Source organism: Lacticaseibacillus baoqingensis (genome assembly GCF_003946165.1).
In the GTDB taxonomy this organism is placed as follows: Bacteria; Bacillota; Bacilli; order Lactobacillales; family Lactobacillaceae; genus Lacticaseibacillus; species Lacticaseibacillus baoqingensis.
This window is the reverse complement of record NZ_RHOI01000008.1, coordinates 1-56658: the sequence shown is the minus strand read 5'-3', so window position 1 is coordinate 56658 and position 56658 is coordinate 1. Positions and strand designations below refer to the sequence as shown.

Here is a 56658-nt window from a genome sequence, read left to right as displayed (position 1 = left end):
AGGTGTTGGGCTTGGCGGGCAATGGGGTCGGCAGTCCTAAAGAATACGGGATCAATGTCGATTATGTTGACCTGTTGCCAAATGGCGAAGCCGATTTACCTGCGATCAAAGCACGTTTGCGCCCAGCGACAAAAGTCGTCGCGATCCAACGCTCGCGCGGATATGCGACTCGTGAATCGTTTACCGTCGCCAAGATCCAAGCCATGATCCAAGCGGTACGTGCAGTGATGCCTGATGTGTGGATCTTCGTGGATAATGCTTATGGCGAATTTTCCGAAACCAAGGAGCCGTTGGATGTCGGGGCAGATTTGATGGCAGGGTCCTTGTTTAAAAATGCCGGTGGCGGTTATGCGAAGACTGGCGGTTATTTAGTTGGTCGGCAAGATTTGATCCAACGCGTGAGTTACCGCTTCACCGTCCCGGGTATCGGGGGCGAAGAAGGGGCGACAGGAACGGCTTTGCGAGATATGTACCAAGGGTTTTTTGTTTCGCCGCAAACCACTGGTAATGCGATCAAAGGGGCGATCTTTGAGTCAGCATTGTTAGACGCTTTGGGGCTGACCGTCAGTCCTAAGTGGGATGCACCGCGGACTGATCTCATTCAAACGGTCAATTTTGGTAACCCAGAGGACATGATCAAGTTTGCTGAGGCGGTCCAGCGCCACTCACCAGTCGATTCATTTGTTACCCCGATCCCAGAACAAATGGCCGGCTACGAAGACCAAGTGATCATGGCTGGCGGGTCGTTTATTGCCGGCTCAACCGTTGAATTTTCCGGTGACGGTCCTTTGCGGCCGCCATATACGTTATATATGCAAGGCGGGTTGACCTTTGCGCATGTCAAATTGGCCATTATTGGGGCCGCGCAAGAAACGTTTTTTGGAAAACAAGATTAATCTTTGCTGTGAGCATTGACACCTTACTGTGAGAATGGTTTAATAATTACAACATTCAACGGGAGGATATCGATATGCGCATGAGCTTTTGGCAATTTGAATATTATTACTATGCACAAGCACACTAATTCGCTCGTTATCACGGGCGTTCATCGTCCGTGTCCGACTGCGCATAGTCTATTCACTTGCCAGCTAGACACGCTGTCTAGCGCATATTGTTTATCGCCAACTAGGCAGAGTCCTAGTTGGCTTTTTTTGTACCCAGTATGAAAGGATGGTCCCAAATGACCCAATTACAACATCGATGGCAACATGAACTGGCACAGTTACCGCAAGATCAAGCCCTAGCAGTCGTCCGCAAAGAGGTGACTGCGATCGATCATCAGTTGATCAGGCTGTTACAGCAGCGTTTTGAAGCGGTCAAAGCAATTGGTGCGATCAAAGCCCAACAAGCCCAGCCGGTGCGTGATTTCCAACGCGAAGATGCGGTATTAGCTGATGTGGTGGGCCAGTTGAGCGACCCGGCTTTGGCAGCACATTTCCAAGCAATTTTTACCACAATCATGCAAGAGTCGCGGCGTGTCCAGACCAGCCAACGCGAAGAAGGAGTGAAATAAGATGGAATTTATGACAGCAGGTGAATCACATGGGCCACAGTTGACCGGGGTGATCACCGGGATCCCTGCCGGTTTGGCCATCGATGTGACAAGCATCAATGACGCCTTAGCTAAACGCCAAGGCGGATATGGACGCGGGGCACGCCAAAAGATCGAACATGATCAAGTCCAGATCGTTGGGGGTGTGCGCCATGGGGTGACATTAGGCGGCCCGATCGCATTGGTAATCGTTAATCGTGACCACGATCATTGGCAAGCTATCATGGACCCTGTTGCCAAAGCCAACCCGGAGAATACGCTGCGGCAAGTGCAGCGGCCGCGCGCTGGTCATGCTGATTTGGTCGGCGGCCAAAAATATGGCCATCGCGACCTGCGAAATGTACTGGAACGTTCATCAGCTCGAGAGACTGCGATGAAAGTCGCCATCGGTGCAGTGTGTGAGCAATTATTAGCCGCGTTGGGGATCCATTTGGTGGGGTATGTGCAAAGTGTTGGCGCACACGATGGCGGTCGCATTGAAACTGATGACGTGACGGCGATCAAAGCAGCAGTGAACGCTAATGATCTGCGCGTTCTTGATGCGAATCGAGTTTCGGCGATCCATGCGGCAATCGATGACGCGCGCCATGCAGGCGATACCCTCGGGGGCACTGTGCGCGTCGTCGCCAACGGCTTGCCTGCAGGAATTGGCAGCTATACGACTGCTCCTGCTAAGCTGGACGGGCAAATTGCTGCGGCTGTCATGAGCGTCAATGCGATCAAAGGCGTTGCTTTTGGGGATGGCTTTGCGGTTGCTGATCGGCCGGGCAGTACGGTGATGGATGCCATCACTTGGGACGCAGATCATGGTTATCAGCGTGCCAGCAACCACCTGGGCGGTTTGGAAGGCGGAATGACGAATGGGATGCCGCTGGTTGTGACTGCCGCGATGAAACCGATCCCGACTTTATATCATCCTTTGCCGAGTGTGAACATTGAGACTAAAGCAGTATCATTAGCCAATGTCGAGCGTTCCGATACGACGGCGATCGTGCCGGCTTCAATCGTGGTTGAAATGGCAGTAGCGATTGCCTTGACACAAGCATTGTGTGCGCAATTTGACGATAGTAATTTTGCACGAATGAAAGCACAAGTCGCTGCTTATCGTGAGGAATTGCGGCGCTTTTAGGAGGAGCCTATGACGGTTTTAACAGCAGCACCTGCAACCGGTTTACATGGTCATGTCCGTGTCCCAGGTGATAAAAGTATTTCACACCGGGCTTTGATGCTTGGGGCATTGGCAAAAGGAACGACCACGATCACAAATTTCTTGTCCTCAGCGGATTGCCTGAGCACCTTGGAGGCGTTGCGCGCCTTGGGGGTACCGATCACATACACTGAGCAACAAGTGACAGTTCACGGCGGTGGACGCTTAAAACCAGCACATGTGGCCTTGAATATGAATAATGCTGGGACAGCCACGCGCTTGCTGATGGGATTATTGGCCGCGCAACCTTTTACCAGTTGCCTGGTGGGGGATGCTTCTTTGAGTAAAAGACCCATGCGGCGGGTCAGCCAGCCGCTGGCGGCGATGGGTGCGGCGATCGACTTAGATGCTGGTCATTTGCCAGCGGTGATCACTGGCCGCCCATTAAAAGCGATCGATTATACCTTACCGGTAGCCAGTGCACAGGTGAAAAGTGCGATTTTGTTGGCTGGACTGCAGGCTGCCGGCACAACCATCGTGCGAGAGGCCTTACCCACGCGCGATCACACGGAACGCATGCTGAAAGCGTTTGGGGTGCGGTTAACCGTCAGTGCCGATCGGCAAACGATTGCCTTACCTGGAGGGCAACCGTTGATCGCGACGCCGGTTGCGGTTCCTGGTGACATGTCCAGCGCTGCATTTTTCATTGCCGCGGCAACCATTGTGCCTAATTCCCACATTCGGCTGCCACAAGTGGGCATCAATCCTACCAGGACTGGCTTTTTGCAGATCGTTAGACGAATGGGTGGCAATATTAAGGTAACGCCGCTTGAATCTGCCGGGGAGCCTCTAGCCGATCTAGAGGTGACTGATACGAAACTGCAGCCGATTGATTTAGCGGCTGCAGATATTCCTGCCGTCATTGATGAGCTGCCGCTGGTCGCGTTGTTAGCCGCGCATGCTAACGGCGTCAGTCATATCCATGGGGCTGAAGAATTGCGTGTAAAAGAAACAGATCGGATCCAAACAATCGTTAGCGAATTACGCAAATTAGGCGTGGCAATCGAAGCGTATGCAGATGGCTTTGTGATTGATGGCCGCAAAACTTCGCCGATCACCGATGCGCATGTTGACAGTCATGGTGATCATCGCATCGCCATGATGCTGGCAGTCGCAGCGTTAGTTGCCGACGCACCGTTGGAATTGCATGATGCAGCAGCGATGACGGTGTCTTATCCTGATTTTTTGACTGATCTTGAAAGACTATGCAAAGGAGATTTAAGATGAGTCGAATTTTAATCTGTGGCTTAGGGATGATGGCGGGTGCATGGGTCCGGTGTCTAAACCGGGCGGAACATACTTTGATCGGGTATGATGTCGATCCTGTCGTGCGTCAAGCCGCATTAGCCGAAAAATGGGTCGATTCGGTGATTGCGACCTTTCCTGAAGAAAAAGTAACCGTCGATGTCATCGTTTTAGCGATGCCAGTCGATGGGATTATCACCACCTTGCACACTTTGCAACATCTGCATGTACCAGCAACGACGCTGGTGACGGATATCGGCAGCGTGAAGCAACCCGTCATGGCAGCAGCTGAACCATTGATCGCCCAAGGCGTGCCATTTGTTGGGGGCCATCCAATGGTCGGCAGTGAGCACAACGGCTGGCAAGCATCAAGCTTAGTCGAATTGAGCAATCAGCCGTATTTTACGGTGGCTTCAGCGGAGACGGCACCAGCAGTCGCGCGCTTGCAAGCATTGTTACAAGCTAAGCCAAAGTTTGTGGCGATCTCAGCAGCTGCTCATGATGCATTGATGGCACAACTGAGTCATGCCCCCCATGTGGTGGCAAGTGCACTGGTCAATGCCACACGCTTGCCCCCCCAACAACTACAATTGGCGGCTGGCGGTTTTCGTGATACGACTCGCATTGCGATGGCTGACCCACTGGTATGGGCAGCAATTTGTACGACCAACAAAACTGCAATAGCCGCACAAGTGCAAATGGTGCAAACTGAGCTTGCCCAGTTTCAAGCACTGTTAGCGCTGGATGAGCCGCAACAGCTGGCTGCATGGTTCAAGCAAGCACAAACGCGGCGACAAGAACTGGAGGAGTGCTGATGAATGTCGTTTTGATCGGTTTTATGGGAACAGGCAAATCAACGATCGGGCGCGGCTTAGCCAAACGCTTGGCACTTACCCACGTTGATTTGGATGAATTGATCGTCCAACAATCAGGGTGCAGTATTCCTGAGATCTTTGCGCGCAGCGGAGAGCTTGGATTTCGACAACGAGAAACCGCGTGCTTGAAAGCGGCAATGGCGCGATCAGGCGTATTATCGACTGGCGGTGGTACCGCAGTACAAGCGGCCAACCGTGCCGTGTTGATGGCGGCAAAAACGCCAGTCGTCTGGTTGACTGCCACACCTGAAACCGTCTTGAAGCGGATCGGTGATGATCCGAATCGCCCACTGGGGCGGCCAGATCAATTGGCGACGCTGCTGGCAGAACGGACGCAGGCATACCAAGCGGTGGCGGATTTGATCATCCATACAGATGATGAGACGCCAGTGACGCTCATCGACCAGATCGCCTTTTGGCTGACGGCTCAGCAACAAACGCAAGCGTAGGCTCGAAGGTCTTGATTGACGCTCAAGCAGGAGCATGATTGCCTGCTTGAGCGTTTTTAGCTTCTCAAAGAATTGGTGACATGCGGGTCAATTCAGCCTTGCTCAGGTGGTCTAGATGAATGAAAACGCTTAATTAACATTTTTTTAGATAGATGTTATGTTAAGTGACATTGACCGTTGACGCATTTAATTCCGGTTGTTAGTATGAACACTGTTATGAAAGGGGCCTTGTTTATGCCAGATATCGGCGATTTAAGAACTAGGTGTGTTTTGCCAATTGGTACAGTGATCCAATTGACAGACCTCACCGCGCGTCAGATCCGGTATTATGAGGCTCAAGATCTGGTCCATCCTGAACGGACGGCAGGCAATCACCGGATGTATTCGTTGAATCATATCGACACGCTTTTGGAGATCAAAAGCCAATTGGCTGACGGCTTCAGCCTCGCTGATATTAAACAGCTGATGCATCCGCGTCACCGTGAGCCTAATAGTGACGAAGAAGTGCGGCAGATGCTCAGAGATGAACTGATGAACCAGAGTCGCTTGAACCAAGGAAGCAAGCTACGACAGGGATTCGGTTTCCGGCCGTAACACTATTTGAAAAGGAGCCCGATTAGTATGGCAAAGAAGACGATCACCGCCGAAGAGATCCGGCAAAGTGTCAAAGAAGAAAACGTTAAGTTCCTCCGGTTAATGTTCACTGATGTTAATGGGATCATCAAAAATGTTGAAGTTCCAGTTTCGCAACTTGAAAAGGTCTTGACTAATAAGATTGCCTTTGACGGTTCATCGATCGATGGATTCGTGCGTATCGAAGAAAGCGATATGCGCTTGTATCCAGATTTCGACACCTGGTTGTTGTTCCCATGGGGCAATGAGCATGGGAAAGTGGCGCGCTTAATTTGTTCAGTACATAAGTCAGACGGGACGCCATTTGCTGGCGACCCGCGGAACAATTTGATCCGTGTTGTCGATAAGATGAAGAAAGCCGGTTTTTCAGCCTTCAATATTGGTCCTGAACCAGAATTTTTCTTGTTCAAGTTGGATGAGAATGGTCAACCGACGACCAAACTGAACGATAAGGGTTCTTATTTTGATTTTGCCCCACTGGATCTTGGCGAAAATTGCCGGCGTGATATTGTGTTGGAACTTGAAAAAATGGGCTTTGAAGTGGAAGCTTCTCACCATGAAGTGGCTCCTGGCCAACATGAAATCGACTTTAAATATGCGGATGCTTTGGCGGCAGCGGACAATATCCAGACCTTCAAATTAGTGGTCAAGTCCATCGCCCGTAAATATGGGTTGTATGCGACCTTTATGCCAAAGCCGTTGCAAGGGATCAACGGCAGCGGGATGCATATCAATATGTCCTTATTTACCGACGAAAAGAACAATGCGTTCTTCTCTGAAACTGGCGACGACCAATTGAGCGAAACTGCGATGCACTTTTTAGCCGGGTTGTTGGAACATGCACGGGGATTGACTGCGATCAACAACCCGACTGTTAATTCCTACAAGCGGTTGGTTCCTGGGTTTGAAGCGCCAGTTTACATCGCATGGTCCGGCACCAACCGCAGCCCGTTGATCCGGGTCCCGCAATCTCGCGGCTTGTCTACTCGGCTGGAATTGCGCAGTGTCGATCCCACCGCTAATCCGTATTTGGCGATCGCAGCGATCCTTGAAGCCGGCTTGGATGGCGTTAGCAACGGCTTGACACCTGAAGATGCCATCGATCGCAACATCTATCGGATGCAAGATACCGAACGTAAAGCCAACCACATTCAAGATCTGCCTTCTACGCTGCATAACGCGTTAAAAGACTTAAGCAAAGATCCTGTGATCAAAGGCGCCTTGGGCGAGCACTTGTACCAGAGCTTCAAGGATTCCAAGAACTTGGAATGGGCGGCATATCGTCAAAGTGTTTCCGAATGGGAGCGCGATCAGTACTTGGAACTTTACTAATTCCTTTTCAAAAAAAAGCTCGCCATATCGTGGCGAGCTTTTTTGATGCTGATAACGGATGACTATACGTGTAATGGCAAGATCAGTTGACTGTTTGCCAAGTCGAGATGATAATTGACGACTGCCACAGGGCGAAGTGTTTGTGCCATATCCGCGCCATGGATAACCAATGCCAGCTGGCGATCAGCTGGTAAGCAGTAATGGGTCGGCTGCAAATCAAAATCCACTACGAATGGTTGGCCTGGCGTGATGGGTCTTGTGGTGTACGCATTGGTCGGGTTTTGTAAGTTGAGATGTCCATAGCTGATCAGCTTGCTGGCGGTAGGATGTGTATCCAGTCCAAATTCAACGATGTCTTGGGTCTTGAAGTCATAACCCAGCTGATCACCATTGCGCAAAACGAGCGAAGCGTTAGGGGTGAAACGGTTTGCAGTGCCTAAATCGATCAGCCGGGCACTTAAGATCGCAGCAGGGGCGTCGATCCACAACTTTAAGGTGACGTGTGGGGTACCTTCCAGCGTGAGCGGTTGGGTTTGGTGAGGCAAGGTCAGCCATAACCGACTATCCGCATAAGCGCTATTTGGCACAATGATCGCCTTTTCAAAGCTTGCCGAGTCGTCTTGTTCTTGTGCAAATGTGGCGGTGGCATTATCCGCAAAGCTGGCACGGGAATATGCAAACTCAGCGGCTAAGTTCAGCTTTTGTTGTGGTTGGTTCGCAGCGTCAAAGTCATCTTCAGTGTGCCAAGTTTCAGGCACCAAATTATCCTGGACTGTGACGTTAGGCAATTGTTCCGGGGCATGATTGGCCACACCAAGCAGCTCAAAACTGAGCCACAAATTCATCATATCCGTAAAGTCTAGGGAACGGACATTATCGAGGTAAACATGCTGCCCTTGATGTAAAAACAGCTTCTTGTGGATCGGCAAAGGCCGCATGGCTTGCCAGAGCTTGATCACGTTAGCCGGTTTGACGTTGGTGTCATTTAAGCCATGGACGCACACCACGTCGCAGCGGATATTTTTGACTTGGTTGCGATAATTGCGTTCATCCCACCACGTATTATAATCACCTGTGACGCGGTCTTGACCGGCTTGGATCGCCGCTAAACTTTTCTGCCAGGCGGTATTTAGGTGAATCATTTCGCCTGCAGATTTAAGCCGCGAGAAAGTATCGACCGCTAACACGTCTGCATCTTCGCCTTGAAAGCCGCCTGGAGCAACTACCAGGCCATTTTCGCGATAATAATCGTACCAACTGGAGATCGCAGATTCGCTGATCACGGTTTTTAACCCGTCAACGCCGCTGGTAGCCGCAGCAATCGCCAATGTGCCCAGATACGACTTGCCTGTCATGGCGATCTTACCGTTGCACCACCAGGCTTTAATGGCAGTCGTGCCTTGGCGATCTGTAAATGCGCGGCGCTTGCCGGCCAACCACTCGATCACCGCGACAGCGCTGGCTGTTTCACTGCGGCCGCCGATACTGCGCAGCCCATCGGAACCTAATGTGCCAACGCCACCAGAATAAACCGTCGCAAAACCGCGAGCGAGAAAATAGTCGTTTAACGCATAGATCCCATTTTCGCTGCCATAAACAGCTGCGTGGGTGGTTTCAGCAGTTTGCGGCCGTTTTGGCAGCGAAGGCAGCGGCGTTTCATGGTAAGTCACGTCTGCTAGCTGATGGCTGGCCGTTTTCACGGCCAATTGTGAATCTGGCACATGGGTTGCCTCTGCAACCGGGTTGGTCCCGTGAAAATAGGGATCAGCCGTAAACAATACAGGCATTTTCAAGCCGCTGTCGGTGGCTTGAGGGCGGAAGATCGTGGCTTCTAATAAGTCGCGCTGCCCGTCTTGATCGGTATCCATATCAGATTCGATCCAGACCACTTCGCGATGGACGTGGTGCACGTCAAAAACCGGTTGGCTTTTCCCATTAAAAAAGAGATAATGCGGCTGTGCTTCTGATTGTGGTGCTTGAAAAAATCCGCGATTAGCCAAATCGTCTAAGTAAGTGACCAGCTTCGGTGTGCGGGTATTTAATAATAGGTATAAAGCCGTCAAAAAGTCGGCAGTCGTTTGGATATCTGCGGCGATCGTGGGTAATTTAGCCGCGTGCATGGTTTGCAAACTTTGCGTCAATTCCTTGACACTAGGTGCAAATCCTAATAATTGTAAGGCGACGGCATAGAAGGTCTCGCGTGGCCAAACCACAGGCTTTGCAGCTAACCATTGGTCCAGTGTCTGATCCGGCGTGATGGCAATGCGCGCTAAGGCATCAGCGCGGGCTTGAGCAGTGAGCGCTTCAGGAAAAAGCAGCGGTAAGTTGCGCTGTGCCGACTCCACTAAGGTATGATTCACATCGGTATCAAAGCCGATCGCGGCTAGCTCGGCGAACTGAGCGCTAGCGGCAGGAGTGAGCCGGGCAAATTGATTTAATTTCAAATGATGACCTCGTTTCTTGGTTGCGTTTTATTTAGTGTAGCCGCGATCGTCAAGGGGCGCAAGGGCAGTCGTTGACACCGTGCACCCCGTTCTTTATAATTAATTGGTTCCCAATGTACCAGTAGCTCAGTTGGATAGAGCAATGGTCTTCTAAACCATCGGTCGCGAGTTCGAATCTCGCCTGGTACATTTTGAGTCCGTTTTTTGGTTTCATTCAAGCGCTGGAAAGCCTGGTATTAGGGCATTCTGGCGCTTTTTATTATGGCCTCAAAGGCCTCAATCTTGATCTTTCAGGAGACGCTGCGCATGATGTGCGAGCAAGCGTTTATTGGCATTTCGCAAGTTTGGCAAAAAAGTGCATGTTCACGGGCTTTGTAGTGCCTGATTGTAACAGCTTAGCAACTTGTGCCAATAATGAAAACGGTTATTTAGTGATAATCTTCGTTTACATGGAACAAATGACTAGTACAGTCAAACAGAAGTGATTATTTAATTGAAGAGATACCGGTTACCGAAATAGGCTGACTTATTTTGACAAAACCGTCAAATTAGCGTTTGACAAACTTACAAAATGATAGTATAGTAGACTCATCGCTACCAGAAGACCATTCAGATGTTATCGAATGGAGGTAATTTTATGAAATATCGGATTCAATTAGACACAGTCACCCAGCAGTTCATCGCGATCGATGTCCACGACCAGCAACATCAGGGTATGGGCCGCACGATCGAGCAAGCGGTGGCACAACTCGAACGATAAGTTTAACGCTAGGCGCTTGCCTAGCGTTTTTGTTTTGGTTTATACTAAAAGTCCTTGGCAGGGGCGGGCCCGAGAACTCTTCGGGCCGTTTTTTTTGCAAAAAAAAGCCAGCCGCAGCTGACTAATGCGTATGTCTTAAGTAGTAGCGCAGACCGAAAAGCCCAACAATAACTAAAATGACCCAAAGTAAGTATAAAATCATAAACGCACTGTGCCAGGTAAAAAACTTACCGGCAATGAGGACCAAAATCAGTCCAACGATGGCCACAGCGACAATGTTCAGCGGTCGGGGGATGCGCGCAATGATCGTGATCAATAAGCCGCCAGTGATCAGGAAGATCAAAAGATCAATGAGTACGATTAACATGGTGAGCCTCCTCATGGCCAAAAGTATACCTGACAATATATTCAGCGACAAGCGTGAAATCGCGATAATCAGAGTCGATGGTTGCACCGAGGCGGCTTTTTTGATACAATCAATCCGTTGTATTTGTCACCCCTCATCTGCAACCGCACAACGTTAGGTTTCCAAGCATAGCGCCTAACTTGGCGAGTACTCAGGGGAATTAGCCTACGGGCAACAGGAGGTGCACAAGATGTACGCAATTATCAAGACTGGCGGTAAGCAATACAAAGCTGAAGTCGGCGAAGCACTTTACGTCGAGAAGCTCGATGCAGAACAAGGTGCGACCGTTACCTTTGATCAGGTGATCCTGGTCGCAGGTGAAGGCGACGCTAAGATCGGCACACCAACGATCGACGGCGCAACCGTTACTGGTAAGGTTGAGAAGCAAGGCCGTGAAAAGAAGGTTGTTACCTACAAGTACAAGCCTAAGAAGCATTCTCACCAAAAGAAGGGTCACCGCCAACCTTATACCAAGGTTGTCATCGACGCGATCAACGCTTAATCGGCAAAATACATGATCAAAGCACGTTTTACCCGCGATGTGCGGGGTAACTTAGTCCGTTTTGCCATGACCGGCCATGCTGATTCTGGTGCATACGGCCAAGACATCGTTTGTGCGGCAGTTTCTGCCGTTTCCATTGGTGCCGTTAATGGGATCGAAGCCCTTGCTGGTTTTGCGCCTGATGTCGATGCTGATGAGGTCAATGGTGGTCATTTAGTGGTCACAGTTGATCAAGCCCAAACTGGTGAAAGCCAGCACATCGCGCAGATCCTGTTGGAAAACCTTTTGTTATCCATGCAGAGTATCGCAGAATCGTATGGCGATTATGTTCAGATCGAAACTTCTAATCAATCCTAATTCTACATTCGGAGGTGTATCCACATGTTAAAGATGAATTTGCAGTTCTTCTCTCACCATAAGGGGGGCGGCTCGACTTCCAACGGCCGTAACTCCGCGGGTCGTCGTTTAGGTGCTAAGCGTGCCGATGGCCAAACCGTATTGGCAGGGAACATCTTGTATCGCCAACGCGGCACAAAGATCCATCCGGGTCTGAACGTCGGTATCGGCGGCGATGATACTCTTTTTGCTAAGGCTGATGGCGTCGTTAAGTTCGAACGTCTCGGTCGCGACAAGAAGCAAGTATCTGTTTATCCAGCTGCTAAGGCTGAATAATCTTGGAACGCTCCGGCGACGGAGCGTTTTTTTGTCTATGTTTGACAACGTGGCGCGCCTAGTATTGCTAGGCACTGGAGGTGTCCGTATCGAAAATTCAGTTTTGATCACGGCAGACGACCCGATCGTCTTGACGTCGCAAGCCCCGCCGACGAATTTTGGCGTGCGGGTTTAACTTGCGTGGGTCACACCTGCTTGATATAGTTAATCTTGTACGAGACAATAATGGAGGAAACACATGATTTCTGTTAACGATTTTAAAAATGGTTTGACTATCGAAGTCGATCATGACTTATGGCGCATTGTCGAATTTCAACATGTGAAGCCAGGCAAGGGTTCTGCCTTCGTACGTTCCACTTTGAAGAATCTGCGCACTGGTGCGGTGCAGGAAAAGACATTCCGTTCAACCGAAAAAGTTGAAAAAGCGCAGATCGACACCAAGACCATGCAATACCTATATGCTGATGGCGATTCTTACGTCTTCATGGATACGGAAACCTATGAGCAATTAACGTTGCCAGGCGATTCGATCCGTGAGCAACTGAAGTATATGAAGGAAAACATGGAAGTCAAGATCATCATGCACGGTGCAGAGACATTAGGCGTTGAAGTACCGAACACGGTGAACCTGGCTGTCAAAGCAACCGAACCTGGGATCCGCGGCAATACGTCTTCTGGCGGCTCTAAGCCGGCAACGATGGAGACGGGCTTGGTGGTTCAAGTACCATTTTTCGTTAATGAAGGTGATGTGTTGACGATCAACACGCAAGACGGGACATATATTTCCCGGGCCTAGAGACGTTGAGGTTACTGTAGACACGAACACGAACAGTTTTCAAGGAGGCTGCCACATGGCTGAAGAAACAAATATCATACTTGCTAACCGTACAGATGCCCAAGGGACGATTGAGATTGTCCCAGAAGTTTTAGAAGTGATTTTGGGAATCGCTGCGGTACAAGTCGATGGGGTCTACCAGATGCGCGGCAGCCTGGCCAGCACCATCAATGCGTGGTTTGGTCGAGCCAACCACGGTAAAGGGGTCGAACTGACCGTTGATGGCGATCAGCTTAAAGCAGATGTATATGTCTACTTGAACTATGGCGTGGCCGTACCTAAAGTAGCTTTAGCGATGCAAGAACAATTGCGTGAACAGTTGCTGTACATGACTGACTTGACGTTAGATACGGTCAATGTCCATGTTGTAGGTGTCGTTCCAGAAAAAGCGCCTAAAATTGATCCCAATGATTTGTTCAAAGATGATAACGAAACCGAGGATGACGACTAAATGTTAGGCAGACACGAGATCCGTGAGGCGGCATTCAAAGCATTGTTTGCACTGAATGCTAACCCCGAAGCTGACCGCGAGGCGGTTTATGCCGATGCATTGCCTCAAGACATTGAAACGCCAGCTTACATGATTGAGTTGGTAGATGGTGTGTTGGCGCATCAAGCAGAATTGGATGCGGCCATCAGCGGCAAGCTAAAGGCGGGTTGGCGCTTGGAGCGGCTAACCAAACCAGACTTGATCATGCTTCGGTTAGGCTTGTATGAGATCCAATATGAGGCATTGCCTGACAAAGTTGCGATCAACGAAGCAATTGAATTGGCAAAAAAATATTCCGACGAGCAAGCAGCAAAATTCATCAATGGGATTTTAGCTCATTTCGTCAAACCGGATCAAAATTGATCCCTTAAGCCGGGGCGCCTTGCGCAACCGGCTTTTCGTATTTATAGGATGATACTAGATTATTGTTACTGTATAATTGCATAATTGATAACAGGGCTTTCCCCGAGGAGGAGATTTGATTTGACCACTGTACTTGACGGCAAGAAAACGGCAGATGCCTTGATGACAGATTTAAAAAACACGGTAACCACTTTGAAAGCGCAAGGTGTAACACCCGCTTTAGCGGTAATTTTGGTTGGGGATGACCCTGCTAGTGCGATCTATGTCCGTAACAAGCACCGTCGAGCAGAAAGTCTAGGGATTCGCTCCCTGCAGATCCAATTGCCAAAAACGACTACCCAAGCGGAACTATTGGGCCGCATCGCAGATTTGAATGCAGATTCGGCAATTGACGGGATCCTGGTACAATTACCGTTGCCAGCTGGGATCGACGAGCAAGCGGTGATCCAGTCGATCTCACCGGAAAAAGATGTGGATGGCTTCCATCCGATCAATGTAGGGCGCTTATGGACGAATTTACCTGGGGTTGTGGCATCCACGCCTTATGGTATCATGGCATTATTAGCGTATTATCAAATTGATGTTAGCGGGATGAATGCGGTGATCGTCGGACGTTCTAATATCGTGGGCCGGCCAATGGCGGCGTTGCTGTTGAATCATGATGCGACTGTGACCATGACGCACAGCCGCACCAAAGCCTTAGCTGAAAAAACCCGTGCTGCAGATCTATTGGTGGTAGCAACTGGCCGCCCGGAAATGATCACGGCCGACATGGTCAAACCTGGCGCCATCGTGATTGACGTGGGGATGGACCGCAATGCCGCTGGCAAGTTGGTCGGCGACGTTGACTATGCAGGAGTAGCCCCTGTTGCTGGCGCGATCACGCCAGTCCCTGGGGGTGTAGGGCCGATGACGATCGCCAGTTTGATGATCCAAACCGTTGCAATAGCGAAGAGGCGAGTGCATGAGCAACAATGAGTACCTCAGTGTGACCGCATTGACGGCTTATTTAAAGCGTAAGTTTGATCAAGATCCTTATTTAGGCCGGGTCTATTTGACCGGCGAGCTGTCGAATTTCCGCTTGCGGCCAGGGCACCAATATTTTTCGCTGAAAGATGACCATGCGAAAATCAGTGCCGTGATGTTTAAAGCGGCGTTTTCAAAGTTGAAGTTTAAGCCGGAAGAAGGCATGAAGGTTTTAGTCGTTGGGCGAGTGACGATGTATTCGGCTTCTGGGCAATACCAGATCGTCATCGAACGGATGGAGCCAGATGGAGTCGGCGCTTTTTATCAAGCCTATGAGCAACTCAAGGCGAAATTGGAACAAGAAGGCTTATTTAAAAAGCATCAGCGGCCCCTGCGCCAGTTTCCCAAACGAGTTGCTGTGATCACCAGCCCCAGCGGTGCGGTGATCCATGATATTATGACGACTGTTGCGCGGCGTTATCCCAGCTTGCAATTGACCCTGTTTCCTGCCCAGGTGCAAGGCGAAGCCGCGGCAGATTCTTTAGTGGCGCAAATGCAGCAAGTCACCAAAATGGGCCCATTTGATGCGCTGATCATTGGTCGCGGTGGGGGTTCGATCGAAGACTTGTGGCCGTTCAATGAAGAAAAAGTGGCTCGTGCATTGGCGGAAATGCCGATGCCAGTGGTGAGTTCGGTGGGACACGAAACAGATACGACCATCGTTGATTTTATTGCGGATCATCGCGCCGCGACGCCGACTGCTGCGGCTGAATTGGTGACGCCGATCACTTTAGTGGATGCTTTGAATGGAATCGGCCAATACCGCTCTCGGCTGCATGTGGCGATGCAAACGCGACTGGCAGGTTTACAAGAACGTGTGGCACACGTCAGCGGCAGTGTCGTTTTGACTCAACCTGAGCGGCTTTACGAACAGCAAAGTCAAACCGTCGATCGCTTGAAAACTCGATTGCAACAGGCCATGCAAATGCAAGTGCAAACACTTGCACACCGTTTATCCCTATGTGCGACTGGACTGACCCCGAACCGCTTACAGCTGCGCTTGGCCGCCAGCCAGCAAGCAGTTGTGAATGCGCATCAACGTTTGCTGCATGCAACGACGGCAACCATTGCGCAAAAGCGGCAGGCACTGGCTGCAGCAGCAGAAGGGTTGGACCATTTGAGCCCATTAAAGATCCTTGGCCGCGGCTATGCGTTTGTCACCGATGACGCCGGGGAAATGCTGAAGCGGCAAGCAGATTATCACCCTGGTGATGAGGTACAGGTGCACTTGGCAGACGGGCAAGTGCCCGTGCGCGTATTGGAAAGGAAGCATGAAGATGGCTGAACCAACTTTTGAAGAAAATCTCGCACAACTTGAAAAAATCGTTACCCGGTTAGAACAAGGTGATGTGCCTTTGGAAGAAGCATTAAAGCAGTTCAAAACTGGCGTCCAGTTGAGTCAAAAGCTTGAAAAGACGCTCAAAGATGCCGAACAAGCGGTGACGACTATGGTCACAGAGGATGGTCAAACGCAATTATTTGACCAAGATCATGATGCTTGATCCCCGGACACAGGCCTATCTGCCACAAATCAAAGCCACCTTGGAGGCGTACCTGCAAGATTTGTTGGTGCCAGCTTTGGCCAAGGCGATGCGGTATTCGCTGATGGCAGGCGGCAAGCGCTTGCGGCCGCTGTTGCTGTTAGCGGTGGTCGATACTTTTGGCGGTGAGGTGGCGCAAGCGTTGCCGGCTGCAGCAGGGATCGAGTGCTTGCATACATATTCCTTGATCCATGATGACCTGCCGGCGATGGATAATGATGATCTGCGCCGCGGGCATCCCACCAGCCATAAGCAATTTGGCGAAGCACTCGCGATCTTGGCTGGTGATGGGTTGCAAAGTGCCGCTTTTGAGCTGCTGGGGCAAACGCAAACTTCGCCGGCGCAATTGCAAGCGTGTTTGCAGGTATTTGCTCAAGCAGTCGGCGCCAATGGCATGGTTGGCGGGCAAGTATTGGATATGCAAGGTGAAGGCCAACACCTTACCCTGGCCCAACTGAAACAGTTACATGCCTTGAAAACCGGCGCTTTGATCGAAGCAGCGGTGCATTTAGGCGCCATCTTGGCTGCCATTTCAGCGGCTGATCTTGATGCTTTGCAGCGCTTTGCGGCGGCTTTTGGGATCGCGTTTCAGATTCAAGATGATATTAATGATGTGACCAAAACCAGCGCCGAGTTAGGCAAGACGGCGAATAAAGACGTGAGTGAACACAAAAACACTTATCCTGGATTACTCGGCTTGCCTCAAGCACAAGCAGCAATGGCGGAACAATTACAGTTGGCGCAAACCGCACTAATGCAGTTATCACGGCCAGCACCGCAATTAGCGGCATTTTTAACGTATTTCGATAAGGAGAAGGCATGAGTAAAGAACGGATCGACGTCTTGTTAGTCGAACAAGGGTTGTTTTTATCCCGGGAACAAGCTAAGCGCGCAGTCATGGCAGGGGAAGTGTATGATCAAAACAACGAGCGGTTGGACAAGCCTGGTGTGAAGATCGCCGCTGACAGTATCTTGCATGTGAAAGGCAAGACCATGCCTTATGTGAGCCGCGGCGGTTTGAAATTAGCTAAAGCACTGAAGGTGTTCGATCTTGATTTAACTGGCAAAACGGTTTTAGATATCGGCGCGTCAACTGGCGGCTTTACTGATGTGGCATTGCAAAATGGCGCCCAGAAAAGTTATGCCTTGGATGTTGGCTATAATCAGCTGGCATGGAAATTACGGGAAGACCCGCGCGTGATCGTGATGGAACGAGTAAATTTCCGGTACAGCAAGCCTGAAGATTTTACCCAAGGCCCGGTTGAATTTGCCATGACAGACGTGTCGTTTATTTCCTTAAAGTTGATCTTGCCGCCTTTAAAAGCGATCTTACAGCCAAACGGGCATGCTGTGGCCTTGATCAAACCCCAGTTTGAGGCTGGTCCAGCAAATGTTGGGAAAAAAGGGATCGTGCGTGATCCAGCGGTGCACCGGGCCGTATTGAAAATGATCGTTGATTTTAGTTTAGCAGCCGGCTATAACGTGTTAGGTTTGGATTTCAGCCCGATCAAAGGCGGTGAAGGAAATATTGAATTTTTGATTCACCTCCAAAATGGTGCCGAACAGGGGAAACTTTCGCCAACGGTCAGCATTGACGAGACCTTGACCAAGGCGTACGCAGAATTGAAGCCCAAACGTTAATGTATATCTATGCAGAAACTAGCCAAATTATGCAGAATGCGTTAAGCTGGTAGTATCTTAAGATAAGGCGGGTGACATGATGCAAAAGAGTGAACGTCAGGCGTATATCCGCCAGTTGATCCAAGATGAAGTCATCGAACGGCAAAGCGACTTTGTGACGGCTTTAGAGGCGCTTGATGTGCCGGTCACGCAGGCGACGATCTCACGGGATATCAAAGACATGCAGCTCGTGAAAGTGCCGATGCCTAATGGCCATTATCGCTACAGCATGCCGCCGGAAAAGCAATTGGCGCCTTTGGATAAGCTGCGGCGCACGATCGCAGCTTCTTTTCGTCATGGGGATAAGATGGACCAGTTTGTCCACCTGGTGATGAATCCTGGCACGGCACCGGCTGTCGGCAATTTGATCGATCAATTGGAAGATCAGCGGATCTTTGCGACGATCGCCGGCGATGCCGCGATCTTGATCGTTTGCCGGTCAGCTGAGGCGGCAGCATCCGTGTTAGACATGTTTAACGCGATGGTGGGGTGATGACGTGCTTCAAGAATTAGCGATCCATGATTTTGCGATTATCGAATCTCTTGAGCTGGGTTTTGACCAAGGGATGACATCCTTGACTGGGGAAACAGGCGCGGGCAAATCGATCATTATCGATGCGGTCAGCCTGTTAGCTGGTGGGCGCGGCAGTGCAGATTTTGTGCGTACGGGTGCGACTAAAGCAGCGCTTGAAGGGTTGTTTGATGCTACAAGCAATCCCAAAACGGTCCAGGTATTGACGAAATATGGGCTGGTGAGTGATGATCACAGCGTGTTGCTGCAGCGGGATATCTATGCTAGCGGCCGCAATATTTGTCGCGTTAATGGACATTTGGTCAACACAACGACTTTGCGTGAAATCGGTGAGACGCTCGTTGACATCCATGGCCAAAATGAACATCAACAGCTGATCCATCCAGAATCGCATTTAGGCTTGCTTGATCAATTTGCCGGCAACACCGTGGCGGCTTTGCTCAGCAAGTATCATGAGCACTTCGCGCAGTATCAAAAAACGCAAGCGGCATTGCATAAGAAACAAGCCAACGAACAAGAATGGGCGCAGCGTTTGGACATGTTACAATTTCAGGTGCAAGAGATCCAAAATGCGCAGCTCAACGCGGGTGAAGAAGATGCTTTGCTGGCTGAACGAGACCGCTTGAGTAATTACCAAAAAATCGCCGCTGCGCTTAACGGCAGCTATGCGATCTTGGCAGATGAAACAGTGAATCCGCTTGACCAAGTGGCCGAAGCCATGCGGACGATGCAAGGGATCGCTGAGCTTGATGGGGCGTATCACGATATTGCCGGGGAGCTGGAATCTGCGTATTATAGTCTGCAAGATGTGCAAGCAGAGCTGTCTCGCCAAGTGGATGATCTGTCCTGGGATGAAGGCCGCTTAGATGAAGTCGAAAAACGACTGGAGCTGTTTGTGCAGTTGAAGCGCAAGTATGGCGACAGTATTGATGCGGTCATCGCTTACGGGAAAAAAGCTGCTGCAGAGCTAGCCGTGATGCAATCGACAGAAGCGGATGAAGAAGGACTGGATCAACAAGTCGCGCATCAGCGCGATGAATTACTGGCGTTGGCAAAACAGTTGCGCCAGGCGCGGCAAAAAGCGGCTCGCGAATTGGTTAAAGCGATCCATCAACAATTGGCGGCCTTATACATGGCAAAAACGGTGTTTTCCGTGAATTTCTCGCCGCTTAACGGCGCACGCTTGGGTCCTGAAGGCAGCGATGAGGTTGAATTTTACATTCAAACCAATCCTGGAGAAGCTGCCAAGCCTTTAGCAAAAATTGCCAGTGGCGGTGAATTGTCACGGATCATGTTGGCTTTGAAGACGATTTTTGCCAAATCTGACGGTGTCACCAGTATCATCTTTGATGAAGTCGACACTGGAGTCTCAGGACGAGTGGCACAAGCGATCGCCAACAAGATCTCCACGATCGCAAAACATTCACAGGTTTTATGTATCACGCATTTACCGCAAGTTGCAGCCATGAGTGATCACGAGTTTTTGATCCAAAAGGCCGTCCAAAAAGGCCGCACAAAGACGCAAGTGGTGCGGCTGGATCGAAAGCAGCGTGTGGCTGAGATCGCACGGATGATTGCAGGAGATACGGTGACTGAACTGGCAACGCAGCATGCCGAAGAATTACTCTCTTTGGCTGATCAAACCAAAGCCCAACTGCGCGCACAAGCATAAGCAAGTCATGCAAAAAAGCTATCAAGACGGGACTTTTGTCCTTGTCTTGATAGCTTTTGTTTAAAATTGGCTGGCGGATGCGCGCACGATTGTCAGGGGCGATTATACGCGTTGGATGAAGCTGATCTGTGCATAATCAACGACGCGGTACACATTGCTTTGGTATGCTTTGAGTAAGAAGCGCTGCGGGTCTAATTGGCGGATGAATGTCCCGACGGTCGGAGCTGGTTCATTCTGGAAAAAAAGCGCGACGCGGTAATGCCGGGTCAAGCTCTGTTGGGTAAAAAGTTTGATCTGAGTTGCCGGCATGGTCAAAGCCGGGGTTTCTAAGCCGAAGAATTGCTGGTAAGAAGCAATTAGGTTGTCTTTGACGGATTGAAGTTTTGGGGCTTTGTATTCCATGAGAATCCCTCCGAACGCTTGTTTGTAGCTTCATTATACGAACACGCGTTCTAAAACGCAACCCTTTTTAAAAAAATTTGGGTGATCGGAAGTGAAAGTCAATGGTATTAGCGATCGTTTTTGGTGGCGGCGGCGCGCGCGGGGCCTTTCAAGCCGGAGTTTGGTCAGCTTTGGCACCGCTGATCCAGCCGCAATTTGTGATCGGCAGTTCGATTGGTGCCGTTAACGCTTGGGCGACGACGCGCTTGGCGCCCAGTGCTTTGTGCCAATGGTGGCTCACAGCAGCCCCTAACCGGCTCTTGCCTTATGCAAAAGGTACGTTTGCCCCTGTGCTGGCGCGGTTGGCGCAGCTGCCGCGGCGAGCAAACTGGCCGGCTTTAGCGGTGTGCACACCGCTGGGTCGACCAGGCAGTCATGTCGTCACGTTGTCAGCTGCACATGCCGCAAACTGGTTGGCTGCCAGTTGTGCCTTACCCGGCTGGTTTGCCCCAGTGAAGGTCGCAGGTCACTGGTATATCGATGGCGGGGTCCGTAATGATCTGCCAGTGACGATCGCCCAAGCGTTGGGGGCGACAGCGATCATTGCCATCGGTGCTGGTGGGTTAGGACCCACGCCGCAAGCCGAAACCGTGCCTAATATCCTGCCGCCGGCTGGGTTAGGCAAAATGTTTGATTGGTCAAAAAAGGCGCGGCAAAAAGCCCTCATGGCTGGCCGCCAAGCTGGGGCTGAATGGATCGCGTCGACAGAATTTCGGCGACTGGTTGAAATTTCGTCAAAAAGAGTGCAAAATGGAAAATAACACTATAAGGATGAAAGAGGTTAAAGCATGCAAGAACGGGGAATGCTAATCGTTTTATCCGGTCCAAGCGGGGTCGGTAAAGGAACGGTTCGGCAAGCCATGCTCGCAGATGATTTTCGAGACTTTCAGTATTCGATCTCGATGACCACTCGCAAGATGCGGCCTGGCGAGGTTGACGGCGTTGATTATTATTTCCGCACCAAGGCGGAATTCGAGGCTGAAATCGCCAATGGCGGAATGCTGGAGTATGCGCAATATGTCGGGAATTATTATGGCACACCGTTAAAGTATGTGAACCAGACGCTGGATGCTGGCCGTGACGTGCTTTTGGAAATCGAAGTCAAAGGTGCGATGCAAGTGCGCGAAAAGTGTCCAGACGGTGTTTTCATCTTTTTGACGCCGCCAGATCTAAGCGAACTAAAGCATCGCTTGACTGGTCGGGGAACTGATTCTGAAGCCGTGATCGAAAAGCGCATCACACAAGCGGCAGATGAGATCGCGATGATGGCCAACTATGATTATGCTGTCGTCAATGATAAAGTAGAGCTAGCCGTTAAGCGGATCGAACGCATCATCGAAAGTGAACACTTGCGCGTACCGCGCGTGATCGACCGGTACAAGACCATGTTGAAACACGCTGATGGCGTCTCATCGAGCAAATAAAGGAGCGTTATTCATGATTATTTATCCATCTATCGATAAGTTATTAGACAAAGTGCCTTCCCGTTACTCATTGGCTGTGCTTGCCGCTAAGCGGGCACATGAGCTTGAAGGCAATGGGATCAAAACACTGTCCAGTTATAAGTCATACAAGACAGTTGGTCAAGCGCTTGAAGAAGTGGCAGCCGGTGATGTGATCATCGATCCAGCTTCCAAGCTGAAGGAACGCGATGCTGAAAAGCTCGATCACGAATAAGCTTGAGTAAGCGACCATGCGCGAGGAGAATCCTCGCGCATGGTCTTTTTTGATGGCGAGTTTGCTCTGAAGTCAAGATGCTTCTTTGGTATAATGAGGAATCAAAGGGAGTGTGGACAATGACGTCACAAAACATCGGGATCTTTGTTACCGGCGGGATCGCTGCTTATAAAGTGCCGCTATTAGTGCGGGCGCTGGTGCGCGCTGGTCATGCGGTGCGTGTGGCCATGACTCCGGCTGCGCAAGCATTCGTGACTGAAGGGACATTAGCGACTGTGAGCAAACATGCAGTGTTGACTGAGCACAACGAGTTTGCCCAGCCGGAACATGTTGCGCATGTCGCATTGGCTCACTGGATGGATATGGCAGTCGTCGTACCGGCGACCGCCAATACGATCGCTAAACTTGCTGCTGGGATCGCAGACAATGCCGTGACCACGACATTATTAGCGTTCAATGGGCCAAAACTATTGGTGCCGGCGATGAATGATCAGATGTGGCTGAATGCTCAAACGCAAGCCAATGTGGCCCATTTGACCGCACAAGGCGTCGCCGTATTGCCGCCAGCAGTTGGGTTTTTGGCTGAAGGCTATCAAGCGGTTGGGCGGATGCCTGAAGTCGATGTGATCGAAGTGTTTATCGATAGTTATCAGCCGAAACCGTTTTTGCAAGGCAAGCATTTAGTGATCACAGCTGGTGGGACGCGAGAACGACTAGATCCAGTGCGTTACATTTCAAATGATTCCTCAGGCAAAATGGGCACGGCTTTAGCGAATATTGCCGCTGCTGCTGGTGCCGCCGTGACTTTGGTGACTACCGCCAAGCGTCCGGTACTGCCGAATATTCAAGTCCAACAGGTGCAAAGCGCGGTCGAAATGCAAGCGGCGGTCGACCACCAGTTTGCTGATTGCGATGCGGTGATCATGGCTGCAGCGGTCAGCGATTATCGGCCTAAAACCGTCAGTGATCATAAGCTGAAAAAGCCCAATGCCACTGCCGGGTTGACCTTGGAATTAGAGCAAAATCCAGATATCTTAGCTGGGTTGGGGAGGCAAAAGACGACGCAATTAGTCGTGGGTTTTGCCGCTGAAACTGATGATGTCTTGGTCAATGCGGCTAAAAAACTGCAAACCAAACATGCAGATCTGTTGATCGCCAATCGCGTTGGCCAAGGGATTGGCTTTGATCAAGAAACCAACGCGGTTTGGTTAATGCGGCCAAATCAAGCGCCTGAAGCGATTGCGGAAGCGCCTAAGACGGTGATCGCGGCGAAAATCTTACAAATGTTAGCGACAATGATGGGGTGATGCGGTGCCAAAAATTGCAAAAGTGATCGTGGATGTGCCGACGATGCAAACGGATCGACCATTTGATTATTTGATCCCAGCGGTGTTAAGTGACACGATTCAACCGGGGATGCGGGTGTGGGTGCAATTTGGCAAAGGCGCACGCAAAGTTAGCGGGATGGTGGTGGCTATTTCGCAGCATGCTGATTATGCTGGGACGCTTAAGCCTATCTTGACAACCTTGGATTATGCGCCCGTGTTAAACCCGGAACTGTTGGCATTGTCACAATGGTTGGCGCAAACGACTTATGCTTTTTGGATCACGTGTATTCAAACGATGTTGCCGGCGCGTTTGAAAGTTGATACGGACAAGTGGGTGCATGCTAGTGCAACGGCTTCCCCGCAGACGCTGAAACTGTTAGGCGCACAAGCCGAATTAGCGCTGGCAGAATTGACCCCTCAGGCTTTAGCACCCGTGATGAAGGCGGTCCAACAAGGTGAATTGACGGTTGAATACCGCGCCCATGATCGTGCCCGGGTGAAAACTGAAGACCATGTCGTGCCGCTTTTAGACATTGCAGATTACGATCAGTTACTGACTGAATTGCGCAAAAATGCGAAGCAAAAGGCCCATTTGCTCAATGCGTTGATGACTTGGGTGACGCGTGCAGAAACGCCAGCGGTCAAACAAGTGACACAAACCATCCCGCGTACGCAGCTGACGCAAGCGGCTAAAGCTGGTTGGTTGCGTTTAGAAGCCCGCGAAGTCTATCGCGATCCATATCCACAATTGGCCAACCAAGCGTTGACGACAGCCTTGCCTTTGACGCCAGAACAAGCGCCGGTGGTGGCAACAGTAGGCGCAGCGGTGGCAGCTGAACAAGCTAAGACCTTTTTGTTAGAAGGGGTGACAGGTTCTGGAAAAACTGAAGTGTATTTGCAGATCATTGCCCAAGCATTGGCAAAAGGGCGCACGGCGTTGATGCTTGTGCCAGAAATCGCCTTGACACCCCAAATGGTACAACGCGTACGTGGCCGCTTTGGGGCGGCAGTTGCGGTGATGCATTCAGGCTTATCAGAAGGAGAAAAATTTGATGAATGGCGGCGGATCCAGCGCGGTGAAGCCCAAGTGGTGGTCGGGGCGCGCTCTGCCGCTTTTGCCCCTTTGCGCAATATCGGGATTTGCATTATTGATGAAGAACATGAAAGCAGTTATAAACAAGCCGATGCGCCGCGTTATCATGCCCGTGATGTGGTGTTGCATCGTGCGCAAAGTGCCCATGCCCCTGTCGTGTTAGGGTCAGCGACGCCATCTTTAGAGTCGCGGGCACGCGCGGAAAAAGGAGTATACACGCTATTACGGCTGCCGCATCGCATCAATCAACAGCCGCTGCCTCAGGTACACTTGATCGATATGCGCCAAGCCTATCAACAAGGGGGGCGAGACGACTTTTCTGCGCCTTTGCTGGCGGCGTTAGCAAAGCGCGTCAGCCGGCATGAACAAAGTGTCTTGTTATTGAATCGGCGTGGATACTCTGCATTTGTCATGTGTCGTGAGTGCGGGTATAAGGTGATGTGTCCCAATTGTGATATTTCCTTGACCTTGCACATGGACACCCATTCGCTGCGCTGCCATTACTGTGGTCACGAAGAAGCGATCCCGCAAACTTGTCCCAGCTGCGGCTCTAAAAAGATCCGCTATTATGGTACCGGCACGCAAAAAGTGGAAGCGTCGTTGAACCAGTTGCTGCCACAAGCCCGGGTGTTACGCATGGATGTTGACACCACGCGGCGCAAAGGCGGTCACGCCAAGCTGCTGAAAGCCTTTGGGGCACATCAAGCGGATATTTTACTAGGGACTCAGATGATCGCTAAAGGTTTGGATTTTCCTGATGTGACTTTAGTGGGCGTGATCAATGCCGACACCGGCTTAGGGTTGCCCGATTTTCGCGCCAGCGAGCGGACTTTTCAGCTGCTGACACAAGTCGCGGGTCGCGCCGGTCGCGCCGATAAGCCTGGGGAGGTCTTAATTCAGACTTTTAACCCGGAGCATTATGCGATCCGCTTCGCGCAAGCGCATGATTATGAAGGCTTTTTCTATGCCGAAATGGCCATTCGCCATCGCGGTGATTATCCACCGTATTATTACACCTTGAAGCTGACCGTCAGCCACCAAACAGAAACCAAAGCGGCCAAAGCGATTTATTCACTGGCCCAACAGGTGACTGCGGCTTTATCACCGGATGCGCGGGTGTTGGGACCAACACCTGGGGCGATTGCCCGATTGAAAAATCGATATTTTTACCAAATGGTGATCAAGTACAAGCATGAACCCAACTTAGGTGCCGTCCTCACCCAGATCCTTGATGAAACCCAATCCAGTGTCAAAAACGGATTCCAAGTGGCGATCGACCCTGAACCGCAAGACTTTATTTAACGGAGGCAATTATGACAAGTGTGATTTTTCTAGGGACCCCGGAATTTGCGGTCCCGATCTTAAGCGCGTTAAACGACCGCTATGATGTCCAGTTGGTGATCACTCAACCGGATCGACTGGTGGGTCGCAAACAACTGCTGCAGCAAAGCCCAGTCAAACAAGCCGCAGTCCAACTAGGCTTGCCGGTGTTGCAACCAGAAAAGTTATCTGGGAGCCCGGAGCTTGAAGAAGCGATCGCCTTAGCGCCAGATCTGCTGATCACAGCGGCATACGGGCAATTTTTGCCGACTAAGTTCTTGAACGCGGCCAAAATTGCGGCGTTGAATGTGCATGGGTCATTATTGCCAAAATATCGCGGCGGCGCGCCGATCCAATACAGTGTGATCAATGGCGATCAAGAAACCGGTGTGACGATCATGGAAATGGTCAAAGCAATGGATGCTGGGGATATGTATGCGCAAAAAGCCATTCCGCTGACTCGTGAAGACGACACTGGGACCGTGTTTGCCAAACTCAGTTTAGTCGGGCGCGATTTGCTTTTAGCCACCTTACCGGCGATCATTGCTAAAACGGCGAAAAAGATCCCTCAAGACCCGGATCAAGTGACTTTTTCGCCGACTTTGACCAAAGCGCAAGAGCATTTGGATATCAAGTTGCCGGCAAAGCAGCTTGATCAGTGGGTGCGCGGCTTGCGCCCAGCGATTGGCGGGTATGTCTGGTTGAATGGTATTCGGACCAAATTGTGGGCGATCACGCCGCAAACGCTGACGACGACGGCGGCGCCAGGAACGGTGGTCGCACGGCATAAAAAGCAGCTGTTAGTTGCTGCTGGGGCCCAAACGGTGTTTGCCATCGATGAATTACAGCCGGCTGGCAAGGCAAAACAAACCATTGCTGCCTATTTGAACGGGGCAGGACAGGCAATTCAAGAAGGAGATTTGATCATTGGCGAAAAGTAACCCACGCGCTTTAGCAGTCACGATTTTAGAAAAAGTGGCCCGGCAAGGCAGCTATTCCAATCTCACTTTGGATGCGACGCTGCGCAAAGCGGACCTGTCTGTACGCGATGCGCATCTTTTGACGACGATCGTTTATGGCGTCATTCAGCGCCGTTTGACGCTGGATTACGACTTGGCACCATTTGTCGGCAAACGCCAGCTTGATCCTTGGGTACGGATATTGTTGCAAACGGCGGTTTACCAAATGGTTTATTTGGACAAAGTGCCGACGCGTGCGATTTTTTACGAAACAACGGAAATCGCTAAACAAAAAGGCCATGCTGGCATCGCCAAGTTCGTCACGGCGATCTTGCGGCAGATCCAGCGCGTTGGGTTACCCAGCGTTGAGACGCTGGCCGATCCTTTAGAGCGCTTGAGTATTGCCAGCAGTACGCCTGTGTGGCTGGTCGAAAAATTAGTGACGCAATTAGGCGAAGCCAAAGCAGCCAGTATTCTAGCGGTGATCAACCAGCCTGCCAGTGCCTCGCTGCGGGTGAATACGACCAAAATAACCGCTGCGGCACTGCTGACTCAGCTGCAAGCGCAGTTTGCGGAAATGACACCAAGTGCGATCGCCGCAGACGGGTTAGTCGCGCCTGGCGGTCATTTGGCGGGTACAGCCCAATTTGCTGCCGGGTTATATACGCTGCAAGATGAAAGCTCAATGCTAGTGGCCCCAAGTATGGAATTGACCCCAGAGATGCAAGTGCTTGATGCGTGTGCCGCTCCTGGCGGGAAAACGACGCATATCGCCCAGATGCTTGATCCTCAAGTGGGTGGCAAAGTGACGGCATTGGATCTGCATCCGCATAAGGTGAAGTTGATCGCGGAAAATGCTGCCCGTTTAGATTTGGCTGATCGAGTCGATGCTTATGCGATGGATGCTCGCGACGCAGCGGACCAATTTGCACCGCAAAGTTTTGACCGGGTCTTAGTGGATGCGCCTTGTTCTGGGTTAGGGTTGATGCGGCGCAAACCAGAGATCAAATACGAAAAACAGCCAGCAGATCTCACCAACTTGCCACAGATCCAATTGGCGATTTTGAATTCAGTGGCTGGTTTAGTGAAAATCAACGGGCGATTGACATACAGCACGTGTACGATCGTACGTGAGGAAAATCAAGCGGTCATTGACGCATTTTTAGCCGCACATCCAGAATTCATTCAAATCAAGACCCCGACTGCCCAACCTTTGGCAAAAGCACATGGGGAATTGGCATTGCAGCTTTATCCAGATGATTATGGGACGGATGGGTTTTTCATTGCGGCACTACAACGCCGCGCCTAACGTGGTCGGGTAGTTTAAAAGGAGTCAGTATGGAATACGCTTATCGAACCGATATCGGCCGCAAACGGCCAAATAATCAAGACTATGTTGGGGTGTTTGCCAATCAAGCTGCCGCAACTTTGGCCATCGTCGCAGATGGGATGGGGGGCCATCAAGGCGGCGATGTGGCCAGTGAAATGGCCGTTTCGCATATTGGCTATGCGTTTGAAAAAACAGCCTCAGTGGATATCGAAGCAATCGTGCGCTGGTTAGTTTTTGAGCTCCAAAAAGAAAACAGCTTGATCTTAGAAAAGGCGCAAAAGTATACGGACCTCACCGGTATGGGGACAACCTTAGTCGCGGTGATCATTTCTGGGACGCGGTTTGTCGTCGCGAATATTGGCGACTCAAGAGGCTATTTATATCGTAATGGCCACTTGGTGCAGATCACCGAAGACCATAGCTTGGTCAATGAACTGGTCAAGACTGGCGAATTGACGCCGGAAGAGGCGAAACGCTTTCCTCAGCGCAATGTGATCACGCGCAGTCTTGGGGTGTCAGATGATGTCGATGCTGATGTGACGATCTACGATATGGAATATGATGATTATCTGTTGTTATGTTCTGATGGACTCACCAACCAAGTTTCAGATGCCCAGATCGCAGCGATCTTAGCCGACCATACGCCAATCGGCACGAAAGCCGAGACCTTGATCGCCGAAGCCAACGCGGCTGGTGGGCCGGATAATATTACTGCGTTGATCATTCACCAAGATTGGAGGGAAGCAGATTGATCGAGCCAGGTTTTACCCTTAATGAGCGCTATCAATTAAAGCAGACCCTTGGTGAAGGGGGAATGGCCAACGTTTATTTGGCGCACGATTTGATTTTGGATCGCGATGTGGCGGTAAAAGTCCTGCGCTTAGATCTGCAAAACGATCCAGATGCCGCCAGACGCTTTCAACGCGAAGCCATGGCGACCAGTGAATTAGTGCATCCAAACATCGTTTCAATTTACGATGTCGGCGAAAGTCATGGGCAACAATACTTAGTGATGGAATATGTGCCCGGCAGCGATCTGAAAAAATATATCGTGGAGCACTTTCCCATTCCTTACCAGCGGGTGATTGAGATCATGGGGCAGATCTTGAGTGCCGTCCAAGTCGCGCATGATCATCACATCATCCACCGCGATCTCAAACCGCAAAATATTTTGATCGATCGCGACGGCAATGCGAAAATCTCAGATTTCGGCATTGCCGTGGCATTATCTGATAATTCGATGACCCAAACCAATTCGCTGTTAGGCTCAGTGCATTACTTGTCGCCTGAACAAGCCCGCGGCGGCATGCCCACGAGGCAAAGTGATATTTATGCTTTAGGGATCATTTTATTTGAGATGTTGACCGGGACAGTACCATTTGAAGGGGATTCTGCGGTATCCATCGCATTGAAACATTTCCAAGAAGCAATGCCGTCGGTGCGCGATTTTGATCCGCGGATCCCGCAAGCGTTAGAAAATGTGGTCTTAAAGGCTACCACGAAGGATCCGGCAGAACGGTATACGTCTGCAGATGCCATGAACAGTGATCTTAAAACCGCCTTGTCGGCTAAGCGGGCACATGAGCCAAAGTTCGAGCCGACTGGCGATGATCTGGATGAAACCAAGATCTTACCGAATCTGTCAGCGGATGCAGCAAAAGTAGCACCGGCTCAAGCTCAAGCTGTCAGTTCAGACCAAACTAAAAAGCCGCAACGCTTGGCTGGCTTGAAGAAACGCTGGCCGTTTATTGCGGCGGCTATTGCTGCCGGCTTGATCGTCATTGCGTTGGTGTTGGCATTTTCTGGGGGGAAAGCCGATGTGCAGATCCCTGATTTGCGGGGGATGAGCACCGCCCAAGCCACCACAGCATTAAAAAACGCCGATCTCAAACTTGGTAAAGTCTCGCAAGCCTATTCAGATTCAGTGGCCAAAAGCCGCATCATTGCCAGCGATCCCAGGCGCGATACCAGCGTGAAGTCTGGCAGCCAAGTGGCGGTGACGTTGAGCCGCGGGCCCAAACGCTTTACCATGGCAGATTACACCGGAGAGCCTTATGCCGACGTGGCCAAAGACCTGCGTAAGAAAGGGTTCACGGTGCGTTCGGTGAAAACCTCCAGTGAAACGGTTGCTAAAGGGAAGATTTTGAAGCAAGATGTGGCTAAAGGCAAAAAAGTGGTCCCGATGGATACGACGATCATCTTCACCGTTTCCAGCGGCACCAGCACTTTTTCGCTACAGAATTTAGTCGGGACCAGTTTGGTGTGGGCGCAAACTTATGCCAATGAAGTGGGCTTGACGATCACCGTCACGGATGCATATTCCAATAGCGTTGCTAGCGGTGAGATCATCAGCCAAAGCCCGCAAGCCGGCACTCAAGTGAGTCGCGGCGACACGGTGGCCGTGGTGTTGTCTAAAGGTGATCAACCGCAAAGCAGCAGCAGCCAACCGGATGCCGATTCTGATTCCGGGGCTGACCATGAAAGCGCCGGGTTGACGGTTCCGGATGTGGTCGGACAAGCGCAATCTGCGGCTGAAGGGGCTTTGAATGCTGCCGGACTGTCACCACAAGTGGTCACTCAAGGCTCACAATCAGTGCCTGCAGGTACCGTGATCAGTCAAACCCCAAGCGGCAATAGTAATGCCAAAAGCGGCGATGCCGTGACTATCGTCGTTTCCAGCGGTCCTGCTGCCGCCAGCAGCAGTGCCAGCAGCAGCAGCGCCAGCAGCAACCACTAACGCGAAGAAGGAGTGACAATATGAGTGAGACCCAAGTTGGGCGAATCATCCGCCAGATCAGCGGGTTTTATGACGTGCAAACCGCTACCGGCGTGTATCGCACGCGCGGGCGCGGCAAGATGCGCCAGCAAAAGATGACCCCCTTAGTGGGCGATTGGGCGGAATTCACCCCAGGCGCGACACCGGCGGCAGGCGGCTACTTGCTCGGCGTGCGCTCCCGGCGCAATGCTTTGGTGCGTCCGCCGGTGGCCAATATTGATCAAGCGATCTTGGTGGTGGCTGCCGCTGAGCCGGATTTTTCTTTGAATCTGTTAGACCGCTTCTTGGTCTATTTAGAAGGCAAAGCGATCCGCGCGGTGATCTATTTGACCAAAACGGATCTGGTATCAGCTGCGCGGCTGGCGGAGATCAAACAAGCGCTGGCTGGATATAACGCGATCGGCTACCGCAGTTTTATGAGCACACCGCCATTTGCTGAACCCACATTGGCTGCGGTGCGGGCAACGTTTAAAGACCAGTTGACGATTTTTACCGGACAAACCGGGGCAGGCAAGTCAACGCTGATCAATCATTTGGTCCCTGGATTGACGCTGGCGACAGGCGAAATCTCAAAAGCCTTGAATCGCGGCCGCCACACGACGCGAACGACTGAATTATTTCCAGCTGCTGACGGTTTGGTCGCTGACACCCCCGGCTTTTCGTCACTGGGGTTGCTCGATGTGTCGCTAGAGACCTTGCGTGATCGCTTTCCGGAATTTGCGGCGTTGGCACCAAATTGTAAGTTTCGCGGCTGTCAGCACATCAATGAGCCAAACTGCGCGGTGAAAGCAGCTTTAGCGGCACAAACCGTGATGGCCAGCCGGTACAACGACTACGTTCAATTTCATGCGGAATTAGCTGGCCAACGGCCGACTTACCGCAAATCAACTAAGGGTTAACTAGGAGGAAAAATGATGAAACTTGCACCTTCAATCTTAAGCGCGGATTTTGCCAATTTACAGCGGGATGTTCAAGTGGTGGAACAAGCCGGTGCAGATCTGTTGCACGTGGATATTATGGATGGGCATTTCGTTCCTAATCTGACTTTTGGCCCCGGCATGGTGGCAGCCTTGCGTCCGATTACCAGCTTGCCGTTGGATGTGCATTTGATGGTAGCAGATCCGCAAGCGTGGATCACGCCATTTGCCACTGCAGGGGCGGATACGCTGTTGATCCATGTGGAAGCGACGGCGCATATTTTCCATGCGGTGCAACTCATAAAAGCCGCCGGGGTCAAAGCTGGCGTCGTCGTCAACCCGGGGACCCCGTTAAGTCAGCTGGAAGAGCTCTTGCCGATATTAGATCAAGTCTTGATCATGACCGTCAATCCTGGTTTTGGCGGCCAGCCATTTCTTCCGGCAATGGCTGAAAAAGTCGCGCGGCTGGTTACGGTGCGCAAGCAATTGGGCTTACACTTTGAAATCGAAGTCGACGGCGGGGTCAATGACCACACGATTGCCACCGTTGCCAAAGCAGGTGCCGATATTGCCGTTGCGGGTTCTTATGTCTTCAACGGTGCACCGGCACATCAGCTTGAGACTTTGCGGGCGTTTGCCAAATGACCCACATCAATTTGCTGGTCGGCGGGCCACAGGCGTTATATCCTGAAGCGTGGCCGCAAATGCCTGGAATTTGGGGTGGAGTCGATCGCGGGACGCTGCATCTATTACAAGCCGGGATCACCCCTAGATTTGCGGTGGGGGATTTTGATTCCTTGACGGCCATTGAACGCGCCGATGTGGCCCAACAGGTTCCTGTGCTGCATACCGCACCAGCGCAAAAAGATGAAACCGACACAGAAATGGCGGTGCGGCTGGCATTTACCCAATATCATGCCACCCAAGTAACGCTGGTCGGGGCGACCGGCGGGCGGTTGGATCATTTGTTAGCCAATTTGTTTTTGCCGACACAGCCGCGATTTGCGGATTATACCAATCAAATCGATTTGCGCGATGGACAAAACTGGGTCCGTTTTTTTCAAGCCGGGACGTATACGCTCTTGGCTGATCGCGCTTATCCGTATTTGGGGATCGTCCCCTTAACGGCGATCACCGCGTTAACGATCCAAGGGGCCAAATACCTTTTACAGGATTGGTCCAGTCAAACGCCATTTTCCTGGGCTTCAAATGAGTTTAGCGATTCTCAGCCGGTGACGATCACATGGCAAGCAGGCGTCGTCGCCGTGATCTATAGTCGCGATCGCGTGGGCCAAAAAACCGATAATTGACGACGCAAATGCCGCTTTGGACAAAAAAACACCGCTCATATGAGCGGTGTTTTTGTCTCCGGAATTAGACCCGGGTCACTTTACCTGATTTCAGTGCGCGAGCGGAAACCCAAACGCGCTTTGGCTTACCATCAACTAAAATGCGAACCTTTTGGAGATTTGCTTTCCAAGCGCGCCGGCTGGAGTTCAAAGCGTGGGAACGCTTGTTGCCAAACACGGTGTGGCGCCCGGTGATTACGTCTTTTGCCAAAATGCTGACCTCCTTGCTTATTCGCCATCTGCGAATTTTTCACTAGACCAACTTATCATAAAGCGCCGGTGTTTGCAAGATGTTTTGCAAAGGAAAATTACTTGACAGGGGATAAACAGGGGCTTGCTTTCAAAACTTTATGGCCTATGCTAAACTTATTGGGAAATGCTACCATAATTTGCGACGGGCATTTTGTGCGTCGCGTGGGGCACGGCTTGTCCTGGTGATGAGCGAATAGGAGGTTAGAACATGGCGGTCAAAATCAAGACCAAATATGGGACCATCGACATTTCTAATAACGTGATTGCCACGGTTGTTGGCGGCGCGGCAACGGATATTTATGGGATCGTCGGCATGGCTAGCAGAAACCAGATCCGTGATAACCTAAACGACATCTTAAAGCGTGAAAATTATGCGCGCGGCGTCGTGGTGCGACAACAAGAAAATGGTGTGACGGTGGAAGTCAACATTGTTGTCGGCTATGGCACCAAGATCTCAGAAGTTTGCCGTAATGTGCAAGATAAAGTCAAATACAACTTGGAAACGATGCTCGGCGTCACAGCCAACGAAGTGACCGTGATCGTGCAAGGCGTGCGCGTCTTAGGGGATTAAGCAACTAGGACCGGAATTTTTTGGCTAACGCATGGCGTTTGCCGAGGAGGATTTGTTAGTGGAAGTGACAGAAATTAATGCGACGAAGTTCCAAGAGATGATTCGCGTGGCAGCACACCGGATCGCTAAAAATGCGGAATTCGTCAATTCATTGAACGTGTTTCCAGTTCCTGATGGAGACACCGGCACCAACATGAACTTGACGTTTCAAACAGGCGCTAAAGCCGTTTTAGAAAGTGACGCCGATCATGTTGGTGAGTTGGCTAAGAAGTTGGGCAAAGGCCTATTGATGGGAGCACGCGGCAATTCCGGCGTTATTTCATCGCAGTTATTCCGTGGCTTTGCCAAAAGTGTTGAAGCTAAAGCGGCCTTATCAGCGCAAGATTTAGCTGATGCGTTCGCCAGCGGAGTCGAAACAGCGTATAAAGCGGTGATGAAGCCTGTTGAAGGCACGATTTTAACGGTTGCGCGTGAAGGCGCTAAAGCCGGGCTGAAAGCGGCTAATGATACGCAAGACACCACCGTCGTGATGGCAGCAGTGGTTAAAGCCGCCAAGCGCGCATTAGCCAAGACGCCAGATCTATTACCCGTGTTAAAAGAAGTTGGCGTGGTCGATTCTGGTGGGCAAGGACTGTGCTTTATTTACGAAGGGTTCTTAGAAGGCCTCAACGGTGAAGCCGAAGATGATCTTTATGTTCCCGATGAAGCGGAAATGAATGAAATGGTCAATGCCACCCATCATCAAGGTGCCCAAACCAAGCTGAATCCTGATGATATCGTTTACGGTTATTGCACCGAGATGATGGTGGAATTAGGGGTCGGCGATGGGCCTAAGAAGGCTTTTGATTACGAACCATTCCGAAATTACTTGAATGAATTAGGGGATTCGACTTTAGTGGTCGCAGATGATGAAGTCGTCAAGGTGCATGTGCACACGGAGCATCCTGGAACCGTATTCAAATATGGCCAGCAGTTCGGGGCATTAGCCAAGATCAAAGTGGACAACATGCGCTTGCAGCACGAAAGCATTATTGAACGCGAAGCGGCAGAAGAAGCCAAACCGCAGCCATTGGCTGATTTTGGCGTCGTGGCGATCGCTGCCGGTGACGGGTTAGCAGAGTTGTTCAAGAGCTTAGGGGTCACTTACGTCTTAAATGGCGGCCAAACGATGAACCCGTCGACGAATGACATCTTAGAAGCCATCGCCCAAGCCCATGCGAAAAATGTCATTGTTTTGCCAAACAACTCCAATATTTTCATGGCGGCACAAGAAGCGGCCAAAGCCGCTGATGTGGCCGTTGCTTTGGTCAAAACCAAGACGATCAACCAAGGTTTGACCGCGATGTTAGGCTATAATCCAGAAGCGTCGCTGAGTGACAATCAAGCGGCGATGACTGCTGAGTTGACCAATGTGGTTTCTGGCAGTGTGACGCAAGCCATTCGCGATACCACCATTGATGGCCTGGTGATCCATACCGATGACTGGATGGGGATCATTGACGGGGCCATCAAGGTCACCGATACCAATCGCGTGCAGGCCACTGTTAAAATGGTCAAAGCGATGTTGGATGATGATTCTGAGATCGTGACCCTGATTGTTGGTGCGGATGGGACTAAATCCGAAGCAGAAACGATCGAAGCTAAGATCTTAGCGCTTGATGATGACTTAGAAGTGGAAGTGCATCAAGGTGATCAGCCCGTCTATCCATATTTGGTGTCAGTCGAATAACGTGCCAGCAAGAGGGCGAGCCAGTATTCGACTCGTCCTCTTGTTTTGCGCTGAAATGGTGGCACTTTGAGGGCTGGTCCATGTCATTTGGCTGGGATGTGAGCGGGTAGAGGGAATGGGTTGGAGGTGAAGGCATGGCATTAACTGATCCAGTGTCGGTGTTATCTGGTGTCGGCCCCAAACGCCAGGCGGCTTTGGCTAGCCTCGGATTAAACACGATCGGTGATTTGTTGTTTTATTTTCCGTTTCGCTATGCCGATCTGCAAGTCAAAGATTTGGCGACGGCTGCCGATCAAGAAAAGTTGACTGTCAAAGGCATTGTCGTGGCTGATCCGGTGGTCACGCGCTTTGGCCCGCGAAAAAATCGGTTGAACGTGCGGTTGCAAATCGACAATATGGTCGTTATGGTGACGTTTTTCAATCAACCTTGGCTCAAAGATAAATTTAGCCAAGGCGTTGAAGCGGCGATTTATGGCAAATGGGATGCCAAGCGCAAGACGATGACGGGAATGAAGGTGTTAGCCACCCAAACTGCTGATGAGCCATCTTTGGCAGGGGTGTATCCGGCCAACAAAAATATTCGCCAAAAAACCATCGCCGATCTGGTGAAGGAAGCATACGCTCGCGAAGGTCAACAGATCCCAGAAATTGTGCCGGCAGGCTTGCGACAGCGGTACAAATTATTAACGGATCAGCAGATCATTCATGGGATGCATTGGCCCAAATCGGGACAAGAGGCCCATGCGGCACGTCGTTCTGCAATTTTCCGCGAATTTTTCTTATTTGAGTGTCAGATCCAAGCGTTAAGATTGGATAATGATGCCACGCAAAATGGGCTGGCGATCCCTTTTGATAATCAGCAGCTGCGGGCGTTGATCAGCACCTTGCCGTTTGCCTTGACAGCCGCGCAAAAACGGGTGGTCAATGAGATCTGTGCGGATATGCGCTCACCGCATCATATGAATCGCCTATTACAAGGCGACGTCGGCTCAGGCAAGACGATCGTTGCGGCAATCGTGATGTATGCTGCAGTGACGGCGCGCTATCAAGCGGCGCTGATGGTGCCAACAGAGGTCTTGGCAGAACAGCATTACGCCAAGCTGACCAAAACGTTCGCCGATTTTCCCGTGCAAATCGCCTTATTGACTGGGTCGACGCCGACTAAAGCGCGCCGCGAAACACTTGCAGGGCTGGCCAGTGGGGCAATCGATATCGTCATCGGCACGCATGCCTTGATCCAAAAAGGCGTCGACTTTGCGGCGCTGGGGTTGGCGATCATCGATGAGCAGCATCGCTTCGGGGTGCAACAGCGTAAGATCATCCAGGAAAAAGGGCTCAAGCCGGATCTTTTGGCCATGACGGCGACCCCGATCCCGCGGACTTTGGCAATCACGACATATGGCGAAATGGATGTTTCCACCATTGACGAATTGCCAGCCGGCCGACAGCCAATCACCACCACGTGGGTGCGGCGCAATCAATTAAGTGGCGCATTCAAACGGATCCATGCGGAATTGGCGGCCGGCCATCAGGTTTTTGCGATCACGCCGTTGATTGCCGAATCAGAGAAGATCGACTTACAAAATGCTGAACAGTTATACGCCGATATGCAAGCGACATTTGGCCAAGAAGCAACAGTGGCTTTGTTGCATGGGCAGATGAAGCCTGATGAAAAAGAGGCGATCATGCGGGCATTTGACGCCGGAGAAACACGCATCTTAGTGTCAACGACGGTGGTGGAAGTCGGCGTGGATGTCCCTAATGCCACAGTCATGTTGATCATGGATGCGGACCGGTTTGGGTTAGCGCAGCTGCACCAGTTGCGCGGGCGTGTCGGCCGCGGGCAAGCGGCAGCGTATTGTATCTTGGTGGCCGACCCCAAAAATGAAATGGGTGTGGAACGCATGCAAACGATGGTCACGACCAATGACGGGTTCAAGTTGGCAGAAAAGGACTTAGAATTACGCGGGTCCGGAGACATTTTTGGTGATAAACAAAGCGGCTTGCCGGAATTTCGGGTGGCCGATCCTGTGACTGATTTTGCGACCTTGCAAGCCGCACAACAGTCGGCAGCCGCGCTTTTTCAGGCGGATCAAACATTGAGTGCCGCAGAATTTGCTCCATTACGAGCATGGCTGGCCCGTCAGCAACAGTCACTTGGCAGCTTAGATTAGGAGGATGATTCGATGAAAATCGCAGTGGATGCAATGGGTGGCGACAACGCGCCGCAAGTCGTTTTGGCAGGGGTCCAACGCGCGCGGGACGAATTTTCAGAGCTTGAATTCACGTTGTATGGCGATGAAGCCCAACTGACCCCATTGATCAAAGATATGACGCGATTGACGATCGTGCACACCACAGAAAAGATCAATGGTGATGATGAACCGGTCAAAGCGGTTCGCCGCAAGAAACAAGCGTCGATGGTCTTAGCGGCACAAGCCGTGAAAAATCAAACCGCAGATGCGGTTTTTTCCTTAGGGTCGACCGGTGCTTTGTTGGCCGCCGGGCTGTTTATCGTTGGCCGGATTCCAGGCATCGATCGGCCAGGGTTGATGCCGACTTTGCCGACTACCGATGGGCACGGTTTTGTGATGCTTGATGTTGGTGCCAATGCGGAAGGCAAGCCGCAACAGCTGGTCAATTATGCGGTGATGGGTGACTTTTATGCGCGGGATCTGCGCGGGTTGCGCCAACCGCGAGTGGCCTTGTTGAACAATGGGACCGAGCCGAACAAAGGCGACAGCTTGCATCAAGAAACCTATCAGTTGCTGAGCCAACTGGAAGGACTCAACTTCATTGGCAATATCGAGTCAGATAAATTATTGCAAGGGGTGGCCGATGTGGTGGTCACCGATGGCTTTACGGGCAATGCGGCGTTAAAAGCCACAGAAGGCACCGCTAAGACGATCTTGAAGCTGGTCAAAAGTGCCATCATGGATAGCGGCTTTAAAGGCAAGCTCGGCGGTTTATTGCTCAAAGACGGGATCAAAAACATTGCCAGCACCTTTGACGTTTCCAGTTATGGCGGGGCCGTCTTGTTAGGCCTTAAAGCACCGGTGATCAAAGCGCATGGCGGTGCGGATGCGGATGCGGTGTATTATACGATCCGCCAGATCCGTGAAATGCTGGCCAATGATACGGTTGGCAAGGTGCAAGCTTATTTTGCCGCGACAAAGGGCCACACAAGCGTAGACAAGTGACGAAAAAACCGCTATATTAGAGTGCGTGTTAAGAAACGGAGGACCGTCATGACTGAGCAAGAAGTATTCGCAAAGATTTCAGGGTTGATCCAGGATCATTTTCAGATCCCAGAATCGCAGATCAATAACAACCTGAACTTCAAGAAGGATCTCGATGCAGACTCGATTGATATCGTGGAATTCGTGTTAGAGCTTGAAGATACTTTCGGGGCTGAGATCCCAGATGAAGATGCGGAAAACATTGTGACTGTTGGCGACGCTGTGAGTTACGTCATGGCCCATCAAACCAAATAGACAATGAAACAGTCCGGCCTGGCGCCGGACTTTTTTTTCGGCCGGGTTAAGGTGTCATTTTGAGATGCCTTTAGTATAATGATAGAGAGAATATAAGGAGGAGTTTAACTATTATGGTCGCTTCAGAATTTGTTTCGGAACTTAGGAATCGGTACGGAATCGAGTTTCACGACCTTTCCATCCTCGATGAAGCGTTCACGCATTCTTCTTACGTCAATGAACATCAGGAATTGGGGCTCAAAGACAATGAACGGCTCGAGTTCTTAGGCGATGCCGTGTTGGAGCTGACTGTGAGTGATTATCTCTATCGGCAATATCCAGATCTTCCTGAAGGCAAGCTGACGCGGATGCGCGCGGCGATCGTGCAAACGCGCAGTTTTTCGGCATTTTCTAAAGAGGCCCATTTCGACCAGTACATTCGGTTGGGCAAAGGCGAAGAAAATGCTGGGGCCCGCATGCGCAAGACCTTATTAGAAGATCTGTTTGAGGCCTTTAACGGGGCGTTATATCTGGATCAAGGACGGCAAGCGGTGATCGATTTTGCTGCGCAAGTGATTTTTCCCAAGATCGCTGCCGGGCAATTTGATGCAAATATGGATCACAAAACCGCCTTGCAAGAATTCTTGCAAAAAGACGGCGAAGTCAAGATCGAGTATCATTTGCTCAGTGAAAGCGGTCCGGCTCACGATCGCCGTTTTCAAGTCGATGTCAGTGCAGAAGATCGCGTGCTGGGTTCAGGATATGGGAAGAATAAAAAAGCCGCAGAGCAAGCCGCTGCCAGTGATGCGCTGGAGAAGCTCCAAGGCAAACTATAGTAGGACGTGGAGACATGCAGTTAAAGACGCTTGTGATCAACGGGTTCAAATCGTTTGCAGACAAAACGCAAATTGATTTTGTCCCTGGATTGACCGGGATCGTTGGGCCCAATGGGAGTGGTAAAAGCAATATCACCGAAGCGATCCGGTGGAGCTTAGGCGAACAAAGTGCCAAAAGCCTGCGCGGGGAGAAAATGGGGGATGTGATCTTCGCCGGTACCGCGAGCCGACCGCCGCTGAATCGGGCGGAAGTCGTGATGACGTTTGATAATCGCGATGGGTATTTGGCCAATCAGCCGGCGGAAGTCAGTGTGACCCGCCGGCTTTATCGTGATGGCGAATCAGATTTTTTGATCAATAATCAAGCGGTCCGCTTGAAAGATATTGTGGATTTATTTATGGATTCCGGCCTGGGAAAAGAAAGCTTTTCCTTTATTTCTCAAGGCCGCGTTGAGGCCATTTTCAACAGTAAACCAGAAGAACGCCGGGGGATCTTAGAAGAAGCCGCCGGTGTTTTGAAGTACAAACAACAAAAGATCAAAGCCGACAAGGAGCTGCAAACCACTACCGATAACTTGGATCGCGTCAATGACATCATCCAAGAATTGCATCGGCAATTGACACCGTTGGAAGAGCAAGCCTCGATCGCGCGCGATTACGAACGCCAAACCAAAGACTATCAAAATGTCCATCAAGCCATTTTAGCCTTAGAGATCCAACAGCTTGACACAGAACAAACCGCCACGGCAGCACAAGCCAAAGTGACCGCGCAGCTGTTGGCGGGATTAAAGAATAAATTGGCCACCTTAGAGGCGCGATCAGAGGCGCTGACAGCCAAAGATCAAGAGTTTGAACAGGCGTTAGACACATGCAATGACCAGTTGTTGACTGCCTCCACGCGGTTAGAAAGCTTGACTGGTGAAGCTAACCTTTCGACCGAGCGGGTCAATCATACCCAGTTGACCTTAGCCGACTTGAATCAGCAATTGGATGAAGCGACGCAACAAGCGGCGGAAGCGGCAAAGCAGCTGGCAGCTTTGGCAGACAAAAGCAAGATCCAAGCCGCCGACCGCAAACAAGCACAACAAGCCTTACAAGCCGCGGTTGCCGCCGCGCAAAGCCCAGCTGCTTTGCAAGCACAACTTGATGCTGCCCAAGCGCAATATATCGACTTACTGCAAACTCAAGCGGCGGTGAATAACCAGTTGGCCGCGGCTAAAAAAGATCAACAGGTCCAAGCCAACCAAACCGCTGCCCAATCGACACGCGTCAAAGAACTGACCAAGCGCGTGGCGCAAGCGCGCCAGGCTGTTGAAGCATTAACGGCGCAAATCGCCGCCGCCCAAAAAGCAGCGACTGAAGCCCAGACGGCACTGGCCAAGACCCGTTCAGCGGCTGACGCTGCGCAAACCCAATACGCACAAACGCGCCAACGTTATCAAGAAGCGTTAGGGATCTATCAAAGCACGCAGTCGCGCTATGAAACCCTTAAGGAGCTGAAAGAAGACTATCAAGGCTTCTTTGCTGGCGTCAAAGCTGTGTTGCAGCATAAAGCCCAATTGCCTGGGGTGGTCGGGGCAGTCGCCGAATTATTGACCGTGCCCAAACAATATCAACAAGCCTTAGACATTGCCTTAGGCGGGGCTTTGCAATCCATCGTGACCACAGATGAGCAAGCAGCGAAACAAGCGATCACGTATTTGAAACAGCAACGGGCTGGGCGGGCTACTTTTTTGCCGATCAGTGTGATCAAACCGCGGCACCTGCCGCAAGCGGTATTAACCAGTTTACAAGGGCAGCCAGGCTTTTTAGGGGTCGGCGTTGAGCTGATCCGTTACCCGCAGCAAGTGGCGGGAATCATGGCCAACTTGGCGGGGAGCTTGATCGTTGCTGACACCCTTGATCATGCGATTGCCTTGGCGAATCAAACCGGTCATCGCTATCGCATCGTGACGGTTGAAGGGGATCTGCTCAATGTTGGCGGGTCGCTTTCAGGTGGGCAAGTCAAAGCCAAAGCCAGTTCGCCTTTAGCCCGGACCCAAGAAGTGCAAACATTAGCCGCACAGTTAAAGCAAATGACGGCGGCTTTGACGGCCAAGCAAACTGAACTAGATGACCTGCAACAACAGGCGACGGCTGCAGCGCAAGCAGTGGCCGCCAGCCAGCAAACGCTGACGCAGCAGACGACGGCTCAACAAGCGCTGCAAGCACAATTAACCGCCCGCCAAGAAGCGTTGACCCAACTCAAACGCCAACTGCAAGCGTTAGGTTTAGATGCCAGCCAAAACGAAGATTTTGCGACTGTGATCACCCAGCTTCAAACTAAAGCGGCGCAGATTACCGCACAACTGACCACGGTGCAAGCGACCATTGCCAAACGCAAGGCGGATTTAGCCGAGTCCAGCACGGCTGAGGCGGCTAAGCAGGCACAGGTGACGGACCTCAAAACGCAAGTCGCGGTGCTCAAAAGCGCCCAAGCGACGACGAAAGCGCAGACTGAACAATGGCAAGCCAGTTTGGATGCCGCCAACGCACATGCCAGCAAGCTCAAGTCCCGAATCGACACGCTCACCGCTGCGCTGGCCAATACAGATCAAGACCAAGCTGATCGGGAACAAACGATCAAGGACTTGCAACAAGCCCAAAAACAGCTGCAGCAAAAACGTCAGCAATTGACCCAAGCAAAAGCAGCCAACCGTGGTGAATTGAGTCAGGTTTCTGGTGAAATCGCCACGGTCAACCGCCAGCAAAACACGGCGATGGCGCAATCGCAACAACAAGCGGTGAGTCTCAACCGGATCAAATTGAACTTGGACAGCCGGTTAGGGATCTTGGCAGAGGATTATCAATTGAGCTTTGAAGCGGCGAAGGCGGCGGTGGTGAATGATGAAACTGAATTGCCAATGTTGAAAAGCCGCTTGAAGCTGCTCAAACGCGGCTTGGATGAGTTAGGCCCGGTCAATCCCAATGCGATCGCCGAATACCAAGAGGTGCGTGAGCGCTATGACTTTTTGACCAAACAACAAGCCGATCTATTAGCGGCCAAAGACCAATTGCAAGAGACGATGGGGGAGCTGGATGAAGCCGTTAAGACGCGCTTCAAAGACATGTTTGATGCGACCAATACCGCTTTTCAAGCAATCTTTCCGAAGATGTTTGGCGGCGGCCACGCGCATTTGAGCCTGACTGATCCAGATGATTTGTTAAATACCGGCTTAGAGATCTCAGCGCAGCCGCCTGGTAAGAAATTGTCGCGCTTGTCTTTGCTTTCTGGCGGTGAACGTGCATTGACAGCAATCGTGTTGCTATTTGCGATTTTACAAGTGCGGCCGGTACCGTTTTCGATCCTCGATGAAGTTGAAGCCAGCCTTGATGATGTGAATGTGAATCGCTTCGGGCAATTTTTGAAGCATTATGCCAGTGACACGCAATTCATCGTGATCACCCACCGCCGCGGGACGATGTTGGCGGCAAATGTCTTGTATGGGGTGACCATGCAAGAATCTGGCGTTTCGCGGATGATGGCAGTTTCGTTAGACCAAGCGGTTCAAGACAATGAAGGGTAGGATGACGTAATGGGATTATTTGACCGAATCAAAAAAGCGTTTACTGCAACGCCGGAAACACCGGAGACAGAAAAGTATGATGCCGGGCTGGAAAAATCGCGCACGTCCTTTAGCGAACGCTTGAATGCTTTATTTGCCAACTTTCGCAGTGTCGATGAAGATTTTTTCGACGACCTCGAAGAGATGCTCATCGAAGCAGACGTGGGCTTTCAAACTGCGGTGGCGCTAACGGATGCGCTGCGCGAAGAAGTGAAGCTGAAAAATGCTAAAAAGCCTGAAGCCGTGGCGCAAGTGATCGTCGAAAAATTAGTCGATCTTTATGGCGAAGCGGGGGCAGATGAAGATAATAGTTTGCACTATGCCCAAGGCGAGCCGACGGTATTTTTATTTGTCGGGGTCAATGGTGCCGGCAAAACCACCACGATCGGCAAGCTGGCGCATCAACTGCAAGCCGCTGGCAAATCTGTGTTGTTAGCCGCTGGCGATACCTTCCGTGCCGGGGCGATCGAACAACTCCAAGAGTGGGGACGCCGCGATGGTGTGCCAGTCGTGGCCAGTGCCGCCGGCGCCGACCCAGCCAGTGTGGTGTTTGATGCGGTCAAACAAGCCAAACAAGACCAAGTGGATGTCTTGTTAGTCGATACTGCCGGCCGCTTGCAAAACAAAGTCAACTTGATGAAAGAATTGGATAAGATCAAGCGTGTGATCGTGCGGGAATTACCCAATGCGCCACAAGAAGTGTTGCTGGTGTTGGATGCGACGACCGGCCAAAATGCCTTGAGTCAAGCCAAACAATTCAAGCAAACCACGGATATTTCCGGCATCGTGTTGACCAAGCTCGACGGGACCGGCAAAGGCGGGATCGTGTTGGCGATTCGCAATGAATTGCATGTCCCAGTCAAGCTGGCCGGCTTAGGCGAAGGCATGGATGACTTACAAGTCTTTGACCCCACAAAATTTGCCTATGGCCTATTCAAAGGCTTGATCCAAACGCCGACAGATCCAGACTAGTTTGCGCATGATCAAACGCAAAAAAAAATCCATCCACAGCCGGTTGGCTGGGATGGATTTTTGCGTTAATGTGAGGCCACTGCCGCATCTTTTGGCGTGCGGCCTAAAAGCACCTGCAAGACGATCAACACCACATACGCGATGATCACGTATAATAGCCAGTTGCCGGTATTGACCGAGCTGGCAAACCAATACTTTTGCCAAGCGGTATTGGCCATGATCCACGCAAAAATCGCTGCCGCGATCAGGCCTAAGGTATTTAAAATAGCGAAGAACCACAGGTTGCCATTTTCGTGGTTGCCCAAATAAATCAATGAAAAGACCAATGTCCAAGCCCACCAACCGCAAAGTGCGGCGATGATGCCCCAATATAGAATTGTCGCTACCATATTTTTCCCTCCAATTCATACCTTTAGTTTACCACGAATGCGTGTCGTGACGCACATTTTGTGAAAGGATTAACGCAACCGATGAACATTGACGGATGGGCGTTTCACCGGTATCCTGAAAGGAGTGTATATGAGGTAGAAAAATGGAAATCGAAAAAAACAACCGGATGAACTCGTTGTTTGAGTTTTATGGCGCATTACTAACTGAAAAGCAGCATAGTTACCTGGAATTATACTATGGTGACGATTATTCACTGGGGGAAATTGCCACAGAGTTTGATGTCTCTCGCCAAGCGGTGTATGACAATATCCGCCGGACTGAGGCCAGTTTGGAAGAGTACGAAAGCAAGCTGCATTTGTTAGCCAATTATCAAGCGCAAAACCAAGCGGTAGATGCGCTGGTGGCTTACGTGCGGGTCAATTATCCCCAAGATACGCGCTTGAGTACCTTATTAACGCGTGTGGCAGATCAAGCCGCGCGTTAAGCGGGTTCACAGACGCTAATTTTTCTTACAGTAGGAGGCAATTATGGCATTTGAAGGGTTATCTGAACGCCTGCAAAAAGCATTTAGCGGGTTGCGGCGGAAGGGTAAAGTGACGGAAGCCGACGTGCGCGATTCAATGCGCGAAATCCGCTTGGCGCTGCTTGAAGCCGACGTTAACTTTGGCGTGGTCAAAGAATTCGTCAAAAATGTGCGCGAAAAGGCGGTCGGCACTGAGGTGTTGGACTCACTGTCACCGGCACAACAAATTATCAAGATCGTCAATGATGAATTAACGGCGACCATGGGCGACGCGGCTGTTCCATTGAACAAAGCCCCCCATATCCCCACGGTGATCATGATGGCTGGGCTGCAAGGGGCCGGGAAAACCACGACTGTCGGCAAGCTGGCCAAGCGCTTGATCGAGCAAGAAAAAGCCCGCCCGCTTTTGATCGCAGCTGATGTCTATCGGCCGGCTGCGATCGATCAGCTGCAAGTGGTCGGCGAACAAGTCGGCGCCCAAGTGTTTGCTTTAGGCACCGATGTTGACCCGCGGGAGATCGTTCGTCAAGGCTTGGCGCAAGCCCAGCTGCAACATAATGATTATGTCTTGATCGATACCGCCGGCCGGTTGCAGATCGATGAAAAGCTGATGACTGAATTAGCCGACATCAAAGCGTTGGCTGAGCCTAATGAGATCTTGCTGGTGGTTGACGCCATGACCGGGCAAGCCGCAACTGATGTGGCTAAGGGATTTGACGAACGGTTAGATATCACTGGGGTCGTTTTGACCAAATTAGATGGCGATACGCGCGGCGGCGCGGCGCTTTCGATCCGCAAGGTCACTGGCAAGCCGATCAAGTTTGTTGGGCAAGGCGAAAAGATGGAAGCTTTAGACGTCTTTTACCCTGATCGTATGGCCAACCGGATCTTGGGGATGGGCGATATGCTCACTTTGATCGATAAGGCCCAGGCGAATTTCGATGAGCAGCAAGCCGCCGAAATGGCCGATAAGATCAAAGAAAATACCTTTGACTTCAATGATTTCCTTGATCAAATGGAGCAAATGCAAAATATGGGCCCGATGGAAGACATCATGAAAATGATCCCAGGGATGGCCAACAACCCAGCATTGAAGAATTTCAAAGTCGACCCTAAAGACATCGCCCACATGAAAGCGATCGTTTATTCGATGACGCCAGCTGAACGCGAAGATCCAGACATTTTGAATCCATCCAGGCGGCGGCGCTTGGCCGCTGGTGCCGGGCGGCCGGTCGTGGAAGTCAACCGGATGATCAAGCAGTTCAACGCCTCTAAAAAGATGATGAACCAAATGTCCAAAGGCAACTTCCAAGGCATGGAAGGCTTAATGGGTGGCGGCGTCAAAGGCCGCTTAGGCAAAATGGCGATGAACTCGATGGTCAAAAAACAAAAGAAGAATAAGAAGAAACGCCTCAAACACGCCAAACGCTTCAAATCCTAAAGTAGCGCTGGTGGCCGCACGTTCGTTGGGACGCTTTATGTCCCAATGAAAGCTTACTGGCCGCTGGTGGGCTGGCGGCGGGTCGCTTGGACGCGCTTTGCAGGCAGTTTTTGAGCAGGAACTTGACGTTGTAAAGAAAAAACTCTTTACACGCCCTGGATAATTTGCTATTATTTTGAAGTTGAGAAATTTACAGGAGGTGGACTTAATGGCAGTTAAAATTCGTTTAAAGCGGATGGGTTCCAAGCGTAAGCCTTTCTACCGCGTCGTGGTTGCAGATTCTCGCTCCCCACGTGATGGTCGGTTTATCGAATCCGTCGGTTACTACAACCCATTAACCGAACCAGTTGACTTAAAGCTGGATGAAGATTCTATTCTTGATTGGCTTCAAAAAGGCGCACAGCCTTCAGATACGGTACGTACTTTGCTTACCAGCAAAGGCTTACTCCAAAAGTATCACGAAGCACGTTTTGCTAAGAAATAGGGGCTAGGGCGTGGATATCGCATCGCTGATCCGAGCTATTGTGACCCCATTAGTGACCCACCCCGAAGCGATTGAAATCGTGCGTCATGAGACGCAGGATTATATGGCTTTTGACTTGACGGTGGCGCCGGACGATGTCGGTCGGGTCATTGGTAAACAAGGACGGGTGGCGCAAGCGATCCGGACCATTGTTTACGCGGTCAAGTCTCCGTATGCCAAGCGTGTACGGTTAAATATCTTGGATGCACCGCATCCAAACCATTAAAAAAGACCGGCTGTTGCCGGTCCTTTTTAATAGCCTCAAGAGATAGGAGAGACAGATGCCAGAGTTATATCATGTTGGGAATATTGTGAATACCCACGGCATTCGCGGGGAAGTACGGGTGATCGCGACGACTGATTTTCCCGAAAAGCGGTTTGCCCCTGGGAGTCAGCTCGTGATCGATACCACTCCGGTGACACCGGTGGTGGTCGCTGCCAGCCGCAAGCATAAAGACTTCATTTTGGTGCGCTTTGAAGGATATGACGACATCAACCAAGTCGAGACGTTCAAAGGGCATACCTTGAATGTGACCCAAGCCCAGCAGCAGCCCTTAGAAGACGGAAGCTATTATTATCGCGATCTGATCGGGTTGCACGTGATCGATCAACATGATCATGAGCTTGGCGTTGTCACGGAGATCTTAAGCCCAGGCGCCAATGATGTTTGGGTGATCCCGCGGCCAGGCAAAAGCGATGTGCTGTTGCCGTTTTTGAAGAGCGTGGTCTTACAAATCGATGTTGCGAACAAAATCGCGCATGTGGACGTCCCAGGAGGGCTGATCGATGATGAGGATTGATGTCTTGAGTCTTTTTCCGGATATGTTTGCGCCGTTGACGCAAAGCATGATCGGCAAGGCAATCGATAAAGGCCAAATCGATTTTAATGTGATCGATTATCGACAGTATTCTCATGACAAACATCACCATGTGGATGATACTCCTTATGGCGGCGGGGCCGGCATGTTGTTAAAGCCGGAGCCGATGTTTGAAGCCATGGATGATTTGAATGCCCAACATCCCGGAGCAAAGCGCGTGATCTTGTTAGATCCAGCCGGCCGCAAGTTTGATCATGTGGCGGCCAAAGAATTGGCGCAAGCGGCGCATTTGGTGTTTATTTGTGGGCATTATGAAGGCTATGATGAGCGGATCCGCAGTTTGGTCACCGATGAATTTTCGATTGGAGATTTTGTGTTGACTGGCGGTGAGCTGCCGGCCATGATGATGATCGATGCCACGGTGCGGTTTGTGCCTGGCGTTTTGGGCAACGCCGAAAGTGCCGCGACTGACAGCTTTGAAAACGGGCTGTTGAATTATCCTGAGTATACGCGCCCCGCGGAATATCGCGGCATGGCAGTGCCTGAGGTGTTGCAAAACGGCAATCATCAGCTGATCGCACAATGGCGGCTGAAAGAATCGCTGCGGCGGACTTATCAACGTCGGCCAGAGCTGCTGGACCAGCTGGATTTAGACGCCGCAACGCGGAAGCTGTTGGCTCAGGTCAAACGTGAAGAAAATACCCGCCAAGCCCCAGATATCACGGATTCAAGGCTGCAATAGATCCAGCCATTGCTGCACGATCACGTCGAGCTTGAAATCATTGGCCCGCCGCAGTGATTGATGGGCGTAATGTTGGCGCAAGGCCAATGAGTCGATCATGCGGTTGAGTTGGGTACTGAAGTCGGCGACGTCGGCGGCTTTTGTCAACAGGCCATATTCGTTATCTTGCAGAAATTCTGCAGAACCGGTGTTGCGCATCGCCACGATCGGCAAACCGGCAGCCATCGCCTCGCCGATCACCAAGGGCATCCCTTCCCAACGGCTGGTGGAAACAAATATCGCAGCATTGGCATAATGGGCGCGCAGCTCGTCGTCATGCAGCGGGCCGCGAAAATCGATCACCGCTTCTAACCCCCACAAGGTGCGCAAGCGTTGGAACAAGGCCATATCTTTTGGCGTCCCGCTGCCAGCCATGGTGATTTGCCAACCTGGGCGCAGTTGTTTGGCTGCGCTGAGCAATAGATCGATGCCTTTATGCTGGATCGCGATGCGGCCGGTAAAGGCGATTTGATGGCGCGTCAAGTCGGCTAAGTGATGCGGGGTCAAGGTAATGGGGTTGTAACGTTTGACCGTATTGGGATTGAACTGGCGGTATTCGCGCAAGTCGCTTTCGGTCAAGACCACTAAGGTGTCGACGGCTTGTAAGCCGGCCTTGAATTCACCGCGCATTTGCCCATAGTAATCTTCGGTATACGTGGTGAAATTATTGTGCATCCACCCGATCAAGCGCACCCAGGGTAAGGCTTTTTTGATCAATGGGGCAAAGCTGGTCAATAACCCAGCTGGCAACAGTACGGCGTCGATATGATAAGCGTCGATGGTATCGATCAAATTAGCGATTTGCGGCTCGTAGCGCTGATAAGGGTGGTCGCCAAAGAAGTTCAGCAGTTGTGGGTCCGCTGGCGGCTCAGCGATTAACAGCGGGGCTTGCAGCGTAAAATAGCGCGGCGCATCGGCTAAGGAAAAGTATAAGACATCGACATGTGCCGCCAAGGCGTTGCCAAGGACAGTGGAGGCGCGTTTGACACCATCCATCGTCACGTTTTCTAAAGCGATCATGAGCTTCATGGCGATTCCTCCAATCGTGAACTAATTTTAAGTTAGCACGCAGTTTCCGGGAATGTCAATTTTTACGCTTCGTTTGCTTCAAATAATGGTTGTTGCAACCGTGTCGATATGCTAGAATGATTAATTGTGATAACTCACAAAGCAACGATATTCCGCTGGTCGGGACGATTATGAATGTCGGTATAAGGAGAACAGTTTTATGAAGAGCCCAATTATTGCTGAAATTACCAAGTCCCAGTTGCGTGATGATATTCCTGATTTTCGCCCTGGTGACAGTGTCCGCGTCCATGCCAAGATCGTTGAAGGCGAACGCGAACGTATCCAGATCTTCGAAGGCGTTGTGATCAAGCGTCATGGTGTCGGCATCTCTGCAACTTATACCGTGCGTAAGATCTCCAGCGGTGTTGGTGTGGAACGTACCTTCCCATTACACACACCGCGTGTTGAAAAGATCGAAGTGACCCGTCATGGTCAAGTACGTCGTGCGAAGTTGTACTACTTGCGGGCATTACGTGGCAAGGCTGCTCGGATCAAAGAAAAGCGCCGTTAATCCACACGAGAAGGTCGCAATTGCGGCCTTTTTTTATGCCAAAAGGTAACCGTGAGAAGGAGTGTTTGGGTGTCATGAACGACGTGATCTATATCGTGTACTACGCCAACGGTGCCGAACCGGTGCGCGTGATCAAAGCCTTCCGCTCACTGGCGCGCACTAAAGAGTACGTCGGAATGCTGATGAAGGCCCCTTATCCTGGTCAAAAGCCACAAGGGTATACCTATGCTCCGATCCATTTGAATTAAACGAGGTGAGTGTGATGGCACAACCACAAGCACGGATCGACCGGATCAATGCCTTGGCCAAAAAAGCTAAAGCAGAAGGGTTGACTCCTGCAGAAATCAAAGAGCGCAAAGCACTGCGTGAGGCTTACTTGCGTGATTTTCGCGCCGGCTTCAAGCAGCGTTTGACGACAACGCAATATTTTGATCAGCATGGTCACGAAATAACGCCGCAGAAGGTCAAAGATGAACAACGAAAAAAAGGCTGGCGTCAAGACTAAGGCTTTATTTGTTCAAAGGCTTTCAAAGCGGCCTGGCATTTTGTACAATGATGATTGTGTAATAAGAGGAGGCAAGTGTTCATGCAGTTAGTTATCGGTTTGGTGATCGGCGTCTTAGTTGGCCTGGTTGGCGGCTTCTTCGGCGCCCGCGCTTATATGAAGAAGTATTTCCAGGATAACCCCCCGATCAATGAAGAAATGTTGCGCACCATGATGATGCAAATGGGTCAAAAACCTAGTACTAAAAAGCTCAATCAGATGATGCAGCAAATGAAACAAGCACAAAAGCGTTCCAAATAAGCACCAGCAGGTGTATAGCGCCTGGAGGCCGCGATTCGTTTTGAATCGCCGCTGCCAGGCGCTTTTGCGTCGCCAAACTGCAGCCCTGGTGACAGCAGTTGTCAGTGCCGCTTTGGCCATGGTAAGCTGAAGCCAAATTGATTGCTGTTGGTCCAAAAGGAGGCGCTTTTCATGGCAAAGATCCGCAATGCACAAGCCGCAGATGTATCCGCTTTGCTGCTTTTGGTACAAGGTTATTATGCTGATAGTCCAGTGGCCCATACCGTTGATAAGGCGGCGTTATTGGCCCACATCACGCAACTGATCCGACCGGATGATCCCCTTGGCGGCTTATTGGTGGCCACAGACGCCGATGGTCAGCTGTTGGGGTTTGCATTTTTATATTTTGGTTTTGATAAACGCGCCTTGAAACGGACCGTGATCCTCAATGATCTTTATGTTGCGCCTAAAGCTCGTCGTCAAGGCATCGCCAAACAATTGCTGCAAGCGACGTTTGCTTGGGCAAAAGCCCGCCAAGCCATTAGTGTGACTTGGCAAACGCGCACCAGCAACCATCATGCCCAGCGGTTGTATGATACCGTGGGTGAGCGTGAACAAGGGTGGATCCATTATGCCCATGCTTTACGCTGACGGCCCAGCTATGGTTGAACGTCATCAGCCAGCGCCTTGAAACTGCCATTCGTTTGTTGGGATGGCGGTTTCAAGGCGCTTTTGGCTAGCGCCGCCACTTTCTTAGGTGATGGCTGGAATTGCCGGTACACTGTAGGAAAAAGGCCGATTGGCGGTTAAAGGAGCGAGCAATCATGATGATCGCGATCTTGTCGTTGTCATTTTTCACAATGTTGACCGGGGCGGTGTTGGCCCCAGTACTGCCAGCGATCCACGTGACATATCCAGCGGTGGCAGAAGTGTGGCTGCAGTTGTTGATGACCATGCCGGCGGTCATTTTTATCGGGTCGCTGCCCGTATTACGCTATTTGCCTGGAGGAAAAAAAACGCAGGTGATTTGGGGGTTAGCGATTTATTTGGTCGGCGGGTCTGTTCCATTGATTCCTTTGCCGTTTGGCGGTTTGCTGGCTTGTCGAGCGTTATCCGGCGTGGGGTTGGCTTTATTTGCCGGGCCTGCCGTCAGCTTGATCGCCGATCATTATCAAGGCCCCCAGCAAAGGCATTTGTTAGGAGTGGCGTCTGCGGTGGCGAGTGCCGGGTCGATCGTTTCGTTGGCAGGAGCAGGCATGTTAGCCCAAAGCGGCTGGCGAATGGTGTTTAGTCTCTATGCGTTAGCGATCGTTCCCTTGGGTTTGGTCAGCTTGTTTGTCCCCAACTCCCAAGCGGCAAAACCAGTGCGGACGCAAGGACATTTTTCCCGGCGAATCTGGGCCACCTTTGGGTTGATCATGATTTGGAATATGGGTTATTTTGTGGTGCCCACGGCGATCCCTTTTGCCATGCAGCAACTCTTGCATGACGCCAATGCCAGCCATGCCGGCTGGGCGTTGGCAAGTGTGTCCGGGATTGGTTTGCTCATTGGGGTCAGCTATGCCCATTGGCCGTTGACGCCACCGGCCAAAGAGGGGGTGTGTTTTGTTGTGCTGGTGGTGTTAGGCGTCAGCATGACTTTTGCCAGTTGGGGGACGCTGGTGATCGCAATCGCAGCGGCTGGCGTCGGCATCGGGTTGGCGATGCCGGTGTTCAATGAAGCCTTGGCCGCCGCCGCTACGCTGGCGCAGCGCGATCAAGTCTTGACCATTGGCAGTGCGGCGTTGTATGCCGGGCAAGTGCTGGCGCCATTTGTGTATGGCGCCTTGCCGCTGAGCGCCCGGTTTAGCTTGGTGGCGGTGATCGGGTTAGGGGTATTGGGATTTGGCCGCCGGCGCTTTAGGCGCTTGCAGGGATAGGTGAGAATGTCTACAATAGTAAGACGAGTTGATAAAGGAGGTCAGGCCATGGCGTCTGCACACATCGAACACAAATTGGCGTTACTGCCGGATCTGCCAGGCAGTTATCAGATGAAAGATCTCAACGGGAAAATCATCTACGTTGGCAAGGCCAAAAACTTGAAGAACCGGGTGCGTTCATATTTTAAAAGTGAACACACCGGCAAAACCGCGCAATTGGTCGCCAATATTGCCGACTTTGATTATATTGTGACATCCAGTGATAAAGAAGCCTTTTTACTAGAAATCACCCTGATCCAAAAGTGGCAGCCTTATTACAATATCAAGTTAAAAAAGGGGACCGGTTATCCTTACATCAAGATCACCAATGAACGCGATCCGAAAATGGAAATTACCGGGGACATTAAAAAAGACGGGGCCTATTATTTTGGCCCTTATCCGAATGTTTACGCCGCCCAAGAAACGATGCATTTTCTCCAAAAAGTATACCCATTGCGGCGCTGTAATGGCTATCAAGGCCGGCCGTGCTTGTATTATCATATGGGTCAATGCCTCGGCGCTTGCTGGCGGGAAGTGCCGCCGGCAGAATATGAACAGCAAATTGCCAAGATCAAGAGTTTCTTGGATGGCAACACCGGCAAAGTGGTGCGCCAGTTGAATCGCCGGATGCAGCAAGCGGCGGAAAAGCTGGAATTTGAACGGGCGGCTGAGATCCGCGACCAGTTGCATTATATTGACGTCACCGTTGAGAAACAAAAGATCATTAGTACTGATAAGACGCAACGGGATATTTTTAATTTCTATATGGATAAAGGCTGGTTATCCATTCAGATCTTTTTCATTCGCCAAGCGCGCTTGATGAAGCGGGAAAGTCGATTATTTCCAATCACCGGGACGACTGAAGAAGAATTTGAATCCTTTATTCTGCAATTTTACCAACGCAAAAACAATGTGGCCCCCAAAGAAGTCTTAGTGCCGGCAGGGTTGGATAATGACTTGTTAGAGTCCGTTTTAGGCATTCCCGTGCGCACGCCTAAGCGCGGGGAGAAACGTTCGTTGATGGATCTGGCCCATAAAAATGCGCGGTTGAAGTTAGAAGAAAAGTTTCGCTTGTTGGAACTTGATAATCGCACGACTGTAGGCGCGCAAAAAGAGATCATGGACGCGCTGGGGTTGCCAATGGGACATGTCATCGAGGCCTTTGACCACTCACATATCCAAGGCACAGATCCAGTGTCGGCCATGGTCCAATTTGTCGATGGGCAAGCGGAAAAAAACAACTATCGCAAATACAAATTGGCACAAGCTCAAAATGACCACAGCGCCAATGAAGACGCCAATACCCGCGAAGTGATCCGGCGGCGGTATACGCGGCTGTTGAAGGAACACGCAGCATTGCCTGATTTAATCTTGATGGATGGCGGGGACATCGAAATGAACGCGGCTAAAGACGTTTTGGAAAACGAGTTGAATCTGGATATCCCAGTCGCTGGCATGGTCAAAAACAATAAGCATAAAACCGCCGCGTTGTTGTTTGGGGATCAAGACGAGCCGATCAATTTAGATCCGAAGTCGCAAGGGTTTTATTTGTTGGAGCGGATCCAAGATGAAGTGCATCGCTTTGCCATCACCTTCCATCGCCAATTGCGCAATAAAAACTCATTGGCCAGCCGCTTGGAAACCATTCAAGGCGTTGGCCCCAAGACCCGCCAGAAGCTGCTGAAAGCATTTAAGACGGTGAACCACATTAAAGAAGCCAGTGTCGACGACATCCAAGCTTTAGGCATCAGCAAAGCCGTCGCCCAAGCGATCAAAGTGTCACTGCAAGGGGATGCATAAGGCGACTTAGCGCTTGACAAAGAAAGATAGGCACGGAGTATGGAAAAACTTAAAAATCGGCTGGATGCCTTTTCAGATGCAATCATCGCCATTATCATTACCATTATGGTGTTGGATATCCCCCCGGTATTGCACGACTCTTGGGGCAACTATTGGCTCTTAGGCAAACATATCGGGATCTTTTTGATCAGTTTCATTTTTGTCGCGAATATTTGGTATCAACATTCGACCGCTTTTGGTGAGATCACCACCATGACTTATCGCGTGTTTATCTTTGATATGATCTTCTTGGCGTTTTTGTCATTGATCCCAATATTCACCAATATGATGGCGGTCAATACGACCAAAACGACGGTGATCTTATATGGCTGTTTGCAATTTGTGGTGAACTTGCTGTTTCGCTATTTAGCCAAGGTGATCATTCACTTGCAATACACAGATAAACAAGCCATGCAAAAGGTGTACACCAAGATATATGGCAACGCCAACCACATTTTGGATATTTTATCGATTTGGGATCTGATCGTGGCGTGGTTTTTCCCCAGCATTGCGTTGGCCTTTTATCTGGCCTACCCGATCTTGACCTTCTTGTTAAACGCCCAAGCGCATCAGGAAATGTATGATGTGGCAGAGCTGCCGGAAGCCCAGCAACAAGACGTCGCCGCTTTTAATGCCAGTGAACTCAAGGATTTCCGCAAGGCGCAGCAAGCGATCTTGACGCAGCAAGCACCTGATGGCAAAGCGGGCGGCGCGCCGCAAAAAGCGCCTAGTTGGACGCAATGGCTGGATCAAAGTGTCGATCCGCGCATGCGGCGGCGGTTTTTGCAACACTATGGTCAAGTCACCCCGGAGCAACAAGCACAATTGCAGCAGTGGGTGCGCCAATATAAACGCGGCAAGCGCCAAGCCCGCCGGCCAAAATGACCCGGCAGCTTCGCTTGGCTTGGACAATCGATCAGCCTTGGCTGGCGCGGACCATTCGCACGATGTGATGGCTGGCGCCCACCAACGGTTACTGAGCGGCAAAGGCCTGAATGAATAACAGGGTAAACCATCACTCATGCCTTAATAAAAAGATTTTTGTCAAGAAAAATAACGATTTTCGCTTGCACTGCAATTGCTTACATGCTATACTCACTGCATCGGCAAGCCATGGCTGGAAGGTCCGTTAACGGGCGCCGTTGCGGTGAGTTCCTGTCCAGTCGACGAATCATTCC

The 56658-nt window shown here is 51.0% G+C and carries 64 protein-coding genes and 1 tRNA gene (1 of these 65 only partly in view); 59 read left to right on the top strand and 6 right to left on the bottom strand.

The features are described 5' to 3' along the window. The 8 genes from EKM91_RS04880 to glnA form a co-directional block, all read left to right on the top strand. Positions 1-896: the 3' portion of a methionine gamma-lyase family protein gene (locus EKM91_RS04880; protein ID WP_125750620.1), read on the top strand. The gene continues 367 nt to the left of window position 1, outside the view; only the last 896 of its 1263 coding nucleotides appear in the window; its start codon lies off the left edge, out of view; the stop codon is at positions 894-896. A gap of 284 nt (positions 897-1180) precedes the next feature. Continuing rightward, positions 1181-1513: a chorismate mutase gene (locus EKM91_RS04875; protein ID WP_164508458.1), complete on the top strand. Its 333-nt coding sequence runs from the start codon at positions 1181-1183 to the stop codon at positions 1511-1513. A 1-nt stretch (position 1514) separates the two neighbouring features. Next, complete coding sequence (gene aroC / locus EKM91_RS04870; RefSeq protein ID WP_125750614.1) at positions 1515-2681, top strand: chorismate synthase; 1167 nt, start codon at positions 1515-1517, stop codon at positions 2679-2681. 9 nt (positions 2682-2690) lie between these two features. Continuing rightward, the gene (aroA, locus tag EKM91_RS04865; RefSeq protein ID WP_125750611.1) at positions 2691-3986 is read left to right on the top strand and encodes a 3-phosphoshikimate 1-carboxyvinyltransferase; all 1296 of its coding nucleotides are present in this window, start codon (positions 2691-2693) and stop codon (positions 3984-3986) included. Beyond that, on the top strand, positions 3983-4819 hold the full coding sequence (locus EKM91_RS04860) for a prephenate dehydrogenase (RefSeq protein ID WP_164508457.1): 837 nt from the start codon (positions 3983-3985) through the stop codon (positions 4817-4819). Before aroA ends, EKM91_RS04860 begins: the two co-directional genes overlap by 4 nt. After that, positions 4819-5328 carry a shikimate kinase gene (locus EKM91_RS04855; RefSeq protein ID WP_225419450.1) on the top strand — a complete coding sequence of 170 codons (510 nt, stop codon included), beginning with the start codon at positions 4819-4821 and terminating at the stop codon, positions 5326-5328. The genes EKM91_RS04860 and EKM91_RS04855 overlap by 1 nt, the downstream gene beginning before the upstream one ends. A 234-nt stretch (positions 5329-5562) precedes the next feature. Continuing rightward, complete coding sequence (locus EKM91_RS04850; protein WP_125750605.1) at positions 5563-5922, top strand: MerR family transcriptional regulator; 360 nt, start codon at positions 5563-5565, stop codon at positions 5920-5922. A 27-nt stretch (positions 5923-5949) separates the two neighbouring features. Then, positions 5950-7293, top strand: a complete 1344-nt coding sequence (glnA, locus tag EKM91_RS04845) for a type I glutamate--ammonia ligase (RefSeq protein WP_125750602.1) — start codon at positions 5950-5952, stop codon at positions 7291-7293. Positions 7294-7355: 62 nt separating this feature from the next. On the opposite strand, the gene EKM91_RS04840 is transcribed toward glnA, so the two are convergent. Further along, positions 7356-9737 carry a Xaa-Pro dipeptidyl-peptidase gene (locus EKM91_RS04840; protein ID WP_125750599.1) on the bottom strand — a complete coding sequence of 794 codons (2382 nt, stop codon included), beginning with the start codon at positions 9735-9737 and terminating at the stop codon, positions 7356-7358. A 115-nt stretch (positions 9738-9852) separates the two neighbouring features. Here EKM91_RS04840 and EKM91_RS04835 point away from each other — a divergent pair. The 3 genes from EKM91_RS04835 to EKM91_RS14165 all read left to right on the top strand — a co-directional run bounded on the left by EKM91_RS04835 (position 9853) and on the right by EKM91_RS14165 (position 10497). Continuing rightward, a tRNA-Arg gene (locus EKM91_RS04835) sits at positions 9853-9926 on the top strand. 2 nt (positions 9927-9928) lie between these two features. Then, on the top strand, positions 9929-10222 hold the full coding sequence (locus EKM91_RS13825; protein WP_164508456.1) for a hypothetical protein: 294 nt from the start codon (positions 9929-9931) through the stop codon (positions 10220-10222). Between the two features lie 152 nt (positions 10223-10374). Further along, positions 10375-10497, top strand: coding sequence for a hypothetical protein (locus tag EKM91_RS14165; protein ID WP_274379973.1), 123 nt, complete (start codon positions 10375-10377; stop codon positions 10495-10497). Between the two features lie 121 nt (positions 10498-10618). On the opposite strand, the gene EKM91_RS04830 is transcribed toward EKM91_RS14165, so the two are convergent. After that, positions 10619-10864, bottom strand: coding sequence for a hypothetical protein (locus EKM91_RS04830; protein ID WP_125750596.1), 246 nt, complete (start codon positions 10862-10864; stop codon positions 10619-10621). A 229-nt stretch (positions 10865-11093) separates the two neighbouring features. Here EKM91_RS04830 and rplU point away from each other — a divergent pair, with 229 nt between their 5' ends. The 14 genes from rplU (at position 11094) to recN (ending at position 20216) form a co-directional block, all read left to right on the top strand. Next, positions 11094-11405: a 50S ribosomal protein L21 gene (gene rplU, locus EKM91_RS04825; RefSeq protein WP_125750593.1), complete on the top strand. Its 312-nt coding sequence runs from the start codon at positions 11094-11096 to the stop codon at positions 11403-11405. 12 nt (positions 11406-11417) lie between these two features. Further along, positions 11418-11762: a ribosomal-processing cysteine protease Prp gene (locus tag EKM91_RS04820; RefSeq protein ID WP_125750590.1), complete on the top strand. Its 345-nt coding sequence runs from the start codon at positions 11418-11420 to the stop codon at positions 11760-11762. Between the two features lie 24 nt (positions 11763-11786). Then, positions 11787-12077, top strand: a complete 291-nt coding sequence (gene rpmA, locus EKM91_RS04815) for a 50S ribosomal protein L27 (protein WP_125750587.1) — start codon at positions 11787-11789, stop codon at positions 12075-12077. A gap of 37 nt (positions 12078-12114) precedes the next feature. Next, positions 12115-12252 carry a hypothetical protein gene (locus tag EKM91_RS13820; RefSeq protein ID WP_164508455.1) on the top strand — a complete coding sequence of 46 codons (138 nt, stop codon included), beginning with the start codon at positions 12115-12117 and terminating at the stop codon, positions 12250-12252. A 63-nt stretch (positions 12253-12315) separates the two neighbouring features. Next, positions 12316-12873, top strand: coding sequence for an elongation factor P (gene efp / locus EKM91_RS04810; protein WP_125750584.1), 558 nt, complete (start codon positions 12316-12318; stop codon positions 12871-12873). A 55-nt stretch (positions 12874-12928) separates the two neighbouring features. After that, positions 12929-13363, top strand: coding sequence for an Asp23/Gls24 family envelope stress response protein (locus EKM91_RS04805; RefSeq protein ID WP_125750581.1), 435 nt, complete (start codon positions 12929-12931; stop codon positions 13361-13363). Continuing rightward, the gene (gene nusB, locus EKM91_RS04800) at positions 13364-13765 is read left to right on the top strand and encodes a transcription antitermination factor NusB (protein ID WP_125750578.1); all 402 of its coding nucleotides are present in this window, start codon (positions 13364-13366) and stop codon (positions 13763-13765) included. A 120-nt stretch (positions 13766-13885) separates the two neighbouring features. Continuing rightward, positions 13886-14743: a bifunctional methylenetetrahydrofolate dehydrogenase/methenyltetrahydrofolate cyclohydrolase FolD gene (gene folD / locus EKM91_RS04795; protein WP_125750575.1), complete on the top strand. Its 858-nt coding sequence runs from the start codon at positions 13886-13888 to the stop codon at positions 14741-14743. Next, on the top strand, positions 14730-16076 hold the full coding sequence (xseA, locus tag EKM91_RS04790) for an exodeoxyribonuclease VII large subunit (RefSeq protein ID WP_125750572.1): 1347 nt from the start codon (positions 14730-14732) through the stop codon (positions 16074-16076). The genes folD and xseA overlap by 14 nt, the downstream gene beginning before the upstream one ends. After that, positions 16069-16293, top strand: coding sequence for an exodeoxyribonuclease VII small subunit (locus EKM91_RS04785; RefSeq protein WP_125750568.1), 225 nt, complete (start codon positions 16069-16071; stop codon positions 16291-16293). Before xseA ends, EKM91_RS04785 begins: the two co-directional genes overlap by 8 nt. Then, a complete protein-coding gene (locus EKM91_RS04780) occupies positions 16286-17155 on the top strand; it encodes a polyprenyl synthetase family protein (RefSeq protein ID WP_125750793.1) in 870 nt (289 codons plus the stop codon). The genes EKM91_RS04785 and EKM91_RS04780 overlap by 8 nt, the downstream gene beginning before the upstream one ends. Continuing rightward, positions 17152-17973, top strand: coding sequence for a TlyA family RNA methyltransferase (locus tag EKM91_RS04775; protein ID WP_125750565.1), 822 nt, complete (start codon positions 17152-17154; stop codon positions 17971-17973). The genes EKM91_RS04780 and EKM91_RS04775 overlap by 4 nt, the downstream gene beginning before the upstream one ends. A 79-nt stretch (positions 17974-18052) precedes the next feature. Further along, positions 18053-18505 (top strand): arginine repressor, encoded by a 453-nt coding sequence (locus tag EKM91_RS04770; protein ID WP_125750791.1) that lies wholly within the window; start codon positions 18053-18055, stop codon positions 18503-18505. 4 nt (positions 18506-18509) lie between these two features. Continuing rightward, on the top strand, positions 18510-20216 hold the full coding sequence (recN, locus tag EKM91_RS04765; protein WP_125750562.1) for a DNA repair protein RecN: 1707 nt from the start codon (positions 18510-18512) through the stop codon (positions 20214-20216). Positions 20217-20318: 102 nt separating this feature from the next. On the opposite strand, the gene EKM91_RS04760 is transcribed toward recN, so the two are convergent. Beyond that, positions 20319-20618, bottom strand: coding sequence for a hypothetical protein (locus EKM91_RS04760; RefSeq protein WP_125750559.1), 300 nt, complete (start codon positions 20616-20618; stop codon positions 20319-20321). 101 nt (positions 20619-20719) lie between these two features. Here EKM91_RS04760 and EKM91_RS04755 point away from each other — a divergent pair, with 101 nt between their 5' ends. The 12 genes from EKM91_RS04755 to EKM91_RS04700 all read left to right on the top strand — a co-directional run bounded on the left by EKM91_RS04755 (position 20720) and on the right by EKM91_RS04700 (position 33367). Further along, positions 20720-21418: a patatin-like phospholipase family protein gene (locus EKM91_RS04755; RefSeq protein WP_125750556.1), complete on the top strand. Its 699-nt coding sequence runs from the start codon at positions 20720-20722 to the stop codon at positions 21416-21418. Between the two features lie 27 nt (positions 21419-21445). Further along, a complete protein-coding gene (gmk, locus tag EKM91_RS04750) occupies positions 21446-22081 on the top strand; it encodes a guanylate kinase (RefSeq protein WP_125750553.1) in 636 nt (211 codons plus the stop codon). Between the two features lie 13 nt (positions 22082-22094). After that, on the top strand, positions 22095-22334 hold the full coding sequence (gene rpoZ, locus EKM91_RS04745; RefSeq protein WP_125750550.1) for a DNA-directed RNA polymerase subunit omega: 240 nt from the start codon (positions 22095-22097) through the stop codon (positions 22332-22334). 119 nt (positions 22335-22453) lie between these two features. After that, positions 22454-23641, top strand: coding sequence for a bifunctional phosphopantothenoylcysteine decarboxylase/phosphopantothenate--cysteine ligase CoaBC (gene coaBC / locus EKM91_RS04740; protein WP_125750544.1), 1188 nt, complete (start codon positions 22454-22456; stop codon positions 23639-23641). A 4-nt stretch (positions 23642-23645) separates the two neighbouring features. Next, positions 23646-26057, top strand: coding sequence for a primosomal protein N' (gene priA, locus EKM91_RS04735; RefSeq protein WP_125750541.1), 2412 nt, complete (start codon positions 23646-23648; stop codon positions 26055-26057). A gap of 11 nt (positions 26058-26068) precedes the next feature. Beyond that, positions 26069-27016: a methionyl-tRNA formyltransferase gene (gene fmt, locus EKM91_RS04730; RefSeq protein WP_125750538.1), complete on the top strand. Its 948-nt coding sequence runs from the start codon at positions 26069-26071 to the stop codon at positions 27014-27016. Beyond that, entirely contained in the window at positions 27003-28343 is a 1341-nt protein-coding gene (rsmB, locus tag EKM91_RS04725) for a 16S rRNA (cytosine(967)-C(5))-methyltransferase RsmB (protein ID WP_125750535.1), read from the top strand. Before fmt ends, rsmB begins: the two co-directional genes overlap by 14 nt. Before the next feature lie 29 nt (positions 28344-28372). Then, entirely contained in the window at positions 28373-29116 is a 744-nt protein-coding gene (locus tag EKM91_RS04720) for a Stp1/IreP family PP2C-type Ser/Thr phosphatase (protein ID WP_125750531.1), read from the top strand. Beyond that, positions 29113-31101 carry a Stk1 family PASTA domain-containing Ser/Thr kinase gene (pknB, locus tag EKM91_RS04715; RefSeq protein WP_125750527.1) on the top strand — a complete coding sequence of 663 codons (1989 nt, stop codon included), beginning with the start codon at positions 29113-29115 and terminating at the stop codon, positions 31099-31101. The genes EKM91_RS04720 and pknB overlap by 4 nt, the downstream gene beginning before the upstream one ends. Before the next feature lie 20 nt (positions 31102-31121). After that, positions 31122-32039 carry a ribosome small subunit-dependent GTPase A gene (gene rsgA / locus EKM91_RS04710; RefSeq protein WP_125750524.1) on the top strand — a complete coding sequence of 306 codons (918 nt, stop codon included), beginning with the start codon at positions 31122-31124 and terminating at the stop codon, positions 32037-32039. Between the two features lie 15 nt (positions 32040-32054). After that, the gene (gene rpe / locus EKM91_RS04705) at positions 32055-32702 is read left to right on the top strand and encodes a ribulose-phosphate 3-epimerase (protein WP_125750788.1); all 648 of its coding nucleotides are present in this window, start codon (positions 32055-32057) and stop codon (positions 32700-32702) included. Continuing rightward, positions 32699-33367, top strand: coding sequence for a thiamine diphosphokinase (locus EKM91_RS04700; protein WP_125750521.1), 669 nt, complete (start codon positions 32699-32701; stop codon positions 33365-33367). Before rpe ends, EKM91_RS04700 begins: the two co-directional genes overlap by 4 nt. A gap of 64 nt (positions 33368-33431) precedes the next feature. Here EKM91_RS04700 and rpmB read toward each other — a convergent pair whose 3' ends face one another. Continuing rightward, positions 33432-33617 (bottom strand): 50S ribosomal protein L28, encoded by a 186-nt coding sequence (rpmB, locus tag EKM91_RS04695; RefSeq protein WP_054713751.1) that lies wholly within the window; start codon positions 33615-33617, stop codon positions 33432-33434. 249 nt (positions 33618-33866) lie between these two features. Here rpmB and EKM91_RS04690 point away from each other — a divergent pair, with 249 nt between their 5' ends. The 8 genes from EKM91_RS04690 to ftsY all read left to right on the top strand — a co-directional run bounded on the left by EKM91_RS04690 (position 33867) and on the right by ftsY (position 44844). Next, positions 33867-34229, top strand: coding sequence for an Asp23/Gls24 family envelope stress response protein (locus EKM91_RS04690; protein ID WP_125750518.1), 363 nt, complete (start codon positions 33867-33869; stop codon positions 34227-34229). A gap of 58 nt (positions 34230-34287) precedes the next feature. Further along, entirely contained in the window at positions 34288-35958 is a 1671-nt protein-coding gene (locus tag EKM91_RS04685) for a DAK2 domain-containing protein (protein ID WP_125750515.1), read from the top strand. Positions 35959-36092: 134 nt separating this feature from the next. After that, complete coding sequence (gene recG / locus EKM91_RS04680; protein ID WP_125750512.1) at positions 36093-38132, top strand: ATP-dependent DNA helicase RecG; 2040 nt, start codon at positions 36093-36095, stop codon at positions 38130-38132. A gap of 12 nt (positions 38133-38144) precedes the next feature. After that, positions 38145-39158 (top strand): phosphate acyltransferase PlsX, encoded by a 1014-nt coding sequence (gene plsX, locus EKM91_RS04675; protein WP_125750508.1) that lies wholly within the window; start codon positions 38145-38147, stop codon positions 39156-39158. Positions 39159-39206: 48 nt separating this feature from the next. Next, on the top strand, positions 39207-39452 hold the full coding sequence (acpP, locus tag EKM91_RS04670) for an acyl carrier protein (protein WP_125750505.1): 246 nt from the start codon (positions 39207-39209) through the stop codon (positions 39450-39452). Between the two features lie 113 nt (positions 39453-39565). Continuing rightward, positions 39566-40267, top strand: coding sequence for a ribonuclease III (gene rnc, locus EKM91_RS04665; RefSeq protein WP_125750502.1), 702 nt, complete (start codon positions 39566-39568; stop codon positions 40265-40267). Between the two features lie 14 nt (positions 40268-40281). Continuing rightward, positions 40282-43833, top strand: coding sequence for a chromosome segregation protein SMC (smc, locus tag EKM91_RS04660; RefSeq protein ID WP_125750499.1), 3552 nt, complete (start codon positions 40282-40284; stop codon positions 43831-43833). Positions 43834-43842: 9 nt separating this feature from the next. Then, positions 43843-44844 carry a signal recognition particle-docking protein FtsY gene (gene ftsY / locus EKM91_RS04655; protein ID WP_125750496.1) on the top strand — a complete coding sequence of 334 codons (1002 nt, stop codon included), beginning with the start codon at positions 43843-43845 and terminating at the stop codon, positions 44842-44844. A 65-nt stretch (positions 44845-44909) separates the two neighbouring features. Here ftsY and EKM91_RS04650 read toward each other — a convergent pair whose 3' ends face one another. Continuing rightward, positions 44910-45233 (bottom strand): hypothetical protein, encoded by a 324-nt coding sequence (locus EKM91_RS04650; RefSeq protein ID WP_125750493.1) that lies wholly within the window; start codon positions 45231-45233, stop codon positions 44910-44912. A gap of 143 nt (positions 45234-45376) precedes the next feature. Between EKM91_RS04650 and EKM91_RS04645 the strand changes: the two genes are divergently transcribed. From EKM91_RS04645 to trmD, 6 genes are all read left to right on the top strand, one after another. Beyond that, positions 45377-45718 carry a putative DNA-binding protein gene (locus EKM91_RS04645; protein WP_125750490.1) on the top strand — a complete coding sequence of 114 codons (342 nt, stop codon included), beginning with the start codon at positions 45377-45379 and terminating at the stop codon, positions 45716-45718. Between the two features lie 43 nt (positions 45719-45761). Next, entirely contained in the window at positions 45762-47198 is a 1437-nt protein-coding gene (ffh, locus tag EKM91_RS04640; RefSeq protein ID WP_125750487.1) for a signal recognition particle protein, read from the top strand. Positions 47199-47406: 208 nt separating this feature from the next. Further along, on the top strand, positions 47407-47682 hold the full coding sequence (gene rpsP, locus EKM91_RS04635) for a 30S ribosomal protein S16 (protein ID WP_125750484.1): 276 nt from the start codon (positions 47407-47409) through the stop codon (positions 47680-47682). Between the two features lie 10 nt (positions 47683-47692). After that, positions 47693-47947 (top strand): KH domain-containing protein, encoded by a 255-nt coding sequence (locus tag EKM91_RS04630; protein ID WP_125750481.1) that lies wholly within the window; start codon positions 47693-47695, stop codon positions 47945-47947. Positions 47948-48002: 55 nt separating this feature from the next. Further along, positions 48003-48521 carry a ribosome maturation factor RimM gene (gene rimM, locus EKM91_RS04625; protein WP_125750478.1) on the top strand — a complete coding sequence of 173 codons (519 nt, stop codon included), beginning with the start codon at positions 48003-48005 and terminating at the stop codon, positions 48519-48521. Further along, positions 48511-49281: a tRNA (guanosine(37)-N1)-methyltransferase TrmD gene (trmD, locus tag EKM91_RS04620; protein WP_125750785.1), complete on the top strand. Its 771-nt coding sequence runs from the start codon at positions 48511-48513 to the stop codon at positions 49279-49281. The genes rimM and trmD overlap by 11 nt, the downstream gene beginning before the upstream one ends. Here trmD and EKM91_RS04615 read toward each other — a convergent pair. Then, positions 49267-50349, bottom strand: a complete 1083-nt coding sequence (locus tag EKM91_RS04615) for a glycosyltransferase (RefSeq protein ID WP_125750475.1) — start codon at positions 50347-50349, stop codon at positions 49267-49269. The two genes, trmD and EKM91_RS04615, sit on opposite strands and share 15 nt — an antisense overlap. A gap of 199 nt (positions 50350-50548) precedes the next feature. Between EKM91_RS04615 and rplS the strand changes: the two genes are divergently transcribed. The 8 genes from rplS to EKM91_RS04580 all read left to right on the top strand — a co-directional run bounded on the left by rplS (position 50549) and on the right by EKM91_RS04580 (position 56365). Then, positions 50549-50899: a 50S ribosomal protein L19 gene (gene rplS, locus EKM91_RS04610; RefSeq protein ID WP_125750472.1), complete on the top strand. Its 351-nt coding sequence runs from the start codon at positions 50549-50551 to the stop codon at positions 50897-50899. A gap of 74 nt (positions 50900-50973) precedes the next feature. Next, positions 50974-51147 (top strand): hypothetical protein, encoded by a 174-nt coding sequence (locus EKM91_RS13815; protein ID WP_164508454.1) that lies wholly within the window; start codon positions 50974-50976, stop codon positions 51145-51147. Positions 51148-51161: 14 nt separating this feature from the next. Continuing rightward, positions 51162-51404 carry a DUF896 domain-containing protein gene (locus tag EKM91_RS04605; RefSeq protein WP_125750469.1) on the top strand — a complete coding sequence of 81 codons (243 nt, stop codon included), beginning with the start codon at positions 51162-51164 and terminating at the stop codon, positions 51402-51404. 81 nt (positions 51405-51485) lie between these two features. After that, positions 51486-51704 carry a YneF family protein gene (locus EKM91_RS04600; RefSeq protein ID WP_191987984.1) on the top strand — a complete coding sequence of 73 codons (219 nt, stop codon included), beginning with the start codon at positions 51486-51488 and terminating at the stop codon, positions 51702-51704. 171 nt (positions 51705-51875) lie between these two features. Beyond that, positions 51876-52334: a GNAT family N-acetyltransferase gene (locus tag EKM91_RS04595; RefSeq protein ID WP_125750463.1), complete on the top strand. Its 459-nt coding sequence runs from the start codon at positions 51876-51878 to the stop codon at positions 52332-52334. 173 nt (positions 52335-52507) lie between these two features. After that, positions 52508-53602, top strand: a complete 1095-nt coding sequence (locus tag EKM91_RS04590; RefSeq protein WP_125750460.1) for an MFS transporter — start codon at positions 52508-52510, stop codon at positions 53600-53602. Between the two features lie 48 nt (positions 53603-53650). Further along, positions 53651-55441, top strand: a complete 1791-nt coding sequence (uvrC, locus tag EKM91_RS04585; RefSeq protein WP_125750457.1) for an excinuclease ABC subunit UvrC — start codon at positions 53651-53653, stop codon at positions 55439-55441. A gap of 39 nt (positions 55442-55480) precedes the next feature. Further along, on the top strand, positions 55481-56365 hold the full coding sequence (locus EKM91_RS04580; protein WP_125750454.1) for a TMEM175 family protein: 885 nt from the start codon (positions 55481-55483) through the stop codon (positions 56363-56365). The last annotated feature ends 293 nt before the right edge of the window (positions 56366-56658 follow it).

Excerpts from the sequence above, each read along its gene's own strand:
- EKM91_RS04615 (WP_125750475.1), bottom strand. The coding sequence starts at position 50,349 with ATGAAGCTCATGATCGCTTTAGAAAACGTGACGATGGATGGTGTCAAA.
- EKM91_RS13820 (WP_164508455.1), top strand. The coding sequence starts at position 12,115 with ATGTTTGACAACGTGGCGCGCCTAGTATTGCTAGGCACTGGAGGTGTC.
- EKM91_RS04760 (WP_125750559.1), bottom strand. The coding sequence starts at position 20,618 with ATGGAATACAAAGCCCCAAAACTTCAATCCGTCAAAGACAACCTAATT.
- rpmA (WP_125750587.1), top strand. The coding sequence starts at position 11,787 with ATGTTAAAGATGAATTTGCAGTTCTTCTCTCACCATAAGGGGGGCGGC.
- rnc (WP_125750502.1), top strand. The coding sequence starts at position 39,566 with ATGGTCGCTTCAGAATTTGTTTCGGAACTTAGGAATCGGTACGGAATC.
- aroC (WP_125750614.1), top strand. The coding sequence starts at position 1,515 with ATGGAATTTATGACAGCAGGTGAATCACATGGGCCACAGTTGACCGGG.
- ffh (WP_125750487.1), top strand. The coding sequence starts at position 45,762 with ATGGCATTTGAAGGGTTATCTGAACGCCTGCAAAAAGCATTTAGCGGG.
- EKM91_RS04850 (WP_125750605.1), top strand. The coding sequence starts at position 5,563 with ATGCCAGATATCGGCGATTTAAGAACTAGGTGTGTTTTGCCAATTGGT.
- coaBC (WP_125750544.1), top strand. The coding sequence starts at position 22,454 with ATGACGTCACAAAACATCGGGATCTTTGTTACCGGCGGGATCGCTGCT.
- EKM91_RS04780 (WP_125750793.1), top strand. The coding sequence starts at position 16,286 with ATGCTTGATCCCCGGACACAGGCCTATCTGCCACAAATCAAAGCCACC.
- EKM91_RS04580 (WP_125750454.1), top strand. The coding sequence starts at position 55,481 with ATGGAAAAACTTAAAAATCGGCTGGATGCCTTTTCAGATGCAATCATC.
- trmD (WP_125750785.1), top strand. The coding sequence starts at position 48,511 with ATGAGGATTGATGTCTTGAGTCTTTTTCCGGATATGTTTGCGCCGTTG.
- rplU (WP_125750593.1), top strand. The coding sequence starts at position 11,094 with ATGTACGCAATTATCAAGACTGGCGGTAAGCAATACAAAGCTGAAGTC.
- EKM91_RS04820 (WP_125750590.1), top strand. The coding sequence starts at position 11,418 with ATGATCAAAGCACGTTTTACCCGCGATGTGCGGGGTAACTTAGTCCGT.
- EKM91_RS04605 (WP_125750469.1), top strand. The coding sequence starts at position 51,162 with ATGGCACAACCACAAGCACGGATCGACCGGATCAATGCCTTGGCCAAA.
- acpP (WP_125750505.1), top strand. The coding sequence starts at position 39,207 with ATGACTGAGCAAGAAGTATTCGCAAAGATTTCAGGGTTGATCCAGGAT.
- xseA (WP_125750572.1), top strand. The coding sequence starts at position 14,730 with ATGAGCAACAATGAGTACCTCAGTGTGACCGCATTGACGGCTTATTTA.
- EKM91_RS04805 (WP_125750581.1), top strand. The coding sequence starts at position 12,929 with ATGGCTGAAGAAACAAATATCATACTTGCTAACCGTACAGATGCCCAA.
- EKM91_RS04770 (WP_125750791.1), top strand. The coding sequence starts at position 18,053 with ATGCAAAAGAGTGAACGTCAGGCGTATATCCGCCAGTTGATCCAAGAT.
- EKM91_RS04595 (WP_125750463.1), top strand. The coding sequence starts at position 51,876 with ATGGCAAAGATCCGCAATGCACAAGCCGCAGATGTATCCGCTTTGCTG.
- EKM91_RS04775 (WP_125750565.1), top strand. The coding sequence starts at position 17,152 with ATGAGTAAAGAACGGATCGACGTCTTGTTAGTCGAACAAGGGTTGTTT.
- smc (WP_125750499.1), top strand. The coding sequence starts at position 40,282 with ATGCAGTTAAAGACGCTTGTGATCAACGGGTTCAAATCGTTTGCAGAC.
- nusB (WP_125750578.1), top strand. The coding sequence starts at position 13,364 with ATGTTAGGCAGACACGAGATCCGTGAGGCGGCATTCAAAGCATTGTTT.
- EKM91_RS04875 (WP_164508458.1), top strand. The coding sequence starts at position 1,181 with ATGACCCAATTACAACATCGATGGCAACATGAACTGGCACAGTTACCG.
- EKM91_RS04590 (WP_125750460.1), top strand. The coding sequence starts at position 52,508 with ATGATGATCGCGATCTTGTCGTTGTCATTTTTCACAATGTTGACCGGG.
- rpsP (WP_125750484.1), top strand. The coding sequence starts at position 47,407 with ATGGCAGTTAAAATTCGTTTAAAGCGGATGGGTTCCAAGCGTAAGCCT.
- rpoZ (WP_125750550.1), top strand. The coding sequence starts at position 22,095 with ATGATTATTTATCCATCTATCGATAAGTTATTAGACAAAGTGCCTTCC.
- EKM91_RS04645 (WP_125750490.1), top strand. The coding sequence starts at position 45,377 with ATGGAAATCGAAAAAAACAACCGGATGAACTCGTTGTTTGAGTTTTAT.
- fmt (WP_125750538.1), top strand. The coding sequence starts at position 26,069 with ATGACAAGTGTGATTTTTCTAGGGACCCCGGAATTTGCGGTCCCGATC.
- aroA (WP_125750611.1), top strand. The coding sequence starts at position 2,691 with ATGACGGTTTTAACAGCAGCACCTGCAACCGGTTTACATGGTCATGTC.
- EKM91_RS04785 (WP_125750568.1), top strand. The coding sequence starts at position 16,069 with ATGGCTGAACCAACTTTTGAAGAAAATCTCGCACAACTTGAAAAAATC.
- efp (WP_125750584.1), top strand. The coding sequence starts at position 12,316 with ATGATTTCTGTTAACGATTTTAAAAATGGTTTGACTATCGAAGTCGAT.
- EKM91_RS04830 (WP_125750596.1), bottom strand. The coding sequence starts at position 10,864 with ATGTTAATCGTACTCATTGATCTTTTGATCTTCCTGATCACTGGCGGC.
- EKM91_RS04860 (WP_164508457.1), top strand. The coding sequence starts at position 3,983 with ATGAGTCGAATTTTAATCTGTGGCTTAGGGATGATGGCGGGTGCATGG.
- EKM91_RS04720 (WP_125750531.1), top strand. The coding sequence starts at position 28,373 with ATGGAATACGCTTATCGAACCGATATCGGCCGCAAACGGCCAAATAAT.
- EKM91_RS13815 (WP_164508454.1), top strand. The coding sequence starts at position 50,974 with ATGAACGACGTGATCTATATCGTGTACTACGCCAACGGTGCCGAACCG.
- glnA (WP_125750602.1), top strand. The coding sequence starts at position 5,950 with ATGGCAAAGAAGACGATCACCGCCGAAGAGATCCGGCAAAGTGTCAAA.
- rpe (WP_125750788.1), top strand. The coding sequence starts at position 32,055 with ATGAAACTTGCACCTTCAATCTTAAGCGCGGATTTTGCCAATTTACAG.
- rsgA (WP_125750524.1), top strand. The coding sequence starts at position 31,122 with ATGAGTGAGACCCAAGTTGGGCGAATCATCCGCCAGATCAGCGGGTTT.
- EKM91_RS04690 (WP_125750518.1), top strand. The coding sequence starts at position 33,867 with ATGGCGGTCAAAATCAAGACCAAATATGGGACCATCGACATTTCTAAT.
- EKM91_RS14165 (WP_274379973.1), top strand. The coding sequence starts at position 10,375 with ATGAAATATCGGATTCAATTAGACACAGTCACCCAGCAGTTCATCGCG.
- EKM91_RS04855 (WP_225419450.1), top strand. The coding sequence starts at position 4,819 with ATGAATGTCGTTTTGATCGGTTTTATGGGAACAGGCAAATCAACGATC.
- EKM91_RS04600 (WP_191987984.1), top strand. The coding sequence starts at position 51,486 with ATGCAGTTAGTTATCGGTTTGGTGATCGGCGTCTTAGTTGGCCTGGTT.
- recG (WP_125750512.1), top strand. The coding sequence starts at position 36,093 with ATGGCATTAACTGATCCAGTGTCGGTGTTATCTGGTGTCGGCCCCAAA.
- EKM91_RS04650 (WP_125750493.1), bottom strand. The coding sequence starts at position 45,233 with ATGGTAGCGACAATTCTATATTGGGGCATCATCGCCGCACTTTGCGGT.
- ftsY (WP_125750496.1), top strand. The coding sequence starts at position 43,843 with ATGGGATTATTTGACCGAATCAAAAAAGCGTTTACTGCAACGCCGGAA.
- EKM91_RS04700 (WP_125750521.1), top strand. The coding sequence starts at position 32,699 with ATGACCCACATCAATTTGCTGGTCGGCGGGCCACAGGCGTTATATCCT.
- uvrC (WP_125750457.1), top strand. The coding sequence starts at position 53,651 with ATGGCGTCTGCACACATCGAACACAAATTGGCGTTACTGCCGGATCTG.
- gmk (WP_125750553.1), top strand. The coding sequence starts at position 21,446 with ATGCAAGAACGGGGAATGCTAATCGTTTTATCCGGTCCAAGCGGGGTC.
- rplS (WP_125750472.1), top strand. The coding sequence starts at position 50,549 with ATGAAGAGCCCAATTATTGCTGAAATTACCAAGTCCCAGTTGCGTGAT.
- rimM (WP_125750478.1), top strand. The coding sequence starts at position 48,003 with ATGCCAGAGTTATATCATGTTGGGAATATTGTGAATACCCACGGCATT.
- EKM91_RS04755 (WP_125750556.1), top strand. The coding sequence starts at position 20,720 with ATGGTATTAGCGATCGTTTTTGGTGGCGGCGGCGCGCGCGGGGCCTTT.
- plsX (WP_125750508.1), top strand. The coding sequence starts at position 38,145 with ATGAAAATCGCAGTGGATGCAATGGGTGGCGACAACGCGCCGCAAGTC.